Origin of the sequence: Pseudomonas sp. xss_4, from assembly GCF_043104125.1 — a bacterium.
GTDB lineage: Bacteria > Pseudomonadota > Gammaproteobacteria > Pseudomonadales > Pseudomonadaceae > Aquipseudomonas > Aquipseudomonas parafulva_B.
This window is the reverse complement of record NZ_JBICKJ010000057.1, coordinates 1-43,768: the sequence shown is the minus strand read 5'-3', so window position 1 is coordinate 43,768 and position 43,768 is coordinate 1. Positions and strand designations below refer to the sequence as shown.

38 protein-coding genes and 1 tRNA gene are annotated in these 43,768 nt (G+C 61.3%); 20 read left to right on the top strand and 19 right to left on the bottom strand.

Translation table 11 applies throughout. The features are described 5' to 3' along the window. Positions 1 to 218: 218 nt before the first annotated feature. From ACF8GB_RS10780 to ACF8GB_RS10755, 6 genes are all read right to left on the bottom strand, one after another. The gene (locus tag ACF8GB_RS10780) at positions 219 to 662 is read right to left on the bottom strand and encodes a hypothetical protein (RefSeq protein WP_058639911.1); all 444 of its coding nucleotides are present in this window, start codon (positions 660 to 662) and stop codon (positions 219 to 221) included. Between the two features lie 87 nt (positions 663 to 749). After that, complete coding sequence (ppk2, locus tag ACF8GB_RS10775) at positions 750 to 1,730, bottom strand: polyphosphate kinase 2 (protein WP_078477840.1); 981 nt, start codon at positions 1,728 to 1,730, stop codon at positions 750 to 752. 224 nt (positions 1,731 to 1,954) lie between these two features. After that, positions 1,955 to 2,030, bottom strand: a tRNA-Phe gene (locus ACF8GB_RS10770). A gap of 91 nt (positions 2,031 to 2,121) precedes the next feature. After that, entirely contained in the window at positions 2,122 to 2,394 is a 273-nt protein-coding gene (locus tag ACF8GB_RS10765; RefSeq protein ID WP_058639172.1) for an oxidative damage protection protein, read from the bottom strand. Then, positions 2,394 to 3,458: an A/G-specific adenine glycosylase gene (mutY, locus tag ACF8GB_RS10760; protein WP_058639171.1), complete on the bottom strand. Its 1,065-nt coding sequence runs from the start codon at positions 3,456 to 3,458 to the stop codon at positions 2,394 to 2,396. Before mutY ends, ACF8GB_RS10765 begins: the two co-directional genes overlap by 1 nt. Beyond that, on the bottom strand, positions 3,455 to 5,710 hold the full coding sequence (locus tag ACF8GB_RS10755; protein ID WP_392527013.1) for an AsmA family protein: 2,256 nt from the start codon (positions 5,708 to 5,710) through the stop codon (positions 3,455 to 3,457). The genes mutY and ACF8GB_RS10755 overlap by 4 nt, the downstream gene beginning before the upstream one ends. Positions 5,711 to 5,993: 283 nt before the next feature. Here ACF8GB_RS10755 and ACF8GB_RS10750 point away from each other — a divergent pair, with 283 nt between their 5' ends. From ACF8GB_RS10750 to hisF, 6 genes are all read left to right on the top strand, one after another. Continuing rightward, the gene (locus ACF8GB_RS10750) at positions 5,994 to 7,655 is read left to right on the top strand and encodes an OFA family MFS transporter (protein ID WP_196126437.1); all 1,662 of its coding nucleotides are present in this window, start codon (positions 5,994 to 5,996) and stop codon (positions 7,653 to 7,655) included. Between the two features lie 261 nt (positions 7,656 to 7,916). Continuing rightward, a complete protein-coding gene (hisB, locus tag ACF8GB_RS10745; RefSeq protein WP_023532883.1) occupies positions 7,917 to 8,510 on the top strand; it encodes an imidazoleglycerol-phosphate dehydratase HisB in 594 nt (197 codons plus the stop codon). Further along, entirely contained in the window at positions 8,511 to 9,149 is a 639-nt protein-coding gene (hisH, locus tag ACF8GB_RS10740; RefSeq protein WP_058604243.1) for an imidazole glycerol phosphate synthase subunit HisH, read from the top strand. Further along, a complete protein-coding gene (locus ACF8GB_RS10735) occupies positions 9,150 to 9,410 on the top strand; it encodes a DUF2164 domain-containing protein (protein WP_027914086.1) in 261 nt (86 codons plus the stop codon). A gap of 27 nt (positions 9,411 to 9,437) precedes the next feature. Next, positions 9,438 to 10,187 carry a 1-(5-phosphoribosyl)-5-[(5-phosphoribosylamino)methylideneamino]imidazole-4-carboxamide isomerase gene (hisA, locus tag ACF8GB_RS10730; RefSeq protein WP_392527012.1) on the top strand — a complete coding sequence of 250 codons (750 nt, stop codon included), beginning with the start codon at positions 9,438 to 9,440 and terminating at the stop codon, positions 10,185 to 10,187. Positions 10,188 to 10,270: 83 nt separating this feature from the next. Continuing rightward, positions 10,271 to 11,041, top strand: a complete 771-nt coding sequence (gene hisF / locus ACF8GB_RS10725) for an imidazole glycerol phosphate synthase subunit HisF (RefSeq protein ID WP_058604246.1) — start codon at positions 10,271 to 10,273, stop codon at positions 11,039 to 11,041. A gap of 38 nt (positions 11,042 to 11,079) precedes the next feature. On the opposite strand, the gene betA is transcribed toward hisF, so the two are convergent. The 3 genes from betA to betI form a co-directional block, all read right to left on the bottom strand. Continuing rightward, a complete protein-coding gene (gene betA / locus ACF8GB_RS10720; RefSeq protein ID WP_058604247.1) occupies positions 11,080 to 12,771 on the bottom strand; it encodes a choline dehydrogenase in 1,692 nt (563 codons plus the stop codon). Positions 12,772 to 12,916: 145 nt separating this feature from the next. After that, on the bottom strand, positions 12,917 to 14,389 hold the full coding sequence (gene betB, locus ACF8GB_RS10715) for a betaine-aldehyde dehydrogenase (RefSeq protein ID WP_023532870.1): 1,473 nt from the start codon (positions 14,387 to 14,389) through the stop codon (positions 12,917 to 12,919). Between the two features lie 38 nt (positions 14,390 to 14,427). Further along, positions 14,428 to 15,081 carry a transcriptional regulator BetI gene (gene betI / locus ACF8GB_RS10710; RefSeq protein WP_058639167.1) on the bottom strand — a complete coding sequence of 218 codons (654 nt, stop codon included), beginning with the start codon at positions 15,079 to 15,081 and terminating at the stop codon, positions 14,428 to 14,430. A 476-nt stretch (positions 15,082 to 15,557) separates the two neighbouring features. Between betI and ACF8GB_RS10705 the strand changes: the two genes are divergently transcribed. The 5 genes from ACF8GB_RS10705 (at position 15,558) to ACF8GB_RS10685 (ending at position 21,787) form a co-directional block, all read left to right on the top strand. Continuing rightward, a complete protein-coding gene (locus ACF8GB_RS10705) occupies positions 15,558 to 17,561 on the top strand; it encodes a BCCT family transporter (RefSeq protein WP_058639166.1) in 2,004 nt (667 codons plus the stop codon). Positions 17,562 to 17,645: 84 nt separating this feature from the next. Then, the gene (locus ACF8GB_RS10700; RefSeq protein ID WP_196186518.1) at positions 17,646 to 17,816 is read left to right on the top strand and encodes a hypothetical protein; all 171 of its coding nucleotides are present in this window, start codon (positions 17,646 to 17,648) and stop codon (positions 17,814 to 17,816) included. A gap of 100 nt (positions 17,817 to 17,916) precedes the next feature. Continuing rightward, positions 17,917 to 18,195 (top strand): hypothetical protein, encoded by a 279-nt coding sequence (locus tag ACF8GB_RS10695; protein WP_196124520.1) that lies wholly within the window; start codon positions 17,917 to 17,919, stop codon positions 18,193 to 18,195. 54 nt (positions 18,196 to 18,249) lie between these two features. After that, complete coding sequence (locus tag ACF8GB_RS10690) at positions 18,250 to 18,510, top strand: hypothetical protein (RefSeq protein ID WP_193755008.1); 261 nt, start codon at positions 18,250 to 18,252, stop codon at positions 18,508 to 18,510. After that, positions 18,485 to 21,787, top strand: a complete 3,303-nt coding sequence (locus tag ACF8GB_RS10685) for a dermonecrotic toxin domain-containing protein (protein WP_392527010.1) — start codon at positions 18,485 to 18,487, stop codon at positions 21,785 to 21,787. Before ACF8GB_RS10690 ends, ACF8GB_RS10685 begins: the two co-directional genes overlap by 26 nt. A gap of 124 nt (positions 21,788 to 21,911) precedes the next feature. Here ACF8GB_RS10685 and ACF8GB_RS10680 read toward each other — a convergent pair whose 3' ends face one another. The 4 genes from ACF8GB_RS10680 to gpmI form a co-directional block, all read right to left on the bottom strand. Beyond that, positions 21,912 to 22,679, bottom strand: a complete 768-nt coding sequence (locus tag ACF8GB_RS10680; protein WP_100850627.1) for a divergent polysaccharide deacetylase family protein — start codon at positions 22,677 to 22,679, stop codon at positions 21,912 to 21,914. A 7-nt stretch (positions 22,680 to 22,686) separates the two neighbouring features. Further along, a complete protein-coding gene (locus ACF8GB_RS10675) occupies positions 22,687 to 24,003 on the bottom strand; it encodes a S41 family peptidase (protein WP_058604251.1) in 1,317 nt (438 codons plus the stop codon). 76 nt (positions 24,004 to 24,079) lie between these two features. Further along, the gene (locus ACF8GB_RS10670) at positions 24,080 to 25,381 is read right to left on the bottom strand and encodes a murein hydrolase activator EnvC (RefSeq protein WP_196186515.1); all 1,302 of its coding nucleotides are present in this window, start codon (positions 25,379 to 25,381) and stop codon (positions 24,080 to 24,082) included. A gap of 120 nt (positions 25,382 to 25,501) precedes the next feature. Continuing rightward, positions 25,502 to 27,037, bottom strand: coding sequence for a 2,3-bisphosphoglycerate-independent phosphoglycerate mutase (gene gpmI / locus ACF8GB_RS10665; protein ID WP_058604253.1), 1,536 nt, complete (start codon positions 27,035 to 27,037; stop codon positions 25,502 to 25,504). Between the two features lie 207 nt (positions 27,038 to 27,244). Between gpmI and ACF8GB_RS10660 the strand changes: the two genes are divergently transcribed. The 3 genes from ACF8GB_RS10660 to secB are packed head-to-tail and all read left to right on the top strand — an operon-like array spanning position 27,245 to position 28,441. Further along, positions 27,245 to 27,658, top strand: coding sequence for a rhodanese-like domain-containing protein (locus ACF8GB_RS10660; RefSeq protein WP_023532978.1), 414 nt, complete (start codon positions 27,245 to 27,247; stop codon positions 27,656 to 27,658). A gap of 1 nt (position 27,659) precedes the next feature. Continuing rightward, positions 27,660 to 27,914 (top strand): glutaredoxin 3, encoded by a 255-nt coding sequence (gene grxC / locus ACF8GB_RS10655; protein ID WP_023532936.1) that lies wholly within the window; start codon positions 27,660 to 27,662, stop codon positions 27,912 to 27,914. A gap of 41 nt (positions 27,915 to 27,955) precedes the next feature. Next, positions 27,956 to 28,441, top strand: a complete 486-nt coding sequence (gene secB / locus ACF8GB_RS10650; protein WP_023532907.1) for a protein-export chaperone SecB — start codon at positions 27,956 to 27,958, stop codon at positions 28,439 to 28,441. Positions 28,442 to 28,544: 103 nt separating this feature from the next. Here secB and trmL read toward each other — a convergent pair whose 3' ends face one another. Then, positions 28,545 to 29,006 (bottom strand): tRNA (uridine(34)/cytosine(34)/5-carboxymethylaminomethyluridine(34)-2'-O)-methyltransferase TrmL, encoded by a 462-nt coding sequence (gene trmL / locus ACF8GB_RS10645; RefSeq protein WP_058604254.1) that lies wholly within the window; start codon positions 29,004 to 29,006, stop codon positions 28,545 to 28,547. Here trmL and ACF8GB_RS10640 point away from each other — a divergent pair. After that, a complete protein-coding gene (locus ACF8GB_RS10640) occupies positions 29,005 to 29,442 on the top strand; it encodes a hypothetical protein (RefSeq protein ID WP_058639157.1) in 438 nt (145 codons plus the stop codon). The genes trmL and ACF8GB_RS10640 overlap by 2 nt on opposite strands. A 299-nt stretch (positions 29,443 to 29,741) precedes the next feature. On the opposite strand, the gene ntrC is transcribed toward ACF8GB_RS10640, so the two are convergent. The 4 genes from ntrC to glnA all read right to left on the bottom strand — a co-directional run bounded on the left by ntrC (position 29,742) and on the right by glnA (position 34,615). After that, positions 29,742 to 31,178, bottom strand: a complete 1,437-nt coding sequence (ntrC, locus tag ACF8GB_RS10635) for a nitrogen regulation protein NR(I) (protein ID WP_058639156.1) — start codon at positions 31,176 to 31,178, stop codon at positions 29,742 to 29,744. Then, entirely contained in the window at positions 31,175 to 32,260 is a 1,086-nt protein-coding gene (gene glnL, locus ACF8GB_RS10630; RefSeq protein ID WP_058604257.1) for a nitrogen regulation protein NR(II), read from the bottom strand. The genes ntrC and glnL overlap by 4 nt, the downstream gene beginning before the upstream one ends. A gap of 254 nt (positions 32,261 to 32,514) precedes the next feature. Beyond that, entirely contained in the window at positions 32,515 to 33,057 is a 543-nt protein-coding gene (locus tag ACF8GB_RS10625; protein WP_392527006.1) for a chorismate mutase, read from the bottom strand. A 151-nt stretch (positions 33,058 to 33,208) separates the two neighbouring features. Next, positions 33,209 to 34,615, bottom strand: a complete 1,407-nt coding sequence (glnA, locus tag ACF8GB_RS10620; protein WP_023532915.1) for a type I glutamate--ammonia ligase — start codon at positions 34,613 to 34,615, stop codon at positions 33,209 to 33,211. Between the two features lie 468 nt (positions 34,616 to 35,083). Between glnA and thiI the strand changes: the two genes are divergently transcribed. Beyond that, the gene (thiI, locus tag ACF8GB_RS10615; protein WP_392527005.1) at positions 35,084 to 36,538 is read left to right on the top strand and encodes a tRNA uracil 4-sulfurtransferase ThiI; all 1,455 of its coding nucleotides are present in this window, start codon (positions 35,084 to 35,086) and stop codon (positions 36,536 to 36,538) included. Positions 36,539 to 36,664: 126 nt separating this feature from the next. Continuing rightward, positions 36,665 to 38,485 carry a translational GTPase TypA gene (gene typA, locus ACF8GB_RS10610; RefSeq protein ID WP_023532979.1) on the top strand — a complete coding sequence of 607 codons (1,821 nt, stop codon included), beginning with the start codon at positions 36,665 to 36,667 and terminating at the stop codon, positions 38,483 to 38,485. Between the two features lie 142 nt (positions 38,486 to 38,627). On the opposite strand, the gene ACF8GB_RS10605 is transcribed toward typA, so the two are convergent. Further along, entirely contained in the window at positions 38,628 to 39,032 is a 405-nt protein-coding gene (locus tag ACF8GB_RS10605) for a YkgJ family cysteine cluster protein (RefSeq protein WP_016712459.1), read from the bottom strand. A 185-nt stretch (positions 39,033 to 39,217) separates the two neighbouring features. On the opposite strand from ACF8GB_RS10605, the gene ACF8GB_RS10600 reads away from it, so the two are divergent. The 3 genes from ACF8GB_RS10600 (at position 39,218) to ACF8GB_RS10590 (ending at position 43,522) form a co-directional block, all read left to right on the top strand. After that, the gene (locus tag ACF8GB_RS10600) at positions 39,218 to 41,668 is read left to right on the top strand and encodes a glycogen/starch/alpha-glucan phosphorylase (RefSeq protein ID WP_058639622.1); all 2,451 of its coding nucleotides are present in this window, start codon (positions 39,218 to 39,220) and stop codon (positions 41,666 to 41,668) included. Between the two features lie 243 nt (positions 41,669 to 41,911). Beyond that, a complete protein-coding gene (locus ACF8GB_RS10595) occupies positions 41,912 to 42,922 on the top strand; it encodes a class 1 fructose-bisphosphatase (protein ID WP_023532920.1) in 1,011 nt (336 codons plus the stop codon). 3 nt (positions 42,923 to 42,925) lie between these two features. Beyond that, positions 42,926 to 43,522 (top strand): DUF924 family protein, encoded by a 597-nt coding sequence (locus tag ACF8GB_RS10590; RefSeq protein ID WP_023533038.1) that lies wholly within the window; start codon positions 42,926 to 42,928, stop codon positions 43,520 to 43,522. Positions 43,523 to 43,768: the final 246 nt, after the last annotated feature.

Sequence of the window (43,768 nt, the reverse complement as noted above, 5' to 3'; positions counted from 1 at the left end):
TTGTGCCGCGATGGGCCGCAAGGCGGCCCCAACGATATCAGCTCAGAAGCTGAAATCTCGGGCTGCTGAGCAGCCCATCACGGCCGATCAGGCGCCCCGGCAAGGCCCACAGATGGGATAATTTCCAGCTGTGTGCCGGGGAAGTCTTTCAAAAAAGCTTCAGCCCCCAGCCACCTGCCAAACCGGTTCGCCCTGCAACGAACCGCCCCTGACAGCAATCAACCAAACTGCTTCTGCTGTTGCTGCTGCTTGGCCACCAGCTCGGACGCAGCCAGGTAAGCCTGTTGGAACTCATCGCTTTCCAGCCACGCCATGGTCGTGTCTTCGTCCGCGCCATCGAGCCATGCACGGTAGGCGTTGAATACCATCACGATATAGTCGGTCGCGTGTTCTTCCTTGTGGCCCTTGAGCACCAAGGCCAGCAGCGGGTCCACCAGGAATACCGAGATCATTGGCACCAGGCCGCCTTCCTGCGCTTCTTTCATCTTCTTGAACAAAGGGTCGTAACTGGCCGACGCCATGGCCTTGTCGAACACCTGCTCGACGCTGGCGCTATCGCCTGCGCTGGCCTTCACGGCCTGGCCGCTGCGTACCATGCGGTTCTGCTTGGCCTTGGTGGCGGCGCGCTTGGCGCGTTTTTGTTGCTTGGTAGAGGTGGCCATGGGCAATCCTTGGGTGGGGCTTGAAAGTGCGCGTATTGAAGCGCAGTTGCCCGCGAAACCCAAGTGCCATGCACGCACCAGTGGCCGTCAACTGGCGATCGCGTCGTCCTCCTCGAACCCGCGCGATGCCCGGCCGACCAGCAGAGGGTCCGGCGCGTAGGCCACGCTCAAGTCCTTGTCCGGGTAGTCCAGCGAATGCAGGAAGTGGCGGATACAGTTGATGCGCGCACGCTTCTTGTCATCGGACTTGATCACCGTCCACGGCGCGTCGGCGGTGTCGGTATGGAAGAACATGGCCTCCTTGGCGGCGGTGTAGTCGTCCCACTTGTCCAGGGACTTGATGTCGATGGGCGACAGTTTCCAGTGCTTGAGGGGGTCGTCACGGCGCGAGATGAAACGGCGCAGTTGTTCTTCGCGGTTCACCGAAAACCAGTACTTGAACAGCAGGATGCCGCTGTTGCACAGCATCCGCTCAAGGTCCGGCGCCTGGCGCATGAACTCCAGGTACTGAAGGGGCGAGCAGAAATCCATCACCTTCTCAACGCCGGCGCGGTTGTACCAGGAGCGGTCGAAGAACACCATTTCTCCCGCCGTGGGCAGGTGCTGCACATAGCGCTGGAAGTACCACTGGCCTTTCTCCTGCTCCGACGGCTTTTCCAGCGCAACGATGCGAGCGCCCCGGGGGTTCAGGTGCTCCATGAACCGCTTGATGGTCCCGCCCTTGCCTGCAGCGTCCCGCCCCTCGAACAGAATCACCACCCGCTGACCTGTTTCTTTCACCCAGCTTTGCACCTTGAGCAACTCGATCTGCAGGGCGTGCTTGGCCCTTTCGTACTCTTGTCGACGCAAGCGCTGCGGGTAGGGGTAGCCTAATGGCAAGCGCGCCGATGTGCTGTCTTCGCTGCTGCCCTTGGGGGCGGTGGCGACTTCCAATGCGGCGGGCGCCTGGCTGATCGCGGTGATGGCAGGTTCGGGTTTGCGCGGGCGGGGGCGGCGAGTGCGCGGCTTGGCCTTGGGGGCAGCGTTCTCGAGGGGAGGGGGAGTCTGGAGAGGGGCGTCTTCGCTCATGGAGGTCCTTGCAAGGTGGTTCGAATGTTCACCTTGAATGCTAAGGACGACAGGGGGCTGGCTTTTTGATGTTGGTCAACTTGGCCGGGATGAGTGCTGCTGCTCGACGGCTACCCATGACGAAGGGCGGTCCACCAGCACTTTTCGACAGGCAACAAAAAACCCGCACTGGGCGGGTTTCTTGTGTCGCTTCGGGTAACTTTGCAACCACCAGAAGCTGAAGGTGGTGCCCAGAGACGGAGTCGAACCGCCGACACGAGGATTTTCAATCCTCTGCTCTACCGACTGAGCTATCTGGGCGACGAGGTGAATTAAATAGACTTTCAGACTGCTCGTCAACGACTTTTTGAAAAAAATATTAAATTAATTCCGTCGCTTACGTTCTCCGAGGTCACTGCGAGGGCGGGACGTAGCCTTCTGCCTGGGCGTATTCTTCGCCGGCGAAAAACTTGTCCATCTCGGCCTGGAGGAATTTGCGGTCCTCGCCATTCATCATGTTCAGGCGCTTTTCGTTGATCAGCATGGTCTGGTGCTTCTGCCAGTCGGTCCAAGCCTTCTGCGAGATGTGATCGAAGATGTCCTGGCCCTTGGCCCCCGGATAGGGTGGGCGGTCCAGGCCGGGCAGTTCTTCGTTGTACTTGCGGCACATCACGGTGCGGGTCATCAGGCATCTCCTGCAATCAGTTCGTCGGCTGCGCGTTTGAGCAGCTTCTTCACCGGGGCGGCCAGGCCCAGGCGCGGTGGGGTGGCCAGGTTATACCAGAGCCAGTCGGCCTCGACCATGTGCCCTTCGACCGGGTCGACGTGCACCAGCCAAGGCTCGATGGCCAGCTGGAAGTGGCTGAAGGTGTGGGTCAGGTTGTCCAGGGCGCGGCTGCGGCCCAGGCGCAGGCCGTGCTGGTCGGCCAGGTCGTCGAGCTGGCCGATGTCGTCGAGCTCCGGCAAGCTCCACAGCCCGCCCCACAGGCCACTGGACGGGCGACGGTACAGCAGGATGGCGCCGTCGTCGTTGGCCAGCAGCGGCATCAGCGTGCGCCGCTGCGGTAGCGCCTTGCGCGGTTTGGGCTCGGGGTAGCGGGTTTCTTCGCCATGCAGGTGCGCCTCGCAGCCGCGCCGTACCGGGCAGAGCAGGCAGGTGGGTTTGCTGCGGGTGCACAGCGTCGCGCCCAGGTCCATCATTGCCTGGGTGTAGTGGTTGGCACGAAGCTTGGGCGTGAAGCGCTCGGCGGTGGCCCACAGTTGGTTGGCCACCTTCGGCTCACCGGGGTAACCGGCCTGGGCGGTGAACCGGGCCAGCACCCGCTTGACGTTACCATCCAGGATCGGCGCACGAATGCCCATGCTGATGCTGGCGATGGCGCCGGCTGTGGAGCGGCCGATACCCGGCAGCTCGGTAAGCTGCTCGACGCTGCGCGGGAACACCCCGCCATGCTGCTCGACCACGATTCTTGCAGCCTTCTGCAGGTTGCGGGCGCGGGTGTAGTAGCCCAGGCCCGTCCACAAATGCAGCACCTCGTCCTCGGGCGCCTCGGCCAGCGCCTGCACGGTCGGTAGCGCGTGCATGAAGCGGTCGAAATAGTTCAGCACCGTGCTGACCTGGGTCTGTTGCAGCATGATCTCAGACACCCATACACGATACGGGTTGATGCCCTGTTGCCAGGGCAGATCGTGCCGACCGTGTGCGTCGTACCACTCCAGCACAGCGCTGGAAAACTGCTCGGGTGTCATCGCTTGAACAGCCCCTTGAGCGCGTCTTTGAGTTCCGGGCTCACTTTGTCTCCGAGTTTTTCATCGAGCTTTTCGTCGATCTTGTCTTTGAGGCGATTGCCTGCGAGTTTGGCAGCGACCTTGCCCATGCCGTCCTTGTCCAGACGGCAGGCCTTGGCGCCCAGCTCCAACGGGCCACGGCAGCGCAGCGGTACTTCCACACCCACATAGCGCTCGTTGACCTGGCAGGCCGGGTCGGGCATGGCCCGCTGGTCGCCCTCGACGATCACACCCACGTTGTAGTCCATGCCCAATACCCGCAGGTCCACGTCACCATGGCCGTTGACGGTCAGGCCTGGGATTCGCACCTTAAGGTCAGGGTTGCTGGCCACGCCATTGCGAATCACCACGCTGCCACGCAGCTCCTGGAACGGGGTGTCCTTGCCGCGCGGCTCGCCGCTGAGCGACTTGCGGTTGAGCGTGGCGATGGCCTGGCACAGTTGCTGTTCGAGGTTGGCATTGACCAGCACACCGTCATTGATGGTGAAGTTGGCCGTGCCGTTGAGCGTGTCCACCAGCGCTTTCTGGCTGTTACCGGTGGCGGTCAGGTCGCTGGACAGGGTCAGCAGGCCCTTGACCGGCGGCGTCTTGTCTTTGTCGTCGGTCTTGATGAAGTGCTCGACCGGTACTCGCTGGATGCGGGTATTGGCCCCCAGTTGTGGCACGGCGGGGCGCACATCGACCGTGCCCTTGGCCTCGAAGGTGCCGTTGTACAGGTCACCGCGCAAGGTTTGCAGGGTCAGTAGCCCACCCTGGCCATTGGCTGTCAGGCGGGCGTTGCCGATGGGCAGCTTGTCCAGCGTCAGCGAACCGAAGCTCAGGTCTGCCTGCAGGTCGAGGACGCGCAGACGGTCCACCGGCAGCAGTTTGTCGGTGCTCCAAGCGCCCTGGGTGGGGGCGTCGGGCAGCGGTGTGCTGCCTGCACCGGCCACGGCACTGGCTTCTTGCTGCTGTACCTGGGCCTTGCGCGCAGCAGTGGCGCCCTTGGCCTCTTCGCTTTTGGCCGGCAGGTACCGGTCGGTATCGAAGCTGTCGCCCTTAAGTTGCAGGCGCAGGGCTTGCCTGGCGAAATCTTCGATCGCCACGCGCCCGGTGAAGGTGCTGCTGTCCAGTTTCACCGACAAATCTTCCAGGGCGATGCTGGCAGGCGTGCCCTGCAGGCGCGTGACCAGTTCGAGTTTGCCGAAGGCGGCCGGGTCCTGGGTAGCAGGCAGCGGATGGCCGATACCGTCCAGGAACGTGCGCAGGTCGAACTGCGCAATGGACAGGCCACCACTTAGCTGCGGCGTCTTGTCCAGCTCACGCAGGTTGAGTTCGCCCAGGGCGCGCAGCTGGTTGGCCGACAGTTTCAGGCCGTTCCATGACGCCACGTTGGCGGCCTGGTCGAGCAGCAACTGGCCCTGGGCGGCGAAGGTCACGGTCTTGCCGCCGGTAGGCTCGCCGGAGGTTTCACCCGACAGGCGCATGTCTTCGAAGCTGTAGCGCTTGAGCGCACGGTCCAGGCGCAGCTCGCCGGCCAGTTCGGTGCGCGCCTTGATGTTGGGCTGGCTGGCGCTGATGAATGCGCTGGCCTTGAGTGGAATACTGGCGCCTTCGTGCACCGCGCCAGTGCTGAGCTGAATGCTTTCGGCGTTGTAGCTGACGCCGCTGCGTGCGTCGGTGTACTGCACGCGTGCATTGTTCACGGTCAAGCTGTCGATATCGAGCTTGACCGGTCGGTCTGCGCTGGCGGTGCCGGAGCGCTGATCGCTGTTTTCGGTGCCCTGCGTATCCCCTGGCGCAGGGGTCTTGCCTTCGGCCGACGCGGGCAATGGCTTGCCGAAGTCCTCCCAGTTGCCATGCCCCTGTTCGTCACGGGTCAGGATCAGGTTCAGCCCTTCGACGCGCACATCGCTCATCTGCACCTCGCGGCGCAGCAGCGGCAGTACCCGCACCGACAGGCCCAGCATCTGCAAGTCGGCAAAGGGCGACTTGGGCGCATTCAAGGTGGCGATGCTGGCGTCATGCAGCTCCAGCCCCAGCCATGGGAACAGGCTCCAGCCAATGTCGCCGTTGAGGGTCAGCTCCACATGAGCCTTGTCGCGCGCCAACTGGCGAATCTCGTCTTTGTAGTCGTTGGGATCGAACAGGTGGGTCAGGGCAAAGCCCAGCGCCACGATGATCAGCAACAACCCGAGAAGCCCTAGGCCCAGGATTTTGCCGAACGCTTTCATGGGCGAGTCCTTAACTATCGGAATGTGAATTCAAGCGCGAGAGTATAGCGCCGCAGCGGCCGTCCCTGTTTATTCGCCTGGATATACCGGCCATTTCCTACATGCCAAGCAGATGCTACGGCTTTCGACAGCGGTGATCATGGCAGTTCAGAAAGATCGGCTACAGCGCCTGACCGTGTCAGCCGAACTAAAATGGGCGATATCAGATTGCTTTCATGTGATCGGATACTGCACCCTTGCGCCGCTTTGCCTGCCTCCACAACTTATAAAAAGGATCATCTCCATGAGCCGTACCGTGACGGCGGATGCCCTGGCCAGTGCGCCAGGCTTCCTCTCCAAGGAACGCATCATCGCCCGGCCGGGCTTCAACCGCTGGCTGGTGCCCCCGGCTGCTCTGGCCATTCACCTGTGCATCGGCATGGCCTATGGCTTTTCGGTGTTCTGGCTGCCGTTGTCGCAAGCCTTGGGCATTACGGCGCCAGTGGCATGCGCGCCAGACATGAGCTTCATTGCCCGGTTGTTCAGCGCCGAGTGCGACTGGCCCATTTCGATGCTCAGCTGGATCTACACCCTATTCTTCGTCTTCCTCGGCTGTTCGGCCGCCGTGCTGGGCGGTTGGCTGGAGCACGCCGGCCCGCGCAAGGCCGGGTTGGTCTCGGCGCTGTGCTGGTGTGGCGGCATGCTGATTTCCGCCATCGGGGTGAAGACCCATCAGCTGTGGCTGATGTGGCTGGGTTCCGGTGTGATCGGCGGCATTGGCTTGGGCCTGGGGTACATTTCGCCCGTTTCCACCCTGATCAAGTGGTTCCCGGACAAGCGCGGCATGGCCACCGGCATGGCTATCATGGGCTTCGGCGGCGGAGCCATGGTGGGTGCACCGTTGGCCACGGCGCTGATGGGCCATTTTGGCAACGCGCACGAGGTGGGCGTATGGCAGAGCTTCGTGGTCATGGCCGCGATCTACTTCGTGTTCATGACGGCCGGCGCCCTGGCGTATCGCATCCCGCCCACCGGCTGGAAGCCCGAAGGCTGGAGCGCACCGGCCAAGAAGGCGGGCAACGGCATGGTCACCGATCGCCATGTGCACGTCAGCGTAGCCTGGAAAACCCCGCAGTTCGTTTTGGTCTGGCTGGTGTTGTGCCTGAACGTGTCGGCCGGTATCGGTATTCTTGGCATGGCCTCGCCGCTGTTGCAGGAAGTGTTCGCTGGCAAGCTGCTGGGCAATGAACTCACCTTCAGCCAGCTCAATGCCGCGCAATTGGCGCAGATTGCCGCCATTGCGGCGGGCTTTACCGGCTTGTTGAGCCTGTTCAACATCGGCGGGCGGTTTTTCTGGGCGTCGTTCTCCGACTATATCGGGCGCAAGAATACCTACTTCGCCTTCTTTGCCTTGGGCGTTGGCCTGTACAGCCTGATCCCGAACATGGGCCACTTGGGCAACGTGGCGCTGTTCGTGGCGGCGTTCTGCATCATCCTGTCGATGTACGGCGGTGGCTTCTCCACGGTACCGGCCTACCTGGCCGACCTGTTCGGCACGCAAATGGTCGGCGCCATCCATGGGCGCCTGTTGACAGCCTGGGCCGCCGCCGGGGTGCTGGGGCCTGTATTGATCACCTACCTGCGCGAGTATCAGTTGGCGGCTGGCGTCGAGCGTGCGGCAGCGTACGACATGACCCTGTACATCCTCGCTGGCCTGCTGGTGCTGGGCTTCATCTGCAACATGCTGATCCGTCCGGTGGCCGACAAGCACTTCATGACCGATGCGCAGCTGGCTGCCGAACGTGCGTTGAGCCATGACAAGGGCGCTGACGGCGTGCGATCCCTCGAATGGAAGGCCGCACCTGGCAGCCTGCCGCTGGTGCTGTTGGCCTGGGCCGTGGTGGTGGTGCCGTTGGCCTGGGGCGTCTGGGTGACCCTGCAGAAGACCGCCGTATTGTTCCACTGACCTAGGCCGGTCGAAGCGTTGTCATGGGGCATTCGCGCCGGGCCCCGTGGCATCGATGCTGTCGGCAAGTGCAACAGGGCCGCGTTCAGTGGCGGCCCTAGAGTTATCGCAAAAGCGGTCATTTCCTCCCGGTTGTATAGACCTGTAGCGGTATCCGACCCCGTCATCACTGGGCTTGCCATATGTCTTGCGCGTTCCAAGCAGCGGCCATCTGCGCCTATAATGCAGCCCTTTTCGCCTAATGATTTTGCGGAGCTGGTGATGGTCGAACGTAAGGCTTCCGTCGAGCGCAATACCCTGGAAACCCAGGTCAAGTGCTCGATCAACCTCGATGGCAGTGGCAAGGCCCGATTCGATATCGGCGTGCCTTTCCTTGAACACATGCTGGACCAGATCGCCCGCCATGGGCTGATCGATCTGGATATCGAGTGCAAGGGCGACCTGCATATCGACGATCACCATACCGTCGAGGACGTCGGTATCACCCTGGGCATGGCGTTCGCCCAGGCCATCGGCGACAAGAAAGGCATCTTCCGCTACGGCCACGCCTATGTGCCGCTGGACGAAGCATTGTCGCGCGTGGTCATCGACTTCTCCGGCCGCCCCGGCCTGCAGATGCATGTGCCTTACACCCGTGCCAGCGTCGGCGGTTTCGACGTCGACCTGTTCCAGGAATTCTTCCAGGGCTTCGTCAACCACGCCCTGGTCACGTTGCACATCGACAACCTGCGGGGGCACAACACCCACCACCAGATCGAGACCGTGTTCAAGGCCTTCGGCCGCGCACTGCGCATGGCTGTTACCCTCGACGAGCGCATGGCCGGGCAGATGCCGTCTACCAAAGGGTGCCTGTAAATGCAGACGGTAGCGGTAATCGACTATGGCATGGGCAACCTGCACTCGGTGGCCAAGGCGCTTGAGCACGTCGGCGCCGGCAAGGTACTGGTCACCAGTGATGCAGCGGTGATCCGCGAAGCGGACCGGGTGGTGTTCCCAGGCGTTGGTGCCATTCGCGACTGCATGGCCGAGATTCGCCGCCTGGGCTTTGACAGCCTGGTGCGTGAAGTGAGCCAGGATCGCCCATTCCTGGGCATCTGCGTAGGCATGCAGGCGCTGCTTGAGCACAGTGAAGAAAACGACGGCGTCGACTGCATTGGCCTGTTCCCGGGCCAGGTGCGCTTGTTCGGCAAAGACCTGCAAGAAGACGGCGAGCATCTGAAAGTGCCGCACATGGGGTGGAACGAAGTCAGCCAGAGCGTCGACCACCCTCTGTGGCACGACATCAGCGACCGGGCGCGTTTCTATTTCGTGCACAGCTACTACATTGCCGCCGGCAAGCCCACCCAAGTGGTTGGCCGTGGCCATTACGGCGTCGATTTCGCCGCGGCGCTGGCCGATGGTTCGCGTTTCGCGGTCCAGTTCCACCCGGAGAAAAGCCATACCCATGGCCTGCAACTGCTGCAGAACTTCGTGGCCTGGGACGGGCGCTGGTAAATGAGCCGTTCGAAGACCAAGGCGCCGATCCTCACGCTGGCCCCCGAGCAGGAGCGTGAAGCGCTCGATACGCTCAAGCGCTTTCTCGAAGACCGTTTCGAGCTGGAACTGGGGTCATTCGAAGTCGCCGAGGTGCTCGAACTGTTCACCCATCACATTGCACCCCATTACTACAACAGGGCGATCGCCGATGTTCAGCTGCACCTCAAGGAGCGGTTCGAGAGCATCGAAAGCGATCTGTGGGCGCTCGAGAAGCCCTGAAACCCCAAGAACGGACAGGTTCCCAAGATGCTGATTATCCCCGCTATCGATCTGAAGGACGGTGCCTGCGTGCGTCTGCGCCAGGGCCGCATGGAAGATTCCACGGTATTTTCCGATGACCCGGTGAGCATGGCCGCCAAGTGGGTCGAGGGCGGCTGCGGTCGCCTGCACCTGGTCGACCTCAACGGTGCCTTCGAAGGCCAGCCGGTCAACGGTGAAGTGGTCACCGCCATCGCCAAGCGCTACCCGACCCTGCCGATCCAGATCGGTGGCGGCATCCGCTCGCTGGAAACCATCGAGCACTACGTCAAGGCTGGCGTCAGCTATGTCATCATCGGCACCAAGGCGGTGAAGCAGCCTGAATTCGTGGCCGAGGCCTGCAAGGTCTTCCCTGGCAAGGTCATCGTCGGCCTGGACGCCAAGGACGGCTTCGTCGCCACCGATGGCTGGGCCGAAGTGAGCACCGTGCAGGTCATCGACCTGGCCAGGCGCTTCGAGGCCGATGGCGTCTCGGCGATCGTCTACACCGACATCGCCAAGGACGGCATGATGCAGGGCTGCAACGTACCGTTCACCAAGGCCCTGGCAGAAGCCACGTCGATTCCGGTGATCGCTTCGGGTGGCATCCACAACCTGGGCGACATCAAGGCGCTGCTCGAAGCCAAGGCGCCTGGCATCATTGGCGCCATCACCGGCCGCGCCATCTACGAGGGCACCCTCGACGTAGCCGAGGCCCAGGCCTTCTGTGACAACTACCCGAGCATTGGCCAGCGCTAAGCGAGCGCGACAAGGGGGCGCCTGTGGCGTCTCCTGTGTTGCCCCACGCTTGCCGCTTGCAGTTGCTTCCCAGGAGCCCTCTCATGGCTTTAGCTAAACGCATCATCCCTTGCCTGGACGTGGACAACGGCCGTGTGGTCAAGGGCGTCAAATTCGAGAACATCCGCGATGCCGGCGATCCGGTGGAGATTGCCCGGCGCTACAACGAGCAGGGTGCCGACGAGATCACCTTCCTCGACATCACGGCCAGCGTCGATGGTCGCGATACCACCCTGCACACCGTCGAGCGCATGGCCAGCCAGGTGTTCATCCCGCTGACCGTGGGGGGTGGGGTGCGCACCGTGCAGGACATCCGCAACCTGCTCAATGCCGGTGCCGACAAGGTATCGATCAACACTGCCGCGGTATTCAACCCGGACTTCGTGGGCGAGGCGGCGGACCGTTTCGGTTCCCAGTGCATCGTCGTGGCCATCGATGCCAAGCAGGTATCCGGCCCCGGTGAAACCCCGCGCTGGGAAATCTTCACCCATGGCGGGCGCAAGCCGACCGGCCTGGACGCGGTGGAGTGGGCGAAGAAGATGCAAGACCTGGGTGCGGGCGAAATCCTGCTGACCAGCATGGACCAGGATGGCATGAAGAACGGGTTCGACCTGGGCGTGACCCGTGCCATCAGCGATGCGTTGAGCATCCCGGTGATCGCCTCGGGCGGGGTGGGTAACCTTCAGCACCTGGCCGATGGTATCTTGCAAGGGCATGCCAGTGCCGTGTTGGCTGCCAGCATCTTCCATTTTGGGGAGTACACGGTGCCTGAGGCCAAGGCCTATATGGCAGCGCGCGGAATAGTCGTTCGCTGACTCGAAAAAAAGGGGCTGCCAGGCAGCCCCTTTGGTGATCAGCCCTGCTTCACTTCACGCATGGGCTTGCCTTTGACCGGCGCGTCGTTGGCCACGTAGTACTTGGCAGTGCTGCGCGGCAACGGCTTGCGACCACGGATCTTGTCCGAGATTTTCTCGGCGATCATGATGGTGGTGGCGTTGAGGTTGCCGGTGATGATGATCGGCATGATCGACGCATCCACTACACGCAGGCCCTGCATGCCATGCACGCGGCCTTCGCCATCGACCACTGCCATGTCGTCGGTGCCCATCTTGCACGAGCACGATGGGTGGTAGGCGGTTTCGGCGTGCTCACGGATGAATTTGTCCAGCTCTTCATCGGTTTGCACGTGCGCACCTGGGCTGATTTCGCGACCACGGTACGGGTCCAGCGCTGGCTGGGCCATGATTTCGCGGGTCAGGCGAATACCGTCACGGAATTCTTCCCAGTCCTGCTCGGTGGCCATGTAGTTGAACAGGATGCTTGGGTGCTGGCGTGGGTCCTTGGACTTGACCTGCACGCGGCCGCGGCTAGGCGAGCGCATCGAGCCCATGTGCGCCTGGAAGCCATGTTCCTTGACGCCCTTGGAGCCGTTGTAGTTGATGGCTACCGGCAGGAAGTGGTACTGGATGTTCGGCCATTTGAATTCAGGGCGCGAGCGAATGAAACCGCCGGCCTCGAACTGGTTGCTGGCCCCGATGCCGGTACCGTTGAACAGCCACTCGGCGCCGATGGCCGGCTGGTTCCACCACAGCAGCGACGGGTACAGCGAGACGGGCTGGGTGCACGCGTACTGAAGGTACAGTTCCAGGTGATCCTGCAGGTTTTCGCCAACGCCTGGCAGGTCGTGAACGACCGGGATGTCCAGGCTTTCGAGCAGGGCGCGCGGGCCCACGCCGGAGCGCTGCAGCAGTTGCGGCGTGGCGATGGCGCCGGAGCTGACGATCACTTCCTTGCGGGCACGTGCTTCGACGCGCTCTTCGCTGTCGCCCACCAAGTAGCTCACACCAATGGCGCGCTTACCGTCGAACAGTACGCGGTCGCTCAGGGCGTGGGTCACGATGGTCAGGTTGGGGCGTTTCTTGGCCTGGTCCAGGTAACCGCGGGCAGTGCTGGAGCGGCGGCCATTCTTGGTCACCGAACGATCCATCGGGCCGAAGCCTTCCTGCTGGTAGCCGTTGAGGTCTTCGGTGCGCGGGTAGCCGGCCTGTACGCCAGCCTCGACCATTGCGTTGAACAGCGGGTTGTTGCCAGCCTTGGGCGTGGCCACGCTCAACGGCCCGTCACCACCGTGGTAGTCGTTGGGGCCGATGTCGCGGGTTTCGGCCTTGCGGAAGTACGGCAGGCAGTCCAGGTAGGTCCAGTCTTCCAGGCCTGGCAGCTCAGCCCAGCCATCGAAGTCCAGGGCGTTGCCGCGGATGTAGCACATGCCGTTGATCAGCGAGGAGCCACCCAGGCCCTTGCCGCGGCCACATTCCATGCGGCGGCCGTCCATGTGCGGCTCCGGGTCGGTCTCGTAGGCCCAGTTGTAGCGGCGGCCTTGCAGCGGGAAGGCCAGGGCAGCTGGCATCTGAGTACGGAAGTCGAAGCGATAGTCAGGGCCGCCGGCTTCTAGCAGCAGCACGGTGGTGCCTGCGTCTTCGGTAAGGCGAGTAGCCAGGGTGTTACCGGCAGAGCCGGCACCAACGATGATGTAATCGTATTCCATGGGGAAGCTTCCTCCGGAAGCAGTTGCGCGTCTGGCGCTGCACCTGGTGCAGCCTGGCCTCACGCGCAAATGGATGAGTGCTGCAAGGGCCGGTCGGTCAACGACCGGCGCTGTCCTGCAGCATGGGCTGGCGTGCTACGGCCGGTCAGAAGACCGAGGCGTAGTCGCCCAGCTCGACCTGTACCGACTTGATGCGGGTGTATTGGGCCAGCGAGCTGATGCCGTTCTCGCGGCCAACGCCCGATTGCTTGTAGCCGCCCACCGGCATTTCGGCTGCCGACTCGCCCCAGGCGTTGATCCAGCAAATGCCCGCTTCGAGCTGGTGGATGATGCGGTGGGCACGGTTCAGGTCGTTGGTGCACACACCGGCAGCCAGGCCGTATTCGGTGTCGTTGGCGCGGCGGATCACTTCTTCCTCGGTCTCGTAGCTGAGGATGCTCATGACCGGGCCGAAGATCTCTTCCTTGACGATGGTCATGTCGTCGCGGCAGTCGGTGAACACGGTCGGGGCCACGAAGGCACCCTTGCCGAAGTCGCCTTCGGTCAGGCGCTCGCCGCCACACAGTACGCGGGCACCTTCTTCCTTGCCCTTGGCGATGTAGCCCAGCACGCTTTCCATGTGCTGGAAGCTGACCAGCGGGCCGAAGTTGGTGTTTTCATCTTCCGGGTTGCCGGCACGGATACGCGCTACGCGCTCGAGAATCTTGGCTTCGAAGGCGGCCTTGTGCTCGGCTGGGATGAACACGCGGGTACCGTTGGTGCACACCTGGCCCGAGCTGTAGAAGTTGGCCATCATGGCGATGTCGGCGGCCTTGTCCAGGTCGGCGTCGGCGCAGATGATCAGCGGCGACTTGCCACCCAGCTCCATGGTCACTTCCTTGAGCGAGGAGCTCGAGGCGCTGGCCATGACCTTCTTGCCGGTGGTGGTGCCGCCGGTGAAGGAGATCTTCTCGATGCGCGGGTGCTCGGTCAGCCAGCTGCCGACTTCGCGGCCGCTGCCGGTCAGTACGTTGAACACGCCGTCCGGCAGGCCGGCTTCGGTGTAGATCTCGGCCAGCTTGAGGGTGGTCAGCGAGGTGACTTCCGACGGCTTGAAGATCATCGCGTTGCCGGCAGCCAGGGCCGGTGCGGATTTCCACAGGGCGATCTGGATCGGGTAGTTCCAGGCGCCGATACCGGCAGTCACGCCCAGCGGTTCGCGACGGGTGTAGACGAAGGACGATTCGCGCAGCGGAATCTGCTCGCCTTCGATGGCAGGGACCAGGCCTGCGTAATATTCCAGTACGTCAGCGCCGGTGACGATGTCGACGTAGCGGGTTTCGGAGTAGGACTTGCCGGTGTCCAGGGTTTCCAGCATAGCCAGCTCGTCGTTGCGTTCGCGCAGGATGTCCACGGCGCGGCGCAGGATGCGCGAGCGCTGCATGGCAGTCATGGCCGCCCACACTTTCTGGCCGCGCTCGGCGCTTTCGACAGCCTTCTCGACGTCAGCCTCGGTGGCGCGTTGCACGTGGGCAAGCACTTCGCCGGTAGCCGGGTTGATGGCTTCGAAGGTGGCATCGGTGCCAGCGTCGACGTAACCGCCATCGATGTAGAGTTTTTGCGTTCCGAAACGGGCCATAGTGTCCTCGCAAGTGCAATGTGTGTGTAGGCCAGGCGTCACGCTCCTGCCGTGCTGGCAGAGGCCGTGCGCCGTTTTTCAGCAGCAGGGTCGGTGCCCAGTGTGCGCTGCTTGGCCAGTTGTAGATCCATGTATTCGTAAGCGATCCGTATCGCCTGGTCGGTGTCGAAGGCATCCCCCGACAAGGCTCCACGCAGCCACAGGCCGTCGATCAGAGCCGCCAGCCCGCGGGCTGCCTTGCGTGCATGGTAAAGCGGCAGCACGCGGCGAAACTGGCAACACAGGTTAGAGTACAAACGGTGGTCATTGATCCGTTGCAACCTGTGCAGATCGGGCTGGTGCATGCTGGAAGCCCAAAAGGCCAACCAGGTTTTCATCGCCGGGCCATTCACCTGGCTGGCATCGAAGTTGCCCTCGATTATCACTTTCAGGTGGGCGCGCGGCGCATCGTCCGTCAACGCCTGGCGGCGTGCTCGCACGCCTTCGTTGAGCATGCTCATGATGTAGCCCATCGTCGCTGCGATCAGGCCGTTCTTGTCCCGAAAGTAGTGACTGATGATGCCGTTCGACACGCCGGCCAAACGGGCAATGAGCGCAATGCTGGCGTCCCCCAGACCGACCTGATCGACCGCTTGTAACGTGGCTTCGATCAACTGCTGACGGCGGATGGGTTGCATACCGACCTTGGGCATCTTGCTTTCTCCTCAGGTCTGCGAGCAGACGACCAGCGTCTGACTCAGCGAAGACCAGTCTATTTTGTTTTGATTGAACGTTCAATCAATAAAGAATAAGCTCTGCGACAATTTGTGCCATTGACAGCCCATGTGACGGCTCCAGCGGCATCGATTGAAACCTTAGGAAATCGCGCAAACCCAGGGCCGGCAAGGCTTGTAACGGGGGCGATCGATAAAGGACGCAGACGCCGTCGCAGTGTGGACAACCTGCGACATGCCTCAGGATCGGGCGATATCCCTGTGACCAATGCGCGCACTTTCAACCGTGCGCAGCGTTTTGAAGCGGTGGTAACGGCGTATGTGTTGCAGCGGATCGGTTCGAAACCGCGATTTCCAGGGTGCTTTTATAACACCTGATGCAGTGGGGGTATTCCACCAAATGCTCAGGAAGACCGATTAGCCTCCACTGCCGTTCTGCCCGGAGCCTTCTTGCAATGAGTTCTGCCTCACTAACCAAACCCCCCGCCGAGAGGGTACGGGTCAACCGCGTGGTGTTCTACACCTCGGCGCTGATGATCCTCGTTCTGACTGCCTTGCTTATCGCTGTTCCTGAAACTGCCGGCCGCGTACTGGGCGTCGCCCAGCAGTGGCTGACGCGCAGTTTCGGCTGGTACTACATGCTGGTGATCTGCGGCTACTTGCTGTTCGTCATCTACCTGGCGTTTTCCGACTACGGCAAGCTCAAGCTGGGCGGCAAGGAAGACCAGCCTGACTTCAGCTATGGCGCCTGGGCCGGCATGCTGTTCTCGTCGGGCATCGGTATCTCGCTGTTGTACTTCGGCGCATCCGAGCCGCTGGATCACTACTTCAATCCGCCCGAAGGCACGCCGGCCAGCCTGGAAGCGGCGCGTCAGGGCCTGCAGCTCACGTTCCTGCACTGGGGCCTGCACGGCTGGGCGATCTACGCCCTGGTGGGCCTGGCCGTGGGTTATTTCGCCTACCGTCACAACCAGCCGCTGGCACTGCGCTCGGCACTTTATCCACTGGTGGGCGAGCGCTGGGTCAAGGGCGCTGCCGGCAACGCTGTGGATATCTTCGGCATGTTCGTGACCCTGCTGGGCCTGGTCACCAACCTTGGGATCGGCTCGATGCAGGTCGCGTCGGGGCTTGAATACCTGTTCGGCATGGACCACAGCAAGACCAACCTGCTGGTGGTGATTCTGGTAATGGCTGGTGTTGCCACAGTGGCAGCGGTCTCGGGCGTGGAAAACGGCATCCGCCGCCTGTCCAACCTGAACATCGCGCTGTTCAGTGGCCTGCTGATCTTTGTCCTGCTGGGTGGCGAAACCCTGCACCTGCTCAACGGCTTCGTGCAGAACGTGGGCGACTACCTCAACGGCATCGTGCTGAAAACCTTCGACCTCTATGTGTATGAGGGTGAGGCGGGCAAGTCCGAACGCTGGTTGGGCTTGTGGACGGTGTTCTATTGGGCCTGGTGGATTTCCTGGGGTCCGTTCGTGGGCATGTTCATTGCCCGGATCTCCAAGGGCCGTACCGTGCGCCAGTTGGTCAGCGGTGTGCTGTTGATCCCGCTGGGCTTCACCCTGGCGTGGCTGTCGATCTTCGGCAATACCGCCCTGGACTTGGTGATCAACCATGGCGCCGTGGAACTGGGCAAGACCGCCCTCGAGCAGCCGTCCATGTCGATCTACCAACTGCTGGAATACTTCCCGGCAGCTAAGATCGTGATCGGTGTGGCCGTGTTTGTTGGCTTCGTGTTGTTCCTGACCCCAGCGGACTCCGGCGCAGTCATGATGGCGAACCTGTCGTGCAAAGGTGGCAAGGTCGACGAGGACGCCCCGCACTGGATGGTGGTGTTCTGGTCGGTGATCATCACGCTGGTCACCATCGGCTTGTTGTTCGCCGGCAACTTCGAAGCCATGCAGACCATGGTGGTGCTGGCAGGCCTGCCGTTCTCGGTGGTGCTGGTGCTGTTCATGTTCGGCTTGTACAAGGCCATGCGGCAGGACGTGGCCATGGAGCAGGAGCGGGCCGAATTGGCCGCACGTGGCCGTCGAGGCTTCAGTGAGCGCCTGACTCAGCTCGAGCTGCAACCGACCCAGGCGGTGGTGCAGCGCTTCATGGACAAGCAGGTAAGCCCTGCGCTGAAGGATGCAGCGGCCCAGTTGCAAACCCAGGGCTTCGACGTCGAGACCCGGGTCGGCCAGTCGCGCAACATGATGGGCCTGCGAGTGATGATGGAAGAAGGCAACCCCTTCGTCTATGAAGTCAGCCTCGATGGTTACATGGCTGCACCAACAGAAGCCCCGGCCGAGGGTGAGCCCGAGGTACGGCAACGCTTCTACCGCGCCGAAGTGTATTTGCACGACGGTAGCCAGGAGTATGACCTGATGGGCTTTGCGCCTGAACAAATCGTGCGCGATGTGCTGGATCAGTTCGAGAGCCACCGCCAGGTGTTGGGGCGGGTCTACAGCTGACGCACGACCTGGCCTAGCAATATGTACGGCCAATGACCACACGTGCGTGGCTACGGTGGGTCTCCCGATTCAAGGAGGCCCACCATGCTCACCGCTCGAGCCGCTTCATACGACTTCAAAGCCCAGGTCAACGCGCAGTTTTCTGGTCGGCCTACCTTACGGCAGGTAGCCAGCCTGCAAATCATGGGCTTGCTGATCGAGCACTACCCCCTGATTGCCGTTCATCGCCCACGCTCAAGGATGCCAACCAGCTGAGCCTGGTCAGGGCGAACCCCGATGGGCACCAACGACCCTTCCACTCGTAGACGAGATACTCAAGGCCAAGCTGCACAACCGGGTGCTGGACTTCACGCCAGTGGCCAACATCAATCAGTATCTGCTGCTCAGCGGCAAACACTTCTTTGCCATCCCCGACCCGTTCGAGACTGCCGAGGGCGATCAAATCGATCTCGTGGCTCTGCAACCTGCCTTCGAAGACCTGCTGCTTTTACTGGACGACTATTTCAACGCGGCACAGGTCAAGTACTGGCGTGCTGTCGGCAGTATGGGCGTCAGCCGCGATCGCTGGCTGCAGCTGGTCATGATAACGGCGCTGCTGCACAACCTGTCGCTTCACGGCTTGAGCGCTCGGTAGCAGGCTTGTCTGCGTGGACTCTTGGGCAGCCCCAGTGAGCGGCCGACTGTGTTCATGGTGGAGATGGTACGTCCCTATCAGAACAGCAGCGTTAGCCGTTTCCTGCCAGATCTCATCGTACAGGGACAGTGGGACGAGGGTGAGGCAGTGCTGTGGTGCAAGCCGTCCGGCGTGGTGTGGACGTTCGACACGCTGGATGAATTTGCGCAGGCCCTACAGCAGGAGTATCCCGCCCTTGTGGACGAGCAAGGGATGGTATGGCATCGGCATGAGCTTGGAGGAGACCCTTTTGCGCACCGCCATCAGCCACCGTGAAGATCAGCTGATCATGGATTGGTTGACGGTCGACTACCCCAAGCAGCTTGTCTGGCGATTGGATATCGGCGCCACTTACCCGGCATATGTGGTCACCCATCTCGACGACGCGCAGCGTCAGCCTGAGCGGGTCAAACGCTTCGCAGGAGAATGGCGAAGCGCATTACTGCACAGCGCCTTGCAGGCAAAATTGAGGGGACAGTTAAGCGAAATCGGTCTTCAGGCTATTTCCGATTATTGCGGCGGCAGGGTGGACGCAATGCAACCGGCCAGCACACTGATGCCGTTCGCATTGCGACGTGCACCGGACAGTGAGCAATACGATCAGGTACATGGCATGTATGTTCTGGTCAATCAGACGCCTGGAACAGTTGTGCTGTACAGGCCCCTTTACGGTAGTAGGGCCGTGCTGGAGTTCACAAGCACAGACGCCTTGATGGATGAGGTGCGCAACAACGTTGAGCTGCAGGCCAGCATTCTTGACTGGCTAACACCTGAAGCTCGCCCGGTTTACGACCACGGCGGGTTCAGCGAGCCCCAACTGGGGCACTCGATTATCGATACCTCGATCTTGCCCGGGCGTGTTGCGCCTGCTCAGTTCTGGGCCAAACCCTGGCTAAATGATGTCGACCTTCAGTTGTACAGAGCCAACCGCGATTTGCTGGTCGATCTGGCCGAACGCAGCTCGGTCGCCAACGCAGAAAGCCAGTGGGCGATTCTCACTCAAGGTGCCTGGTTGCTGTTCGATGTGGCGTCCATGTTGGTGAGTGGCCCCGCCGGCGCTGTAGCCTGGATGGTCCAAGCGCTCAACGCCGCAGCTGCCGACGAAAAAGCCATTCGTGAAGGTACGGCGTTCGAGCGTTCGGCTGCCGTTGTGGATATCGTGCTCAACCTGGTGATGGCGCTAGGGCACGTGTTCAAACCAAAAACCGCCGCCAAACCGGTGGAACTACCCGATGCCCTAGGCCCTTTGACGTTAGCCCCCGGATCGACGCTCCCAGTGCTGGCCGAGGCCGATGTGCCGAGACCAGGCAAAGTTTATCTTCCCGGGCCGGTCACCAAGCCTCAGGCGATCATGGATTTCTCTTTCTCTGGTGGGGAAGGGTTCAATGTCTTGCCGGCCGAAATGCGCAGCGTGGTATTGGGTTTTCGCGTGCACATCGATCTGGAACAGCATTCGCCCGCGTCCAACGGGGAGGCTGCAGGTCTTTACACGGTCAGTGGGCAGCGCTACGCAAAAATGCTGATGGGCACTTTTGCCGTATCGGTCAATGCCGACGGCGTGCGGATCGTTGATGCGCAGGGCAGGCCTGGCCCGTGGTTGAGGCGTGTGGGCAGGGCGTGGCGTATCGACTCGGGCCAACGCTTGCTAGGTGGGATGCCCAAGAGTCGTCTTCAGCTCGTCCGCGAAGAGAACATGCGCCGCGAAGAGAGCATGCGTGAAGAGGATGGGCGTTTGACGCTTGCGCGCCAAGCATTGGCCGCGACCTATGACCGACATGATTCTGAAGTGGAGAAGACCACCGAAAAACTTGAGGAACTTGAGCGAATAGAAACGCCTGATGCACAGCAACTGGAAATGATCAGCCTATTGCGCCAAGTCAGGAGGGGGCAGCGCCAGTATGTGTGCAAAGACCTGGACGCGCTCATCAAACACGACAGCGAGCACGACGCTCTGCTCATGTCGGGCGGATCGGTAAGACCTTCCAGTCAGCTCGTCTCGACCACGGTAGCTTATCAACGCAGTATCATCCGTCGTGGCCTGTTGGCTTCCTGCGAGACGTATTACAACTTGCTGGCGGTCATGATCAATGAAGAGTCCATAGATGCACAGCTTGATGAAATCGCAGTCCTGCCTACCACTGAGGAGGAGCAGCAACGCTACAAGCGATTGACTGCCTCGCTCGAGCGCGTGACGCAGTGGGCCAAAGATATGCTGGCCTTGGCCGCAAAACTTGATCCTCTACTTGAGAGCACCCGAGCTGACAATGACATTGTGTTCCAGGATGCTGATGGCAAGATCGAAAACAAGCATCTTGAACTGACCAGAATTATTCAACAGCGCCAATTGAACGCCGTTGATCTTGAGTTTCGACTGCTTGAAGACCTCGGCGAATTGTCAATTGATCGTCTTCGGGGTGCCTCCGAAGAGCAGATCAACGAGTACAACGAAATGCTGGTTGGAAAGGCACTCAAGAGTGCGGGCAGCGCCCACGGTGACTTGGCTGGCAGCAGCTTGTCTGTCGAAGAGCGAGTCGCTGTGCTCAATGACGTGATTGATGCGTACGAGGAGACCATTGGCAAGGCGCAATATCTAGCCAGCTCCCAGCCTGAAGCTATCCGACTCGACAAGCTCCAACAGTACCTCGACGAGCTACGCCGGTTGAAGCTGTTGGCCAGCGAGGAAATGCAGGCCAAAATTCGTGAGGTCGAGCAGACCGAGGCCTTTGCACCACGCACGCCCGTCTATGCTCCACGCGGCGGTGTGCGTCGAATGGTCAGAACCAAGCAGGGACGTAACGTAGTCGGTGTCGAGACCGTCGACGACGCAGGTCTCCCTGTACTGCAGCAAGTGGACAGTCATGCGAAGGTGTTGAGAACCTTCCGCCGGCAGGATAGCCAGTGGCAAGAGGTCGAACCGCCAGGCACTGCTGAACAGCCGCCAAGCTCTGCCATCAAGGTAAGCGAGTTGCGTCGACAAGCGCAAAAGCTGATCAATAACGTTGATGCCACGGTTGCGATGGCAAGGAAATTCTTCGCCAAGAATGAGCCATTGGGATTGGCCACGATTGTCGACGAACACGTCAAAGACCTCAAAGCCAACCTGGCGTTGTTGCCTCGAACTGATGCTGAAAGTGCGTTGAGAGGGCGAATCGAGCATGCAATCACTGAGCTTGACGACCATCGTCAGAAGCTGCTCAAGACCTATTATTTGACCTGTAAAACCCCTGCCATGAACGCGCTCAAATTCCTTTACGAACTGGGTGAGATTACCGTTAGCCGAGCAGATCGCAGAGTGCCGTTGGGAACAAATGACTATTTGGATACCTACGAGATCAAACGGGTATCAGGCAGGCCTATCTGGGAGGCTCACTTTCATTATCCTGCCGTGGACACGGCAGATCAGGACTTTTCTCGTGGGCATCTGAAATTGTGGGAGCAGCGCAGGCTTGGGCATCAAGCTGTGTTGCGGGCCGCAAAGAAACAGCAAGTGCTCTCCATCTACCGTGGCCAGCTACGTAAGGGCGATGTGGAGGGCATCATTCCATTCGGGTAACGATGCTGCTGTAGCCTGTGCTCTGCTCGCTGCCAGGTGGCAGGGTCTAGACTCACCGACGTACCTGCACTGGCATGAGGGCACGTGGGCAACCTACTTCGCGGGCACCCTGCGCGATGCCCGCTCAACGGTTGCTGTAGCGGCCTTGCTTGCCATGGGCGGGCATGGCCAGGTTGCTTCGTTCGGCAATCATCTGCTGCAGGTTGATCAGCTTCACACCCTGTCGCGTGAGGTTTGGCAGCTCGCGCTCCAGCACTTCGAGGGTCTGTGGATACGGGTGGCCAATCAGCACTGCCGAGCCCTGTTTGCGCGCCAGGGCGATGCCTTGGTGCAGTTGGCGTGTAATTGCCTCAGGCGTGCGCTCGTCATCCAGAAATACATCCCTGGAGACATTCGCCGTGCCCTGTGCCTGGGCTTGTGCCGCGGCCACGGTCGCAGCGCTGGTGCGGCTGTCGACGAAGAACAGGTCGCGGCGCTGTAGCTCACCCATCAACCAGGTCATGGCGTCGCGTTGTGCCGTCATGCGGCTGCCCATGTGGTTGTTCACGCCAGCGGCATAAGGCACCTTGGCCAGGGCCGCATCAAGACGCCTGGCAAGCTCGTCTTGCGGCACGCCGGGGTGCCAGGCATAGGGCCCGGTGGCCGGGTCCATGGGCATGTGCAGGATGACGGTTTTACCCGCCTTATGCGCCTGGCGGGCGAAATCGGTGGCATGCGGGGTGTCAGGCATGATGGCCATGGTCACCGGCCCCGGCAGCGCCAGGGTTCGACTGTCGCGCTCGGGGCTTTGGCCCAGGTCATCGATGATGATGCTCATGTAGGCCTGGCTGGTGGGCGCCGCGTGCGCCACGCCCGCCATCAGCCCGATCAGCAGATACAGCAAATAACGCATGGTTGGCTCAGCTGCCTTTGGTGATGTTCAGGCCCTTGAGCAGGCTCAGGGCCTGGCTCAGCTGGAAGTCGTTGTCCTGCGGCCGCTCCTTGCGCTTGCTGCTGCCGGTGGGACGGTCGGCGCCCCCATTGCCGTTGCCCAGGTGCCCCTGCAGGTCGGCTTCCTTGAAGTTGTCGTTGTCCGCTTCGGCCGTAAGCTTGGCCTGGCGGACCTCGATGTCCGGCACGATACCCTGGGCCTGGATGGAGCGACCGTTGGGGGTGAAGTACAGGGCAGTGGTCAGCTTCAGGGCACGGTCGTTGGCCAGGGGCAGCACGGTCTGGACCGAGCCCTTGCCAAAACTGTCGGTGCCCATCAGCACGCCGCGCTTCTGGTCTTGCAAGGCGCCCGCGACGATTTCCGAGGCCGAGGCGCTGCCGCCGTTGATCAGCACCACCAGTGGCACACCTTCGCTGGCATCGGCAGGGTCAGCCGAGAAGCGCAGCTCGGAATTGGCGATCCGCCCTTTGGTGTACACGATCAGGCCCTTGGTCAAGAAGTGGTCAGCCACTTCCACCGCCGACTGCAACACGCCCCCCGGGTTGTTGCGCAGGTCCAGGATCACGCCACGCAGCTTCTTGCCGTTGTCCTTGCGCAGCTTGGCCAAGGCCTTGCCCACTTCGTCGCCGGTCTTGACCTGGAACTGGGTGATGCGGATATAGCCGTAATCGTTCTCGAGCAGTTGGCTCTTGACGCTTTTAACCTGAATGACTGCACGAGCAAGGGTCACATCGAACGGCGTACCCCCATCGCGCACCAACGTCAGGGTGATCTTGTCGCCCACTTTGCCGCGCATCTTGTCCACGGCCTCGGTCATGGTCTGGCCGCGGGTCGGTGCGCCGTTGATCTTCACGATCAAGTCGCCCGCCTGCACGCCGGCCTTGGACGCTGGGGTGTCATCAATGGGCGAGACCACCTTGATGAAACCGTCTTCCTGGCCGACTTCGATGCCCAGGCCGCCAAACTCACCGCTGGTACTTTCCTGAAGCTCTTGAAAGTCTTCAGGGCCCAGGTAGGCCGAGTGAGGATCGAGGTTGCTGAGCATGCCTTTGATGGCGTTTTCCAGCAGGGTCTTGTCATCGACAGGCTCGACGTAAGCTGCCTTGATACGGTCCATGACCTCGGCGAAGGTGCGCAGCTCTTCAAGCGGCAGCGGCGCTTTGGCAGTGACCTCGGTGACGGGCACGGCAGCCGCCTTGGCAGGCTCTGCAGCAATGGCCAGGGGTGCGCCGACCGCCAGGGCGATGGACAGGGCCAGCTGGGTAAGACGGGGCGAGTGCAGCATGTCGAACGAACTCCTGATCCTGTAGACGCTCCCTTCGGAGCATGGGCACAGCACACGCTGCGCCACATAAGTTTGACTAGCCGCGGCACCACTGGGAGGGGTCGGAAGGCCGGCCCTGCTGGCGGATGGCGAAATACAGACCGGCAGCCTCCTGGCCACCGCTATCGCCGACTGTCGAAATGGCTTCGCCCGCCTTGACGACGTCACCGGCGCTCTTGAGCAGGCTCTGGTTGTGGCCATACAGGCTCAGGTAACCATTGCCGTGGTCGAGAATGACCAGAAGACCGGCGCCACGCAACCAGTCGGCGAACACCACACGGCCTCCATGGACAGCCCGCACCTGAGTACCGGGGTTGGCACTGATCATCACCCCGTCCCACTTGGCGCGTGAATCACCGCCACGGGCATCCCCGAAGCGTGCCAGCAATCGACCATTGACGGGCCATGGAAGTTTTCCACGGGAAGCAGAAAATGCGCCGCCATAACTGGCACCGTCGCTCGAAACCATGGGCCCGAGGGTCGCACGGGCCTTGCGCGGTGGCTCGGCTGGCTCGGGCGCCTTGTCACGGGCTGCGGCGGCGAGTGCCTCTTGCTGGCGGCGTTTTTCCGCCTCCTGCTGAGCCAGCAGTGCGCGTTGGCGTGCCTGCTCGGCTTCACGCGCCTGGCGGGCCAGGGTTTCCTCGATGGTCTTGAGTACCTTGGAAAGATCGGCCTGGTCCTGCTCGCGGGCGCGCAGCTTCTGGTCGCGGTCCTTCACATCGCCGTTGAGCTTGGCCAGCACCTCGCGGCGCTTACCCCGTTCGACTTCCAATGCCTGGCGGCGGGTGTCGAGGTCGGCGCGCTGGGCCAGCAACTGCGCTTGCTGGCTGCCGATGTCACGTTCGACACCGGCCAATTGGCGCAGGGTGTCATTGAAGGCGCGCAGTTGCTCCAGGCGCGCCTTGCTGAGGTAATCGTAGTAGGTGAGCGTTCGCGCGAATTTTTCGGGGTTCTGCTGGTTGAGCAGCAGCTTGAGGTATTCCTCACGGCCGTTCTGATAGGCCGAACGGGCCTGGATGGCAATCAGCCGCTGTTGTTCAACGCGGGCGCTCTGGAGTTTTTTTTTCTCGGTATCAAGGCGCTCCAGCTCGCCCTCGGTCTTTTTTAGTTGCTGCTGCAGGGCCTCCACCTGCTTCTCCAGGTTGCCGATGTCGGTTTCGGTGGCCTTCAGGTCTTTCTGCACGCCGGCCTTTTCTTCCTGGAGCTTGCCCAAGGTTTTCTTGAGCTCGGCGATGTCCTGGCGGGTGGCGTCCAGTTGCTGCTGGGTCTGTGCGCGCTCGTCGGCGAACGCCGGGGTGAGCAGGCAAGACAAGGCGAGAAGGATCAGGGCGCGAAGCATGGGTTTGGCATACCGGGGATGGAGACTGGCCTAGTATGAATGAGCGGCAGGCTGCACGCTACACGCCACAGGAAAGGGCCGCGAACTGGCCCGTGCTTCTTGTGGCGTGTGGCATGACTGTCAGGCGTCGATCAGGATGGACGTGCCTGTCATCTCGGCAGGCTTCTCCAGCCCCAGCAGCTTGAGCATGGTCGGTGCCACGTCTGCCAGCACTCCGCCTTCGCGGACCTTGAGGTTGCGCTTGCCTACATAGATGAACGGCACCGGCTCGGTGGTGTGTGCGGTGTGCGCCTGGCCGGTGGATTCGTCTTCCATTTGCTCGACGTTGCCATGGTCAGCCGTGATCAGTGCTTCGCCACCGACCTTGTCCAGCGCCGCGACGATGCGGCCCATGCAGCCATCCAGGGCCTCGACGGCCTTGACTGCGGCATCGAACACACCGGTATGGCCAACCATGTCGCCGTTCGCGTAGTTCACCACGATCACGTCATGACGCTGCTGCTCGATGGCTTCGACGATGCGGTCGGTGACTTCGGGCGCGCTCATTTCCGGCTGCAGGTCATAAGTAGCGACCTTGGGCGATGGAATGAGGATGCGCTCTTCGCCTTCGAATGGTTCTTCGCGCCCGCCCGAGAAGAAGAAGGTGACATGTGCGTACTTTTCGGTCTCGGCGATGCGCAGCTGGGTCTTGCCATTGTTCGCCAGGTATTCGCCCAGCACGTTGTGCAGGCTGGCCGGCGCGAAGGCGGCCGGCGCCGGGATCTTGGCCGAATACTGGGTCAGGCCGATGAACGCCGCCACTTTCGGCAGACGCGCGCGCGGGAATTCGTTGAAGTCCGGCTCGACGAACACGCGCGACAGCTCGCGGGCGCGGTCGGCGCGGAAGTTCATGAAAATCACTGCATCGCCGTCTTCGACCTTGACGGGCTCGCCGATGCGCGTGGCCTTGACGAACTCATCACTCTCATCGCGGGCGTAGGCTGCTTCGAGACCGGCCAGGGCAGTGTCGGCGGTGTATTGCGCGTCACTGTCTACGATCAGGTTGTAAGCGGCGCTCACCCGGTCCCAGCGGTTGTCGCGGTCCATGGCAAAATAGCGGCCGATGAGACTGGCGATGCGGCCTTTGCCCAACCGGGCGAACGTGGCATCGAGCAGTTCGATGGAGGACTGGGCGCTGCGCGGCGGGGTGTCGCGGCCATCGAGGAAGGCGTGCAGGTAGATTTTTTCGGCCCCACGCTGCGCAGCCAGCTCAGCCATGGCAACGAGGTGGTCCTGGTGGCTGTGAACGCCACCGTCGGACAGCAGGCCGAGAATGTGCACGGCCTTGCCAGCGCCCGCCGCCGCATCGACCGCACCGGTGAGCACCGGGTTGGTGAAGAACTCGCCGTCACGGATGGCCTTGGTGACGCGGGTGAAGTCCTGGTAAACAACGCGCCCGGCGCCCAGGTTCATGTGGCCGACCTCGGAGTTGCCCATCTGGCCATCCGGCAGGCCGACATCCATGCCCGAACCGGAAATCAGGCCGTGCGGCTGGGTAGCCTGCAAGCGGTCGTACACCGGCGTGTTGGCGGCGTGGATGGCGTTGTACTCAGGGCTTTCGCTGTAACCGAAGCCGTCCAGGATGATCAGGACCAGGGGTTTGGGCGTGCTCGTCATCAATCAAACTCACGGTTGTTCAAAGATGATAAAGACACGCATTTTAGGGCAAATGCGCCGGTGTGGGCGAATAATCGTCCTCAAGCCCGACCGGCGCACCCTCACGGCATTGTGTAACGGCACTTGCTTCGCGGCCCGGTCAGGCTTTGGTGGCACCGGGCTGGTGTGTATACTGGCCGGCATTTTCAATCGCGTGGAACACCCCAGATGGTTGCTAACCTGATTCAATTCGCGACAAACCACTACCTCCTGGTGGCGATCTTCGTCGTTCTGCTGGCGGCATTGCTGGTCAACGAAATCCGCCGTGGCGGGCAAAGCCTGAGCAATGGGCAACTCACCGCCCTGGTCAACGCCGACAAAGGCCTGGTAATCGATATTCGCCCGGCCAAGGAATATGCTGCCGGTCACATCGTCGGTGCGCTCAGCATCCCCCAGGACAAGCTGGCCACCCGCATGACCGAGCTTGAAAAGCACAAGGACAAGACCCTGATCGTGGTGGACGCGATGGGTCAGCATGCCGGCACCGTGTGCCGCGACCTGCTCAAGGCTGGTTACAACGCTGCCAAGCTCAGCGGTGGCGTTTCCAGCTGGAAAGCCGACAACCTGCCTTTGGTGAAGTGATATGAAACCTGTCATCGTCTATTCCAGCGACTACTGCCCCTACTGCATGCGTGCCAAGTACCTGCTCGAAAGCAAGGGTGTGGCATTCGAGGAAATCAAGGTCGATGGCAAGCCGCAGGTTCGCGCTGAAATGACCCAGAAGGCCGGTCGCACCTCCGTGCCGCAAATCTGGATCGGCAGCACCCACGTCGGTGGCTGCGATGAACTGCATGCCCTGGAGCGCGCCGGTAAGCTCGACGCACTGCTTGCCGACTGATTTTTGCACTGCATTCCCAAACATTAGGATAAGGATCTGCCATGACTGACCAACAGACCACCGGCGCTGCTGCAGAAGACAACAGCCCTCAGTTCTCGATGCAGCGCATCTACGTGCGTGACTTGTCGTTCGAAGCCCCGAAAAGCCCGCAGATCTTCCGTCAGACCTGGGAGCCGAGCGTTGGGCTTGACCTGAACACCAAGCAAAAGGCCCTGGAAGGCGACTTCCACGAAGTGGTGCTGACCCTGTCGGTGACGGTCAAGAACGGTGACGAAGTCGCCTTCATCGCCGAAGTGCAGCAGGCGGGTATCTTCCTGATCAAGAACCTGGATGCCGAGTCGATGAGCCACACCTTGGGTGCGTTCTGCCCGAACATCCTGTTCCCGTATGCCCGCGAAACCCTGGACAGCCTGGTGACCCGTGGCTCGTTCCCGGCCCTGATGCTGTCGCCGGTCAACTTCGATGCGCTGTATGCGCAAGAAATGCAGCGCATGCAGGAAGCCGGCGAAGCACCCACCGTGCAGTGATCGCCCGCATCACGAAAAGCGCCCTTAGTGGCGCTTTTTGTTTGCCTGGTATAAAGCCTCTAGCAGGCCCCCGTGGGCTATTGCGCTGCTGCGTAGCGCTTTGTCAGCTGCCGGCAAACCCATTCTGGCGCCAGGCTTCATAGACCGTCACCGCCACTGTGTTGGACAGGTTCAGGCTCCGGCAGCCGGGGCGCATGGGCAGTCGCAGCCGTTGTTCGGCAGGCAGGCTGTCCAGCACTTCGGTCGGCAGGCCGCGGCTTTCGGGGCCGAACAGAAACGCATCGCCTGGCTGGTAGGCCACTTCATGGAAAGGGTGCGAACCTTTGGTCGTGAAGGCGAAGAGCCGTGGCTGGCCCAGGCTTTCGAGGCAGTGCGCCAGGCTCGGGTGGCGCTTGAGCGTGGCATACTCGTGGTAATCGAGGCCTGCGCGGCGCAAGCGCTTGTCGTCCAGTTCGAAGCTGATGGGTTCGATCAGGTGCAGCGCGCACCCGCTGTTGGCGCACAGGCGAATGATGTTGCCCGTATTGGGTGGAATTTCGGGTTGAAAAAGGATGACGTGAAACATGCACGGCTCCAAGCATGAAGATGGCGAGCATTCTACCCCTGAACTGGACGTGCGATCGAAAGCCTTCCCTCGGGTGATGCTTTCATTGGCGATTGTGGGTGTGATGATCGGCTTGATGATTGGCCGCCTGACCGCGCCCGTCGAGCGTGAGTTGCAGCAGGTGAGCGTGGCGCAAGACGGGTTGGTGTTGTGGTTCAACGCAGAACCCAAGCTGCATGGCGAGATTGTGGAAGGCACCGTGGCGTTGCTGTTTCAGGCCAAGGGCCGCCCTCAGCGAGGGCAGCTGACCGTGCGTGGCAAGCCGGTCAGCTGGCGAGTGCAGGACAGTCAGGAGGGCCTGCTGTTGACGGTGGTGGCTGCGCGTACGCTGCAGGGTCACTGGTCCAGTGAAGAAGTATCTGGACGCTGGCGTGTGCAGGTGGACCTGCACGAATAAAAGAGGGGATTCCCGGCCTGCCTGTACCAAGGTCCCCGAAACGTGTGCGTGAGCGAATAAAAGAGGGGTCACCTGGCCTGCCTGTACCAGGGCCCCGAAACTGGAGTTATTTGTCTTATTGCAGGTGCCGTGCCAACTTTTGAACCCTGTTAATGCGGGGTAAAAGGGGGAAAACGGCCAGTATGCGCGGCCATTTGTGCCTTCAGGCGGTGCGTGTGGCACAGCAACGGCGCACCTAACCCTCAAACTGAAAAGGGCCGCTAAGCGGCCCTTCTCTGGTGTTCTGCAGCAGTCGACGCCTAGTGGTCTTCACCCTCTTCCTCATCACCACCGGCGACGTTCATGCCCAGCTCCTTGATCTTGCGCGTCAAGGTGTTGCGACCCCATCCCAGCAACAATGCCGCATCTCGGCGCCGCCCTGCGGTGTGCTTGAGGGCCGTCTCGATCATGATGCGTTCGAAACTCGGTACGGCGCTGTCGAGCAAGCTGGTCTGCCCGCGCGCCAGTGCCTGGTCCGCCCACTGGCGCAGCGCTTGCTCCCAGTTGGTAACCGGCGTGGCATCCTGCGGCAGGTTCAATAACTCAGGTGGCAAATCGCCGATCAGTACCTCTCGGCTCGAAGCCATTACCGTGATCCAGCGGCAGGTGTTTTCCATCTGTCGCACGTTGCCCGGCCATGGCAGGTTGCGGATGAATTCCTCGGTTTCGGGCTTGAGTACCTTGGGTTCTACCGACAGCTCCTGGGCCGCCCTGGCCAGGAAATGGCGAGCAAGGGCGGGAATGTCTTCACGGCGATCTGCCAACCGAGGGATATGAATGCGAATGACGTTCAGGCGATGGAACAGGTCTTCGCGGAACTTGCCGGCCTGCACCAGCGCCTCCAGGTTCTGGTGGGTCGCTGCAATGATGCGCACATCGACCTTGACCGGAATGTGGCCGCCGACGCGATAGAACTCGCCGTCGGCCAGCACGCGCAGCAGGCGCGTCTGGGTATCGGCCGGCATGTCGCCGATTTCATCGAGAAACAGTGTGCCGCCGTCCGCTTGCTCGAAGCGTCCTCGACGCAGGTTGGCCGCGCCAGTGAAAGCGCCTTTTTCATGGCCAAACAGCTCCGACTCCATCAGGTCCTTGGGGATCGCCGCCATGTTCAAGGCGATGAAAGGTGCGGCTGCACGCGGGCTGTGCCGATGCAGTGCGTGGGCGACCAGCTCCTTGCCCGTACCGGACTCGCCATTGATCAGTACGGTGATGTTGGAATGGCTCAGGCGCCCGATGGCACGGAACACCTCCTGCATTGCCGGTGCTTCACCGATGATTTCAGGCGTGCGCGCCAGGTTTTGCGGCACCTCCAACCCTTGCTGCTCCTGAGCGTGCTGGTTGGCACGCTTGACCAGGGCAACCGCTTCATCCACATCGAAAGGTTTGGGCAAATACTCGAAAGCGCCGCCTTGATACGACGCCACGGCACTGTCCAGGTCCGAGTGTGCGGTCATGATGATGACCGGCAGGCGAGGGTGCTGGTCGCGTATCTGCGCCAACAACTCCAGGCCACTGGAGCCAGGCATGCGGATGTCGGAAATGATCACGTCTGGCTGCTGACGGGCCAGGCGGCCCATGACGCCCTCGGCGCTGTCGAAGCTCTGGGTGGTCATCCCTTCCTGTTGCAGGGCTTTTTCAAGGACCCAGCGAATGGAGCGATCATCGTCGACGATCCATACGGTTTCACTTCGGCTCATGAGGCGGTGGCTCCTTGTTCCAGGGGCAGATAGATTGAGAAGGCGGTGTGGCCTGCGTGGCTTTCACACTCGATCAGCCCCTGGTGCTGGCTGATGATGTTTTGGGTAATGGCCAGGCCCAGGCCGGTACCGTCCGGGCGACCACTGACCATGGGGTAGAAGAGGGTGTCCTGCAGCTCGGCAGGGATGCCAGGGCCGTTGTCGATGATCTCGACGCGTGCCACCAGGCGATGGCGTACATGACCGATGGTGAACTGGCGCAGTGCCCGGCTGCGCAAGGTGATGCGGCCCAGGCGCAGCTCATTTTGCGAGCTGATGGCCTGCATGGCGTTGCGCACGATGTTGAGCACCGCCTGGATCATCTGTTCGCGGTCGATCAGCACGTCCGGAAGGCTGGGGTCATAGTCGCGCACCAGGGTGATGCAGCCCTGGCTTTCGGCCTCCACCAAGCTGCATACCCGCTCCAGCACCTCGTGGATATTGGTCATGGCCAGCGACGGCAGCTTGTTCGAGCCCAACATGCGATCGACCAGGTTTCGCAGGCGGTCAGCTTCCTCGATGATCACGTTGGTGTAATCGCGCAAGCTTTCTTCGGGCAACTGACGCGCCAGCAATTGTGCTGCACCGCGAATACCGCCCAACGGGTTCTTGATCTCATGGGCCAGGCCGCGCACCAGCATCTTGGTGGTCTCCTGCTTGCTCAGCTGGGCTTCTTCCTTGGTGATGCGCAGCAGGCGATCGCGCGGGTGGACCTCCAGCAACAGCAAGGTCTGGCCCAGGTGCAGGATTGGTGTGACGGCATAGTCCACCGTGATGGTCTGCCCCGTCAGCGAGGTCAACTGGGCTTCACGCTTGGTGAAGGGGTGCGCCTGCTCCACGGCCTGGCGCAGCGAACTCAACGCTTCGGTGGACTCGGTGAACAGTTCGCTGATGAACTGCCCGTGGCTGCGCTGGCCACTGACGGCTAGCAGCATTTCGGCGGCCGGGTTCATGTACTCCAGCCGCAGCTCGGCATTGAGCAGCAGCGTGGCTGTGGTCAGGTTGTCCAGAAGCAGACGGTGTTGTGCATCGCTGATGGTCATGGTGCGGCGTCGACCTCTTTCGGTGCTTGCTGGCAAAGGAGGCGCGCGACGCGCGACACATCCAGTGGTGGCTGTTGGTCTGGAAATGCAAGAAACAAACCAAGGCGCCGAAAAGAGGCAGATTCGACAGGATCCTGTGAGTTTTCGCCCAGATTCGCACCAGAAGACACTGCATTAACGTTTCAGGTGCCTCATTATGGCTTGAATCGTGGTGCGGCCATGGAATAGCTGCACCATTTTGGAGCATAGGGTGTTTAAGACGGATCGCAAAGCTGGCCAGTTGCCCTGATCATGCCCTGCTTCATCAGCGGTGCACTTGGCCGGCTCGCAATAGCGGTGGCCACGCTTCGTGCGCAGGCCTGACCGTCCTGACGCCTGAATGCCGCGAGCTGTTCAAGCAACTGACCTTCTAGCCTGTCCAGCTTCGGGCGAATGACGGTCTGCAGGTCCGCCCGAAGGTTGTCCGGCGCCCGCCCTGCCAGGCGCCATTGGTGAAGCAGGGTGTACTGCACAAGCTTGTTGGCTTCTATCTGGTCGGCAAAAAAGGCTTCGGCATCGTGCGGGGCCAGGCCCAGCCCGGGCGCGGCCACCTGCACGCGCGCCAAGACTGCTTGCTCGCGGTCAGTGGCTTGCACGGGTTGCTCTTTGTCCCATTTGTGCAGGGCAACGGCCTGTGCAATGGCCAGGCGCTGCTCAATGGTATCTAGCAACGGCTCAAGAGCAGGGTGCCGCGGTGAAGCGGCGCTGCAGCCGCTCAAGCTGAACGCGGTGAGCAGGCAAAGCAGTCGATTGCGCATGGGGTGCCTCCTTAGGATGGAGGCTTGATTTTGAGAGGGAAGGGCAACGGATCGAGGTAGGCAACTTCCGAAATGCTTGAAGTCCAAAACGCAAACGGCCTCCCAAGGGAGGCCGTTTCGATCGAGTCATCGGCGCCAGGCGCCGATCAGATCAGCAGCTGTAGTACAGCTCGTATTCAAGCGGGTGAACGAAGGTGCGGACCTTGATTTCTTCTTCGCTCTTGAGCTCGATGAACGCGTCGATGAAGTCGTCGGAGAAGACGCCGCCCTTGGTCAGGAACGCACGACCTTTGTCCAACTCTTCCAGCGCTTCTTTCAAGCTGCCGCACACCTGCGGGATGTCCTTGGCTTCTTCAGGCGGCAGGTCATACAGGTTTTTGTCGGCTGCATCGCCTGGGTGAATCTTGTTCTGGATGCCGTCCAGGCCAGCCATCAGCAAGGCCGCGAAGGCCAGGTATGGGTTGGCCGATGGGTCCGGGAAGCGCGCTTCGATACGGCGGGCTTTCGGGCTGCCAACATAGGGAATACGGATCGAAGCCGAACGGTTGCGCGCCGAGTAGGCCAGCATTACCGGTGCTTCGAAACCTGGGACCAGACGCTTGTACGAGTTGGTCGACGGGTTGGTGAAGCCGTTCAGGGCCTTACCGTGCTTGATGATGCCGCCGATGAAGTACAGGGCGGTGTCGGACAGGCCGGCATAGCCTTCACCTGCGAAGGTGTTCTTGCCGTCTTTCCAGATCGACATGTGCACGTGCATGCCCGAGCCGTTGTCGCCGTACAGCGGCTTTGGCATGAAGGTCGCGGTGCGGCCGTAGGCGTCGGCAACATTGTGCACGACATACTTGAGGGCCTGAACTTCGTCGGCCTTCTTCACCAGGGTGTTGAACTTGACGCCGATTTCGTTCTGGCCGGCAGTGGCCACTTCGTGGTGGTGCACTTCGACCAGTTGGCCCATTTCTTCCAGTGCGTTGCACATGGCAGTACGGATTTCGTGGTCGTGGTCGAAGGGTGGCACGGGGAAGTAGCCACCTTTGACGCCTGGACGGTGGCCTTTGTTACCGCCTTCGATATCGGCACCGGTCATCCACGAGCCTTGCTCGGAGAAGATCTTGAACATCGAGCCGGAGATGTCCGACTGGAACTTCACTTCGTCGAAGATGAAGAATTCAGGCTCTGGGCCGGCGAACACTGTGTCACCGATGCCAGTGCTCTTGAGGTATTCCTCTGCGCGCTTGGCGATCGCACGTGGGTCACGGTCGTAGCCCTGCATGCTCGACGGGTCGACGATGTCACAGGTGATGATCAGCGTCGGCTCTTCGGTGAACGGGTCCAGAACGGCAGTTTCGTCCACCGGCATCAGGATCATGTCGGAGGCTTCGATGCCTTTCCAGCCAGCGATGGAGGAGCCGTCGAACATCTTGCCGACTTCGAAGAAGTCTTCGTCCAACGCATCACGCGCCGGCATGGTCACGTGGTGCTGAGTACCTTTGGTGTCCGTGAAACGCAGATCAATCCACTTGACGTCATGATCTTTGATGAGCTGAACCGACTTCGACATGTTGTCCTCCGGATGGTCTAGGGCACGGTTGGCCGCCGCCCTGGAAAAAGGGTGTTGCCGGGCGCGGATAGTCGGCCAAGCTTACCTGCCTCACAAGGGAGCAAATTGCATGCCAGTGCTCGAAAATGGCGAGGTCTGGACAGAAGGAGGCGTTTACGGGCATCTGGCTGGGGCTGCAGATGAAAAAGTGCACCCTTACGATGCGATTTTTTTGAGTTTCGCACCAATAGGGTGCGTCGGGTTGGATGGCTGTGAGCTGGCCATGTTCCAGGTATGGGTTCAACCAGATGCTATGCGCCGTCTACCCCTACCATGCAGATACCTCCTCAAGCCCCAAAGCGCGGTGTCTGAAGGTGGTCTCCTGCATTTTTCTGCAAGCTTCTGCTCAAAAGTTGGTCAAATCCTGAGCAATTTCCGATATAATTCGCGCCCCTCATTTTCGGCAGGCCCTGCGCGCGCTGTAAACCAATGAAACTTATCGTCAAAGTCTTCCCAGAGATCACCATCAAGAGCCGGCCGGTGCGCAAGCGCTTCATCCGTCAGCTCGCCAAGAACATCCGCAACGTGCTCAAGGATCTGGATCCTGAGCTCGTGGTCGATGGTGTCTGGGACAACCTCGAAGTGATCACCCGCATCGAGGACGACAAGGTTCAGCGCGAGATCGTCGAGCGCCTGACCTGTACACCGGGTATCACCCACTTCCTGCAGGTCGAGGAGTACCCCCTGGGTGACTTCGACGACATCGTCGCCAAGTGCAAGCAGCACTTCGGTCACCTGCTGGCTGGCAAGCACTTTGCGGTGCGTTGCAAGCGCGGTGGGCACCACGACTTCACGTCGATGGACGTTGATCGCTACGTTGGCAGCCAGTTGCGCCAGCAGTGCGGTGCGGCCGGTATCACGTTGAAGAACCCGGATGTGCTGGTACGCATCGAAATTCGCAACCAGCGCCTGTTCGTGATCCACAACCAGCACCAGGGGATCGGCGGTTACCCGCTTGGCGCCCTGGAGCAGACCTTGGTCCTGATGTCCGGCGGCTTCGACTCTACCGTGGCCGCCTACCAGATGATGCGTCGCGGCCTGATGACGCACTTCTGCTTCTTCAACCTCGGCGGACGTGCCCACGAACTGGGCGTGATGGAAGTGGCACATTTCCTTTGGAAGAAGTACGGCAGCAGCCAGCGCGTACTGTTCATCAGCGTGCCCTTCGAGGAAGTGGTCGGCGAGATCCTCAACAAGGTCGACAACAGCTACATGGGCGTCACTCTCAAGCGCATGATGCTGCGCGCTGCGACGCGCATGGCCGAGCGCCTCGAGATCGATGCGCTGGTGACCGGCGAAGCGATATCCCAGGTGTCCAGCCAGACCCTGCCGAACCTGTCGATCATCGACTCGGCCACCGACAAGCTGGTGCTGCGCCCTCTGCTGGCGACCCACAAGCAGGACATCATCGACCAGGCCAACGCCATCGGGACCGCCGATTTCGCCAAGCACATGCCCGAGTACTGCGGCGTGATTTCGGTGAACCCGACCACCCATGCCAAGCGTCACCGCATGGAGCACGAAGAAAAGCAGTTCGAGATGCAGGTGCTCGAGCGCGCCATCGAGCGCGCCAAGTTCATCTCCATCGACCATGTGATCGATGAGCTGGGCAAGGACATCGAGATCGAAGAAGTGGCCGAGGCATTGCCGGGCCAGATCGTCATCGATATCCGCCACCCCGACACCCAGGAGGACGAGCCTCTGGCGATCGACGGTATCGAAGTCCAGGCGCTTCCGTTCTATGCCATCAACAGCAAGTTCAAGCACCTGGACCCCACGCGCCAGTACTTGCTGTATTGCGACAAAGGTGTGATGAGCCGTCTGCACGCACACCACCTGCTCAGTGAGGGACATGCCAATGTGCGTGTTTATCGTCCGGCATAAGACGCCAGGGCTGTATGGCGGCAGCATCCGCCATCGCCCTCCCGACCTACGGGCCCGCTGAGCCTCAAACATACTTATTCGCCGCCTACACTGGCGGCAACCGAATCCTCTGATCGAGATACAGTTGTGATCGAAAATCTGCGTAACATCGCCATCATCGCCCACGTTGACCATGGTAAAACCACCCTGGTCGACAAACTCCTGCGCCAGTCGGGCACGCTCGAGCGTAACGAGCTCAACGACGAGCGCGTGATGGACTCCAACGACCAGGAAAAAGAGCGCGGCATTACCATTCTGGCGAAGAACACCGCCATCAACTGGAACGGCTACCACATCAACATCGTCGACACCCCCGGCCACGCCGACTTCGGTGGCGAGGTTGAGCGTGTGATGTCGATGGTCGACTCCGTGCTGCTGCTGGTCGATGCTCAAGACGGCCCGATGCCACAGACCCGCTTCGTGACCAAGAAGGCGTTCGAAGCTGGCCTCAAGCCAATCGTGGTCATCAACAAGGTCGACCGTCCGGGCGCGCGTCCTGACTGGGTTCTGGACCAGATCTTCGATCTGTTCGACAACCTGGGCGCCACCGATGAGCAGCTGGACTTCAAAGTCGTCTACGCCTCGGCCCTGAACGGCATCGCCGGCCTGGACCACACCGATATGGCCGAAGACATGACCCCGCTGTATCAGTCGATCATCGACAACGTACCTGCGCCTTCGGTTGACCGTGACGGCCCGTTCCAGATGCAAATCTCGGCACTGGACTATAACAGCTTCCTCGGCGTGATCGGCGTTGGCCGCATCGCCCGTGGTCGCGTCAAGCCCAACACCCCGGTTGTCGCCATCGACACCAACGGCAAGAAGCGTAACGGTCGTATCCTGAAGCTGATGGGCCACCACGGTCTGCACCGCGTCGACGTTGAAGAAGCCCAGGCTGGCGACATCGTCTGCATCAGCGGTTTCGACGAGCTGTTCATCTCCGACACCCTGTGTGACCCAACCGCGGTCGAGGCGATGAAGCCACTGACCGTTGACGAGCCAACCGTATCCATGACCTTCCAGGTCAACGATTCGCCGTTCTGCGGCAAGGAAGGCAAGTTCGTCACCAGCCGGAACATCAAGGACCGTCTGGACAAGGAACTGCTGTACAACGTGGCCCTGCGCGTTCAGGAAACCGATTCCCCTGACAAGTTCAAGGTATCGGGCCGTGGCGAGCTGCACCTGTCGGTACTGATCGAAACCATGCGTCGCGAAGGCTTCGAGATGGCTGTGGGCCGTCCGGAAGTGATCATTCGTGAAGTCGACGGCGTCAAGCAAGAGCCGTTCGAAAACGTCACCATCGACATCCCTGAAGAATCCCAGGGCAAGGTCATGGAAGAGATGGGCCTGCGTAAGGGCGACCTGACCAACATGGTTCCGGATGGCAAAGGCCGTGTGCGCCTTGAGTACAACATCCCGGCCCGTGGCCTGATCGGTTTCCGTAACCAGTTCCTGACCCTGACCAACGGTGCAGGCATCCTGACCTCGATCTTCGATCGCTACGACACCATGAAGTCGGGCCAGATGTCCGGCCGTCTGAACGGTGTCCTGGTATCGGTCGAGACCGGCAAGGCCCTGACCTACTCCCTGGAAACCCTGCAGGCGCGCGGCAAGCTGTTCGTCGAGCACGGTCAGGAAATCTACGGTGGTCAGATCATCGGCCTGAACAGCCGCGACAACGACCTGGGCGTGAACCCGACCAAAGGCAAGAAGCTCGACAACATGCGTGCTTCGGGCAAGGACGAAGTCATCGCCCTGGTTCCGCCAGTTCGCCACACGCTGGAACAGGCCCTGGAATTCATCCAGGACGACGAGCTGTGCGAAGTCACGCCTAAGTCGATCCGTCTGCGTAAGAAGATCCTGGACGAAGGCGAGCGTACCCGCGCTGCCAAGAAAGCCAAGAACTGAGTTAGCTCAGGCTCAATGAAAACGCCCCCGGTCGAAAGGCCGGGGGCGTTTTTGTTTGTCTGGCGACTCGTTGCCCTGTCGGTGGCCAGCGAGGCTCCAGCAGTCAGTAAAAATACGAAAGGTTATCGAGCCCTATTGCGACTCAGCGCCCAACCACCTTCGGCTTGTAAGCACAATACCCCGGCCGTGGTCCGACCTTCGGATGGTTGCGGCAGGTGTCGGGGCGCTTGTCATAAATGGTGCACAGCCGGCTCTTACGATCCAGATACATGCAATCGTCGTTGCTCATGCGCGTCAGGGTGAAGATGCCCGACTTCTGGTTGAAGCGCTCGATGATGCCTTCTTTCTGCAAGCGCTTGGCCACGTTTTTGGGCGGCTCGTCTTTTTCGAATTCATCCACCACGCCGATGCGGATCAGGTCCTTGATCTTGACCTCCACCGGCAAGGTGCAGCAAGTTGAGTGGCAGCCGCCGCACATGTGGCTGGCATAGCGCTGCCAAGTCTCCAGGCGGTCGACTTCGGCAGCGGCGATCAGGGTCGTTTTCATCGTTTTATGAGGTGGATCACGGTGTAGGGCGCGCGATGATACCGGAATTGTTCAATTTATGAACAATTTTATGACCGGTTGCACGCTGCCGCGCAAATACTCGAACACTGGTGATTGCGGCCGGTCGAAGCGTCTAGGCTCAACATTTGCTTTCTGCTCTTGTCCACTTGCCCCGAGGATGACGCATGTCCCAGGAACCCAAAGCGCGTGACGCTGAAGTCGCGGATTTTCGCGCCGCAGTGCTGGATAAACTCACCTATGCCGTCGGCAAGGACCCGGAGCATGCTTTCGACCATGACTGGTTCGAAGCCATCGCCCTGGCCGCGCGCGACCATATGGTCGATCACTGGATGGACCATACCCGGCAATCCTACCGACGCAGCCAGAAGCGGGTGTACTACCTCTCCTTGGAGTTCCTGATCGGTCGCCTGCTGTATGACAGCCTGAGCAACCTGGGCCTGCTGGACATCGCGCGCGAAGCGCTGGACGGCCTGGATGTGGACCTGGAGCGCATTCGCCTGCTCGAGCCCGACGCGGCGTTGGGCAACGGCGGCCTGGGCCGGCTGGCGGCATGCTTCATGGAAAGCATGTCGACGCTGGGCATTGCTGCGCATGGCTACGGCATCCGCTACGAGCACGGCCTGTTCCGGCAGGCGATGGTGGACGGCTGGCAGCAGGAACAGACGGAAAACTGGCTGGATTTCGGTAACCCATGGGAATTCGAGCGGGCCGAAGTCATCTACCCCATCAGTTTTGGTGGCAGCGTCGAAACGGTCAGCGACACGCATGGCAACCAGCGCCAGGTGTGGTCACCCAGCGAAACCGTCCGGGCGGTGGCGTATGACACGCCGGTGGTCGGCTGGCGAGGCTCCAGCGTCAATACCTTGCGCCTGTGGCGTGCACGGGCGCTGGAAGAGCTGCACCTGGAGCGCTTCAACGCAGGTGACCACCTGGGCGCCGTTGCCGAGGTAGCGCGCGCCGAAAGCATCTCCCGCGTGCTGTACCCGGCCGACAGTACCGAGGCTGGCCAAGAGCTGCGCCTGCGGCAGGAATACTTCTTCGTGTCGGCATCGCTGCAAGACCTGCTGCGCCGGCACCTGAACATGCACGACAACTTGCTCAACCTGCCCGATGCGGCGGCCATTCAGCTCAACGATACCCACCCCTCCATCGCCGTGGCCGAGCTGATGCGGTTGCTGGTCGATGAACATCAAATCCCCTGGGATACCGCCTGGGAACTGACCGTGGGCACCTTGGCCTACACCAACCACACCTTGCTGCCCGAGGCCCTGGAAACCTGGCCGGTGGCATTGATGGAACGCATGCTGCCAAGGCACATGCAGATCATCTACCTGATCAACGCCTACCACATCGACTCGTTGCGGGCCAAAGGCATGCACGACTTCGACGTGCTGCGTGCCGTGTCCTTGATCGAAGAAGACAACGGCCGGCGGGTGCGCATGGGCAACCTGGCCTTCCTGGGCTCGCACAGCGTCAATGGCGTGTCGGCCCTGCACAGCCAATTGATGAAAAGCACGGTCTTTTCCGAGTTGCACAAGCTGTACCCGCAGCGAATCAACAACAAGACCAACGGCATCACCTTCCGCCGCTGGCTCTACCAGTCCAACCCCCAGCTGACCCGCATGCTGGTGGAGGCATTGGGCCCGGAACTTCTGGACGATCCTGAGCGGCTGTTGACCGGGCTGGCTCCGTTCGCCGACAAAGCCAGTTTCTGCAAGCAGTTCGCGGCGCAGCGGCTGCACAGCAAGCGTGCATTGGCGAGCATCATCCAGGACCGGGTGGGCGTTACGGTGAACCCGGAGGCGATGTTCGACGTGCAGGTCAAGCGCATCCACGAGTACAAGCGGCAATTGCTCAACCTGCTGCACACCGTCGCGTTGTACCAGGCCATTCGCCACGACCCGGGTACGCACTGGGTACCGCGGGTCAAGATCTTCGCGGGCAAAGCGGCGGCCAGCTACCATCAGGCCAAGCTCATCATCAAGCTGACCAACGACATCGCGCGCGTGGTCAACAACGATCCCACCGTGCGCGGCCTGCTCAAGGTGGTGTTCCTGCCCAATTACAACGTCAGCCTAGCCGAAAGCATTATCCCGGCCGCGGACCTTTCCGAGCAGATATCCACTGCCGGTTACGAGGCCTCGGGTACTAGCAACATGAAGTTCGGCCTCAATGGCGCCCTGACCATCGGCACCCTCGATGGCGCGAACGTGGAGATGAGCGAGCAGGTCGGCCCCGACAACATGTTCATCTTCGGGTTGACGGCGCAGCAAGTCGAGGCGCGCAAGCGCGCTGGCGATTTTGGTGCCTCTGCTGCCATCGCGGCCTCCGGGCGCTTGAACGATGTGTTGCAGGCCATCCGCAGTGGCGTGTTCTCCTCGGACGACCCTTCGCGTTACACCGGTCTGATCGATGGCCTGATTGGCTACGACCGCTTCATGGTCTGCGCCGACTTCGATGCCTATTGGGATGCTCAGCAACGGGTGGAAGACCTGTGGCACCAGCCGCAGCAGTGGTGGCGCATGGCTGTGCTGAACACGGCACGCATGGGCTGGTTCTCGTCGGACAGGACCATCCGCGAGTATGCGACCGAGATCTGGAAGGCACTGGACTGACACAGGGACGGCCAGGGGGTCACCGCTCTCTGGCTCGTCCAGCGTTGCCATCTGTAGCGATCACAGGCTGGCCGGCGCGGGGATGGGGCCGGCAGCCCGGTGCCCGACCATCGGCCTGGCGAGCGCTGAACTCCCGATCCATTGTGTCGTCTGACAGCCGTGGCGAGTCTCATCGCTCGCTAGCCCGCCGCTCTCCCTGTAAACTGCGTGGGTTTTCCATCCCCAATCCTGTTGGAGCCATACATGTCCCGCGTTACCCTTAGTCGCTATCTGATTGAGCAGACCCGCAGCAACAATACCCCTGCCGATCTGCGCTTCCTGATCGAAGTGGTGGCGCGTGCGTGCAAGGAAATCAGCCACCACGTGTCCAAGGGCGCCCTTGGCGGCGTGCTGGGCAGCATGGGCACCGAAAACGTCCAGGGCGAAGTCCAGAAGAAGCTGGACGTGATCTCCAACGACATCCTGCTCGAAGCCAACGAATGGGGCGGTCACCTGGCCGGCATGGCGTCCGAAGAAATGGACAATGCCTACCAGATTCCGGGTCGCTACCCCAAAGGTGCCTACCTGCTGGTCTTCGACCCGCTGGACGGCTCCTCCAACATTGATGTCAACGTGTCGGTCGGCACCATCTTCTCGGTACTGCGTTGCCCCAACGAGTACCTGAGCCAGAACGAAACCCTGAACGAAAATGCCTTCCTGCAGCCGGGTACCGAGCAGGTGGCGGCCGGCTATGCCATCTATGGCCCGCAAACCATGCTGATCCTGACCCTGGGCAACGGCGTCAAGGGCTTCACCCTGGATCGCGAATTGGGCAGCTTCGTGCTGACTCACGAGAACATCAGTATTCCGGAAACCACCGCCGAATTCGCCATCAACATGTCCAACCAGCGTCACTGGGAAGCCCCGGTACAGCGCTACGTGGGCGAGTTGCTGGCAGGCGAGACCGGCCCGCTGAAAAAGAACTACAACATGCGTTGGATCGCCTCGATGGTGGCCGACGTACACCGTATTCTGACCCGTGGCGGCCTGTTCATGTACCCGCGCGATGCCCGTGAGCCGAGCAAGCCGGGCAAGCTGCGCCTGATGTATGAGGCCAACCCGATGTCGTTCATCATCGAACAGGCCGGTGGCGCGTCCACCAACGGTTACGACCGCATCCTCGACATTCAGCCAGAAAGCCTGCACCAGCGCGTGTCGGTGATCCTGGGCTCGAAGGAAGAGGTCGAGCGCGTCACCGCCTACCACAAGGAGTAAGTCATGCTCGCACCTTGGCAGCCTTTGCTGGAATGGTGGTTCGGTTGGGGCACCAGTGCCCAGGCCGTGGCTGACGAGAAGAGCGCCCAATGGTTCGGCAAGCATCACGACGCCGAGGCTCAGGCGCTGTTCGGTGAGCTTGTAGAACAGGCGTTGGCTGGCGGGCTAGACGAGTGGCAGCAAAGCCCTCAGGGCTGGCTCGGGCTTCTGCTTCTGCTCGATCAGTTGCCACGCATGATCTACCGCGACACGCCGCGTGCGTTCGAAGGTGATCGGCGTGCGCAAGTGGTTGCCCTGCAAGGGTTGCAGAAGGACTGGGATTACCAGTTGCTCCCGATCCAGCGGGTATTCGTGCTGCTGGTGCTCGAACATGCCGAAGTGCTGGACTGGCAGAACATGTCCGTCGAGCGCTACCAGGTGCTGCTCGATGAGCAGCCTGAAGCCAACCGTCGGTTGTTCGAAGGTTTTCTGGATTATGCCCAGCAGCACCAGCGGGTGATCGAGCGGTTCGGCCGGTTCCCGCACCGCAACCTGGTGTTGGACAGGCCAAGTACCAGTGAAGAAATGGACTTTCTGCTCGAGCCCGGTTCCAGGTTCTGAAGCGGCGTTGTGCGTCCAATGCCTGAGGCCGCCCTTCATGGGCTAATGCGATTGACTTGAAACCGTTGGGGCCGCTGTGCGGCCCATCGCGGCCGGTCCGGCGCCCCGGCGAGGCCGCTCCAACCAACCACGTAGCGCCTGAATTGACGGGTTCGCAGCTGGGGCCGCTTTACGGCCAGTCTGGCATACCGGTAAAGCCGGTCCCGCCACGTTCTGCGGCCTCGCCTATTCAGGCATCACGCGGTC

Bases quoted from the DNA above. Each gene is read 5' to 3' on its own strand.
- ACF8GB_RS10780 (WP_058639911.1), bottom strand. From the start codon at position 662: ATGGCCACCTCTACCAAGCAACAAAAACGCGCCAAGCGCGCCGCCACC.
- ppk2 (WP_078477840.1), bottom strand. From the start codon at position 1,730: ATGAGCGAAGACGCCCCTCTCCAGACTCCCCCTCCCCTCGAGAACGCT.
- ACF8GB_RS10765 (WP_058639172.1), bottom strand. From the start codon at position 2,394: ATGACCCGCACCGTGATGTGCCGCAAGTACAACGAAGAACTGCCCGGC.
- mutY (WP_058639171.1), bottom strand. From the start codon at position 3,458: ATGACACCCGAGCAGTTTTCCAGCGCTGTGCTGGAGTGGTACGACGCA.
- ACF8GB_RS10755 (WP_392527013.1), bottom strand. From the start codon at position 5,710: ATGAAAGCGTTCGGCAAAATCCTGGGCCTAGGGCTTCTCGGGTTGTTG.
- ACF8GB_RS10750 (WP_196126437.1), top strand. From the start codon at position 5,994: ATGAGCCGTACCGTGACGGCGGATGCCCTGGCCAGTGCGCCAGGCTTC.
- hisB (WP_023532883.1), top strand. From the start codon at position 7,917: ATGGTCGAACGTAAGGCTTCCGTCGAGCGCAATACCCTGGAAACCCAG.
- hisH (WP_058604243.1), top strand. From the start codon at position 8,511: ATGCAGACGGTAGCGGTAATCGACTATGGCATGGGCAACCTGCACTCG.
- ACF8GB_RS10735 (WP_027914086.1), top strand. From the start codon at position 9,150: ATGAGCCGTTCGAAGACCAAGGCGCCGATCCTCACGCTGGCCCCCGAG.
- hisA (WP_392527012.1), top strand. From the start codon at position 9,438: ATGCTGATTATCCCCGCTATCGATCTGAAGGACGGTGCCTGCGTGCGT.
- hisF (WP_058604246.1), top strand. From the start codon at position 10,271: ATGGCTTTAGCTAAACGCATCATCCCTTGCCTGGACGTGGACAACGGC.
- betA (WP_058604247.1), bottom strand. From the start codon at position 12,771: ATGGAATACGATTACATCATCGTTGGTGCCGGCTCTGCCGGTAACACC.
- betB (WP_023532870.1), bottom strand. From the start codon at position 14,389: ATGGCCCGTTTCGGAACGCAAAAACTCTACATCGATGGCGGTTACGTC.
- betI (WP_058639167.1), bottom strand. From the start codon at position 15,081: ATGCCCAAGGTCGGTATGCAACCCATCCGCCGTCAGCAGTTGATCGAA.
- ACF8GB_RS10705 (WP_058639166.1), top strand. From the start codon at position 15,558: ATGAGTTCTGCCTCACTAACCAAACCCCCCGCCGAGAGGGTACGGGTC.
- ACF8GB_RS10700 (WP_196186518.1), top strand. From the start codon at position 17,646: ATGCTCACCGCTCGAGCCGCTTCATACGACTTCAAAGCCCAGGTCAAC.
- ACF8GB_RS10690 (WP_193755008.1), top strand. From the start codon at position 18,250: ATGGTGGAGATGGTACGTCCCTATCAGAACAGCAGCGTTAGCCGTTTC.
- ACF8GB_RS10680 (WP_100850627.1), bottom strand. From the start codon at position 22,679: ATGCGTTATTTGCTGTATCTGCTGATCGGGCTGATGGCGGGCGTGGCG.
- ACF8GB_RS10675 (WP_058604251.1), bottom strand. From the start codon at position 24,003: ATGCTGCACTCGCCCCGTCTTACCCAGCTGGCCCTGTCCATCGCCCTG.
- ACF8GB_RS10670 (WP_196186515.1), bottom strand. From the start codon at position 25,381: ATGCTTCGCGCCCTGATCCTTCTCGCCTTGTCTTGCCTGCTCACCCCG.
- gpmI (WP_058604253.1), bottom strand. From the start codon at position 27,037: ATGACGAGCACGCCCAAACCCCTGGTCCTGATCATCCTGGACGGCTTC.
- ACF8GB_RS10660 (WP_023532978.1), top strand. From the start codon at position 27,245: ATGGTTGCTAACCTGATTCAATTCGCGACAAACCACTACCTCCTGGTG.
- grxC (WP_023532936.1), top strand. From the start codon at position 27,660: ATGAAACCTGTCATCGTCTATTCCAGCGACTACTGCCCCTACTGCATG.
- secB (WP_023532907.1), top strand. From the start codon at position 27,956: ATGACTGACCAACAGACCACCGGCGCTGCTGCAGAAGACAACAGCCCT.
- ACF8GB_RS10640 (WP_058639157.1), top strand. From the start codon at position 29,005: ATGCACGGCTCCAAGCATGAAGATGGCGAGCATTCTACCCCTGAACTG.
- trmL (WP_058604254.1), bottom strand. From the start codon at position 29,006: ATGTTTCACGTCATCCTTTTTCAACCCGAAATTCCACCCAATACGGGC.
- ntrC (WP_058639156.1), bottom strand. From the start codon at position 31,178: ATGAGCCGAAGTGAAACCGTATGGATCGTCGACGATGATCGCTCCATT.
- glnL (WP_058604257.1), bottom strand. From the start codon at position 32,260: ATGACCATCAGCGATGCACAACACCGTCTGCTTCTGGACAACCTGACC.
- ACF8GB_RS10625 (WP_392527006.1), bottom strand. From the start codon at position 33,057: ATGCGCAATCGACTGCTTTGCCTGCTCACCGCGTTCAGCTTGAGCGGC.
- glnA (WP_023532915.1), bottom strand. From the start codon at position 34,615: ATGTCGAAGTCGGTTCAGCTCATCAAAGATCATGACGTCAAGTGGATT.
- thiI (WP_392527005.1), top strand. From the start codon at position 35,084: ATGAAACTTATCGTCAAAGTCTTCCCAGAGATCACCATCAAGAGCCGG.
- ACF8GB_RS10605 (WP_016712459.1), bottom strand. From the start codon at position 39,032: ATGAAAACGACCCTGATCGCCGCTGCCGAAGTCGACCGCCTGGAGACT.
- ACF8GB_RS10600 (WP_058639622.1), top strand. From the start codon at position 39,218: ATGTCCCAGGAACCCAAAGCGCGTGACGCTGAAGTCGCGGATTTTCGC.
- ACF8GB_RS10595 (WP_023532920.1), top strand. From the start codon at position 41,912: ATGTCCCGCGTTACCCTTAGTCGCTATCTGATTGAGCAGACCCGCAGC.
- ACF8GB_RS10590 (WP_023533038.1), top strand. From the start codon at position 42,926: ATGCTCGCACCTTGGCAGCCTTTGCTGGAATGGTGGTTCGGTTGGGGC.